This is a genomic window from Streptomyces siamensis (genome assembly GCF_039543605.1).
GTDB lineage: Bacteria > Actinomycetota > Actinomycetes > Streptomycetales > Streptomycetaceae > Streptomyces > Streptomyces siamensis.
In genome coordinates, this window is sequence record NZ_BAABKB010000004.1 from 224,771 (window position 1) to 281,278 (window position 56,508).

Annotated in this window: 50 protein-coding genes and 1 pseudogene (2 of these 51 only partly in view); 19 read left to right on the forward strand and 32 right to left on the reverse strand. The window is 71.9% G+C overall.

The genetic code is table 11. The features are described from left to right. Both ABEB03_RS11065 and ABEB03_RS11070 read left to right on the forward strand, forming a co-directional pair. Window positions 1-2,175: the 3' portion of an MMPL family transporter gene (locus ABEB03_RS11065; RefSeq protein WP_345645485.1), read on the forward strand. 621 nt of this gene lie to the left of the window's left edge; only the last 2,175 of its 2,796 coding nucleotides appear in the window; its start codon lies beyond the left edge, outside the window; the stop codon is at window positions 2,173-2,175. Then, complete coding sequence (locus ABEB03_RS11070) at window positions 2,172-7,730, forward strand: aminotransferase class I/II-fold pyridoxal phosphate-dependent enzyme (RefSeq protein WP_345645488.1); 5,559 nt, start codon at window positions 2,172-2,174, stop codon at window positions 7,728-7,730. The genes ABEB03_RS11065 and ABEB03_RS11070 overlap by 4 nt, the downstream gene beginning before the upstream one ends. Window positions 7,731-7,816: 86 nt before the next feature. Here the strand turns inward: ABEB03_RS11070 and ABEB03_RS11075 are convergent, their stop codons facing one another. Further along, a complete protein-coding gene (locus ABEB03_RS11075; RefSeq protein ID WP_345645491.1) occupies window positions 7,817-8,119 on the reverse strand; it encodes a cupin domain-containing protein in 303 nt (100 codons plus the stop codon). Between the two features lie 277 nt (window positions 8,120-8,396). Here ABEB03_RS11075 and ABEB03_RS11080 point away from each other — a divergent pair, with 277 nt between their 5' ends. Then, the gene (locus tag ABEB03_RS11080; RefSeq protein WP_345645494.1) at window positions 8,397-9,269 is read left to right on the forward strand and encodes a YhjD/YihY/BrkB family envelope integrity protein; all 873 of its coding nucleotides are present in this window, start codon (window positions 8,397-8,399) and stop codon (window positions 9,267-9,269) included. A gap of 34 nt (window positions 9,270-9,303) precedes the next feature. Here the strand turns inward: ABEB03_RS11080 and ABEB03_RS11085 are convergent, their stop codons facing one another. Both ABEB03_RS11085 and ABEB03_RS11090 read right to left on the reverse strand, forming a co-directional pair. Then, entirely contained in the window at window positions 9,304-10,278 is a 975-nt protein-coding gene (locus ABEB03_RS11085) for an MsnO8 family LLM class oxidoreductase (protein WP_345645497.1), read from the reverse strand. A 153-nt stretch (window positions 10,279-10,431) separates the two neighbouring features. Further along, on the reverse strand, window positions 10,432-10,743 hold the full coding sequence (locus ABEB03_RS11090) for a response regulator transcription factor (RefSeq protein ID WP_345645500.1): 312 nt from the start codon (window positions 10,741-10,743) through the stop codon (window positions 10,432-10,434). Window positions 10,744-11,193: 450 nt separating this feature from the next. Here ABEB03_RS11090 and ABEB03_RS11095 point away from each other — a divergent pair, with 450 nt between their 5' ends. Beyond that, window positions 11,194-13,704: a SpoIIE family protein phosphatase gene (locus tag ABEB03_RS11095; protein ID WP_345645505.1), complete on the forward strand. Its 2,511-nt coding sequence runs from the start codon at window positions 11,194-11,196 to the stop codon at window positions 13,702-13,704. Between the two features lie 6 nt (window positions 13,705-13,710). Here ABEB03_RS11095 and ABEB03_RS11100 read toward each other — a convergent pair whose 3' ends face one another. The 4 genes from ABEB03_RS11100 to ABEB03_RS11115 all read right to left on the reverse strand — a co-directional run bounded on the left by ABEB03_RS11100 (window position 13,711) and on the right by ABEB03_RS11115 (window position 18,051). Next, window positions 13,711-14,313, reverse strand: coding sequence for a hypothetical protein (locus tag ABEB03_RS11100; protein ID WP_345645510.1), 603 nt, complete (start codon window positions 14,311-14,313; stop codon window positions 13,711-13,713). Between the two features lie 297 nt (window positions 14,314-14,610). Continuing rightward, the gene (locus ABEB03_RS11105) at window positions 14,611-14,793 is read right to left on the reverse strand and encodes a hypothetical protein (protein ID WP_345645513.1); all 183 of its coding nucleotides are present in this window, start codon (window positions 14,791-14,793) and stop codon (window positions 14,611-14,613) included. 219 nt (window positions 14,794-15,012) lie between these two features. Beyond that, window positions 15,013-16,710 carry a hydrogenase maturation protein gene (locus ABEB03_RS11110; RefSeq protein WP_345645516.1) on the reverse strand — a complete coding sequence of 566 codons (1,698 nt, stop codon included), beginning with the start codon at window positions 16,708-16,710 and terminating at the stop codon, window positions 15,013-15,015. Between the two features lie 219 nt (window positions 16,711-16,929). Further along, the gene (locus tag ABEB03_RS11115) at window positions 16,930-18,051 is read right to left on the reverse strand and encodes a lipid II:glycine glycyltransferase FemX (RefSeq protein ID WP_345645519.1); all 1,122 of its coding nucleotides are present in this window, start codon (window positions 18,049-18,051) and stop codon (window positions 16,930-16,932) included. Window positions 18,052-18,308: 257 nt separating this feature from the next. Here ABEB03_RS11115 and ABEB03_RS11120 point away from each other — a divergent pair, with 257 nt between their 5' ends. The 7 genes and pseudogenes from ABEB03_RS11120 to ABEB03_RS11150 form a co-directional block, all read left to right on the forward strand. Beyond that, on the forward strand, window positions 18,309-19,064 hold the full coding sequence (locus tag ABEB03_RS11120) for a 2OG-Fe(II) oxygenase (RefSeq protein ID WP_345645522.1): 756 nt from the start codon (window positions 18,309-18,311) through the stop codon (window positions 19,062-19,064). 75 nt (window positions 19,065-19,139) lie between these two features. Beyond that, window positions 19,140-19,502, forward strand: coding sequence for a hypothetical protein (locus ABEB03_RS11125; RefSeq protein WP_345645525.1), 363 nt, complete (start codon window positions 19,140-19,142; stop codon window positions 19,500-19,502). A 254-nt stretch (window positions 19,503-19,756) separates the two neighbouring features. Then, window positions 19,757-20,563, forward strand: a complete 807-nt coding sequence (locus ABEB03_RS11130) for a DUF899 domain-containing protein (protein WP_345645528.1) — start codon at window positions 19,757-19,759, stop codon at window positions 20,561-20,563. Window positions 20,564-21,049: 486 nt separating this feature from the next. Continuing rightward, window positions 21,050-22,381, forward strand: coding sequence for a PP2C family protein-serine/threonine phosphatase (locus ABEB03_RS11135; RefSeq protein WP_345645531.1), 1,332 nt, complete (start codon window positions 21,050-21,052; stop codon window positions 22,379-22,381). A gap of 148 nt (window positions 22,382-22,529) precedes the next feature. Next, window positions 22,530-23,708: an MASE1 domain-containing protein gene (locus tag ABEB03_RS11140; protein ID WP_345645534.1), complete on the forward strand. Its 1,179-nt coding sequence runs from the start codon at window positions 22,530-22,532 to the stop codon at window positions 23,706-23,708. 204 nt (window positions 23,709-23,912) lie between these two features. Further along, complete coding sequence (gene ligA, locus ABEB03_RS11145) at window positions 23,913-25,997, forward strand: NAD-dependent DNA ligase LigA (protein WP_345645539.1); 2,085 nt, start codon at window positions 23,913-23,915, stop codon at window positions 25,995-25,997. A gap of 93 nt (window positions 25,998-26,090) precedes the next feature. After that, window positions 26,091-26,600: pseudogene (locus ABEB03_RS11150) on the forward strand (HAD domain-containing protein); the annotation flags it as partial. A gap of 553 nt (window positions 26,601-27,153) precedes the next feature. Here ABEB03_RS11150 and ABEB03_RS11155 read toward each other — a convergent pair. Further along, window positions 27,154-27,687 (reverse strand): GNAT family N-acetyltransferase, encoded by a 534-nt coding sequence (locus tag ABEB03_RS11155; protein ID WP_345645544.1) that lies wholly within the window; start codon window positions 27,685-27,687, stop codon window positions 27,154-27,156. A 117-nt stretch (window positions 27,688-27,804) separates the two neighbouring features. Between ABEB03_RS11155 and ABEB03_RS11160 the strand changes: the two genes are divergently transcribed. Further along, window positions 27,805-28,566, forward strand: a complete 762-nt coding sequence (locus ABEB03_RS11160) for a PIG-L deacetylase family protein (protein ID WP_345645548.1) — start codon at window positions 27,805-27,807, stop codon at window positions 28,564-28,566. Between the two features lie 149 nt (window positions 28,567-28,715). Beyond that, a complete protein-coding gene (locus ABEB03_RS11165; protein WP_345645550.1) occupies window positions 28,716-30,440 on the forward strand; it encodes an FAD-dependent monooxygenase in 1,725 nt (574 codons plus the stop codon). A gap of 117 nt (window positions 30,441-30,557) precedes the next feature. Here the strand turns inward: ABEB03_RS11165 and ABEB03_RS11170 are convergent, their stop codons facing one another. The 9 genes from ABEB03_RS11170 to ABEB03_RS11210 form a co-directional block, all read right to left on the reverse strand. Then, window positions 30,558-31,625, reverse strand: a complete 1,068-nt coding sequence (locus ABEB03_RS11170; RefSeq protein WP_425589217.1) for a serine/threonine-protein kinase — start codon at window positions 31,623-31,625, stop codon at window positions 30,558-30,560. A gap of 94 nt (window positions 31,626-31,719) precedes the next feature. Next, window positions 31,720-32,319 (reverse strand): dihydrofolate reductase family protein, encoded by a 600-nt coding sequence (locus ABEB03_RS11175; RefSeq protein ID WP_345645552.1) that lies wholly within the window; start codon window positions 32,317-32,319, stop codon window positions 31,720-31,722. 71 nt (window positions 32,320-32,390) lie between these two features. Beyond that, window positions 32,391-32,615: a hypothetical protein gene (locus ABEB03_RS11180; protein WP_345645554.1), complete on the reverse strand. Its 225-nt coding sequence runs from the start codon at window positions 32,613-32,615 to the stop codon at window positions 32,391-32,393. Between the two features lie 59 nt (window positions 32,616-32,674). Further along, window positions 32,675-33,043, reverse strand: coding sequence for a low affinity iron permease family protein (locus ABEB03_RS11185; RefSeq protein WP_345645557.1), 369 nt, complete (start codon window positions 33,041-33,043; stop codon window positions 32,675-32,677). A 151-nt stretch (window positions 33,044-33,194) separates the two neighbouring features. Beyond that, window positions 33,195-33,482 carry a hypothetical protein gene (locus tag ABEB03_RS11190; RefSeq protein ID WP_345645560.1) on the reverse strand — a complete coding sequence of 96 codons (288 nt, stop codon included), beginning with the start codon at window positions 33,480-33,482 and terminating at the stop codon, window positions 33,195-33,197. A 45-nt stretch (window positions 33,483-33,527) separates the two neighbouring features. Continuing rightward, window positions 33,528-33,842, reverse strand: a complete 315-nt coding sequence (locus ABEB03_RS11195; RefSeq protein ID WP_345645563.1) for an SHOCT domain-containing protein — start codon at window positions 33,840-33,842, stop codon at window positions 33,528-33,530. A 101-nt stretch (window positions 33,843-33,943) separates the two neighbouring features. Continuing rightward, window positions 33,944-34,369 carry a DUF6325 family protein gene (locus ABEB03_RS11200; RefSeq protein WP_345645567.1) on the reverse strand — a complete coding sequence of 142 codons (426 nt, stop codon included), beginning with the start codon at window positions 34,367-34,369 and terminating at the stop codon, window positions 33,944-33,946. 308 nt (window positions 34,370-34,677) lie between these two features. Next, window positions 34,678-35,157: a hypothetical protein gene (locus ABEB03_RS11205; protein WP_345645570.1), complete on the reverse strand. Its 480-nt coding sequence runs from the start codon at window positions 35,155-35,157 to the stop codon at window positions 34,678-34,680. A 132-nt stretch (window positions 35,158-35,289) separates the two neighbouring features. Continuing rightward, the gene (locus tag ABEB03_RS11210) at window positions 35,290-36,276 is read right to left on the reverse strand and encodes a phosphotransferase family protein (RefSeq protein WP_345645573.1); all 987 of its coding nucleotides are present in this window, start codon (window positions 36,274-36,276) and stop codon (window positions 35,290-35,292) included. A 267-nt stretch (window positions 36,277-36,543) separates the two neighbouring features. Between ABEB03_RS11210 and ABEB03_RS11215 the strand changes: the two genes are divergently transcribed. Beyond that, window positions 36,544-37,245 carry a lipoprotein gene (locus ABEB03_RS11215; protein ID WP_345645577.1) on the forward strand — a complete coding sequence of 234 codons (702 nt, stop codon included), beginning with the start codon at window positions 36,544-36,546 and terminating at the stop codon, window positions 37,243-37,245. 143 nt (window positions 37,246-37,388) lie between these two features. On the opposite strand, the gene ABEB03_RS11220 is transcribed toward ABEB03_RS11215, so the two are convergent. Further along, window positions 37,389-37,832 (reverse strand): NUDIX hydrolase, encoded by a 444-nt coding sequence (locus tag ABEB03_RS11220; protein WP_345645582.1) that lies wholly within the window; start codon window positions 37,830-37,832, stop codon window positions 37,389-37,391. A 256-nt stretch (window positions 37,833-38,088) separates the two neighbouring features. Between ABEB03_RS11220 and ABEB03_RS11225 the strand changes: the two genes are divergently transcribed. Next, entirely contained in the window at window positions 38,089-38,982 is an 894-nt protein-coding gene (locus ABEB03_RS11225; protein ID WP_345645586.1) for a hypothetical protein, read from the forward strand. 192 nt (window positions 38,983-39,174) lie between these two features. On the opposite strand, the gene ABEB03_RS11230 is transcribed toward ABEB03_RS11225, so the two are convergent. Further along, the gene (locus ABEB03_RS11230) at window positions 39,175-40,077 is read right to left on the reverse strand and encodes a CAP domain-containing protein (protein WP_345645589.1); all 903 of its coding nucleotides are present in this window, start codon (window positions 40,075-40,077) and stop codon (window positions 39,175-39,177) included. A 661-nt stretch (window positions 40,078-40,738) separates the two neighbouring features. On the opposite strand from ABEB03_RS11230, the gene ABEB03_RS11235 reads away from it, so the two are divergent. Next, complete coding sequence (locus tag ABEB03_RS11235) at window positions 40,739-42,328, forward strand: M1 family metallopeptidase (protein ID WP_345645592.1); 1,590 nt, start codon at window positions 40,739-40,741, stop codon at window positions 42,326-42,328. 279 nt (window positions 42,329-42,607) lie between these two features. After that, window positions 42,608-44,554, forward strand: a complete 1,947-nt coding sequence (locus ABEB03_RS11240) for an N-acetylmuramoyl-L-alanine amidase (RefSeq protein ID WP_425589218.1) — start codon at window positions 42,608-42,610, stop codon at window positions 44,552-44,554. Window positions 44,555-45,085: 531 nt separating this feature from the next. Here the strand turns inward: ABEB03_RS11240 and ABEB03_RS11245 are convergent. The 6 genes from ABEB03_RS11245 to rpmG form a co-directional block, all read right to left on the reverse strand. Further along, window positions 45,086-45,538, reverse strand: coding sequence for a flavodoxin family protein (locus tag ABEB03_RS11245; protein ID WP_345645598.1), 453 nt, complete (start codon window positions 45,536-45,538; stop codon window positions 45,086-45,088). Window positions 45,539-45,941: 403 nt separating this feature from the next. Beyond that, the gene (locus ABEB03_RS11250; protein ID WP_345645601.1) at window positions 45,942-46,763 is read right to left on the reverse strand and encodes a maleylpyruvate isomerase family mycothiol-dependent enzyme; all 822 of its coding nucleotides are present in this window, start codon (window positions 46,761-46,763) and stop codon (window positions 45,942-45,944) included. 269 nt (window positions 46,764-47,032) lie between these two features. Continuing rightward, window positions 47,033-49,072 carry a DUF1996 domain-containing protein gene (locus tag ABEB03_RS11255; RefSeq protein WP_345645992.1) on the reverse strand — a complete coding sequence of 680 codons (2,040 nt, stop codon included), beginning with the start codon at window positions 49,070-49,072 and terminating at the stop codon, window positions 47,033-47,035. A 349-nt stretch (window positions 49,073-49,421) separates the two neighbouring features. Beyond that, window positions 49,422-49,544 carry a type B 50S ribosomal protein L36 gene (gene ykgO / locus ABEB03_RS11260; RefSeq protein WP_028801377.1) on the reverse strand — a complete coding sequence of 41 codons (123 nt, stop codon included), beginning with the start codon at window positions 49,542-49,544 and terminating at the stop codon, window positions 49,422-49,424. Window positions 49,545-49,650: 106 nt separating this feature from the next. Next, the gene (locus ABEB03_RS11265) at window positions 49,651-49,911 is read right to left on the reverse strand and encodes a type B 50S ribosomal protein L31 (RefSeq protein ID WP_345645619.1); all 261 of its coding nucleotides are present in this window, start codon (window positions 49,909-49,911) and stop codon (window positions 49,651-49,653) included. A 47-nt stretch (window positions 49,912-49,958) separates the two neighbouring features. Next, the gene (gene rpmG, locus ABEB03_RS11270) at window positions 49,959-50,123 is read right to left on the reverse strand and encodes a 50S ribosomal protein L33 (RefSeq protein ID WP_345645623.1); all 165 of its coding nucleotides are present in this window, start codon (window positions 50,121-50,123) and stop codon (window positions 49,959-49,961) included. Between the two features lie 249 nt (window positions 50,124-50,372). Between rpmG and ABEB03_RS11275 the strand changes: the two genes are divergently transcribed. Together ABEB03_RS11275 and ABEB03_RS11280 are read left to right on the forward strand one after the other, a co-directional pair. Beyond that, on the forward strand, window positions 50,373-50,642 hold the full coding sequence (locus ABEB03_RS11275; RefSeq protein ID WP_345645626.1) for a hypothetical protein: 270 nt from the start codon (window positions 50,373-50,375) through the stop codon (window positions 50,640-50,642). After that, the gene (locus ABEB03_RS11280) at window positions 50,639-51,193 is read left to right on the forward strand and encodes a hypothetical protein (protein WP_345645629.1); all 555 of its coding nucleotides are present in this window, start codon (window positions 50,639-50,641) and stop codon (window positions 51,191-51,193) included. Before ABEB03_RS11275 ends, ABEB03_RS11280 begins: the two co-directional genes overlap by 4 nt. A gap of 184 nt (window positions 51,194-51,377) precedes the next feature. On the opposite strand, the gene ABEB03_RS11285 is transcribed toward ABEB03_RS11280, so the two are convergent. From ABEB03_RS11285 to ABEB03_RS11315, 7 genes are all read right to left on the reverse strand, one after another. Beyond that, entirely contained in the window at window positions 51,378-51,881 is a 504-nt protein-coding gene (locus ABEB03_RS11285; RefSeq protein WP_345645632.1) for a winged helix-turn-helix transcriptional regulator, read from the reverse strand. Next, a complete protein-coding gene (locus ABEB03_RS11290) occupies window positions 51,878-52,936 on the reverse strand; it encodes an LLM class flavin-dependent oxidoreductase (RefSeq protein WP_345645635.1) in 1,059 nt (352 codons plus the stop codon). Before ABEB03_RS11290 ends, ABEB03_RS11285 begins: the two co-directional genes overlap by 4 nt. After that, entirely contained in the window at window positions 52,936-53,442 is a 507-nt protein-coding gene (locus ABEB03_RS11295) for an SRPBCC family protein (protein WP_345645638.1), read from the reverse strand. Before ABEB03_RS11295 ends, ABEB03_RS11290 begins: the two co-directional genes overlap by 1 nt. Before the next feature lie 189 nt (window positions 53,443-53,631). Further along, window positions 53,632-54,333 (reverse strand): SDR family oxidoreductase, encoded by a 702-nt coding sequence (locus ABEB03_RS11300; RefSeq protein WP_345645641.1) that lies wholly within the window; start codon window positions 54,331-54,333, stop codon window positions 53,632-53,634. Window positions 54,334-54,546: 213 nt separating this feature from the next. Then, entirely contained in the window at window positions 54,547-55,116 is a 570-nt protein-coding gene (locus ABEB03_RS11305; RefSeq protein ID WP_345645646.1) for a TetR/AcrR family transcriptional regulator, read from the reverse strand. A gap of 95 nt (window positions 55,117-55,211) precedes the next feature. After that, complete coding sequence (locus ABEB03_RS11310) at window positions 55,212-55,793, reverse strand: PadR family transcriptional regulator (RefSeq protein ID WP_028801385.1); 582 nt, start codon at window positions 55,791-55,793, stop codon at window positions 55,212-55,214. Window positions 55,794-55,883: 90 nt separating this feature from the next. Next, window positions 55,884-56,508, reverse strand: the 3' portion of a protein-coding gene (locus ABEB03_RS11315) for a LysR family transcriptional regulator (RefSeq protein WP_345645654.1). It continues 305 nt past the right edge of the window; 625 of the gene's 930 nt are visible here — the last part of the coding sequence; its start codon lies beyond the right edge, outside the window; it ends in the stop codon at window positions 55,884-55,886.

A 56,508-nucleotide genomic window follows, 5' to 3' on the forward strand; every position in this document is an offset into this window, starting at 1 on the left:
ACGTCCGTGGCCACGGGTGCGTCCGCCGACGGATCATCCGGCGCCCGGACGTCCCCGGGCGAGTCCTCCGCTCGCGGGGCGTCCGCCCGCACGGCTTCCTTCGGCGAGGCCCCCGGCCCGTCGGCGCCGGGCGGGACGGCCGCCCTGCACGTACGCGTGGGCGGACCGGCGCTCGTCGAGGCCGAGATCCAGGACCTTTCCGACTCCGACCTGAAACGGGCGGAGGCCGTCGTCGTACCCGGCACGCTGATCCTGCTGGTCCTGGTGTTCGGCAGCGTGATGGCCGCGCTGCTCCCCCTGCTGATCGGCGGACTGGCCGTCGCCGGAACGCTCCTGGTGCTGAACGTCCTGGGCGCCGTCACGGACGTCTCGGTGTTCGCGCTGAACCTGACGACGGCGCTCGGGCTGGGCCTGGGCATCGACTACGGCCTGCTGGTCGTCTCCCGCTTCCGTGAGGAGATCGCCGCCGGACTTGCACCGCGCGAAGCCGCCGTGGCCACCGTGCGCACCGCGGGCCACACGATCGTCTTCAGCGCCGCGACCGTCTGCGCCGCCCTGGCGACGCTGCTGGTGTTCCCGCCGTACTTCCTGCGGTCCTTCGCCTACGCGGGCATCGCCGTGGTGGCGATCGCGGCCCTGGGCGCGCTGACCGTCATGCCGGCTCTGCTGGCACTGCTGGGCCGGCGGGTGAACGCGTGGCCCGTGCCGTGGCGCCGACGGGCGCGGGCGGGCGGCGCGTCGCGCGGCTGGGAGTCGCTGGCACGGCGTGTCGTACGCCGCCCGGTACTCGCCGCACTGCCGGTGATCGGCCTGCTGGCGGTCCTCGCCTGGCCGTTCGCACACGCTTCGTTCGCCACCCCCGACGACCGGACGCTGCCGGTGAGCGCGGCCAGCCGCCAGGCCGGGGACGCGCTGCGCGACGACTTCGGCGGGGAGGGCGCCACGCCTCTGACGGTGTTCACCACGAGTACGACACCACAGGTCGCCCGGGACTACGGCCCCCGACTGTCCTCGCTGCCCGACGTGGCCGAGGTCGTCGGGCCTTCGGGCGTCTACCGCGACGGCCGGCAGGTCGGCGGGACCGACCCGCGGGCGGCCGGCACCGGGACCGAGGCCGATGGGCCCGCGTTCCTGGTCGTCGTGCCCTCGGTCGACCCCCGGTCGGGCGCTTCTCAGCATCTGGTGCGTGCCATTCGCGCCATGCCCGTACCCGCGGGCACCGAGGTACACGTCGGTGGGCCGAGCGCGGTCCTCGTGGACGCCAAGGACACCGTCGCGCACCGGCTCCCGGCCGCGCTGGCGATCATCACCGCCACCACGTTCGTGCTCCTGCTGGGCTTCACCCGCAGCGTGCTCCTGCCGTTCAAGGCCATCGTGCTCAACGCGCTGGGCCTCGCGGCCGTCCTCGGCGCGATGGTGTGGGTCTTCCAGAACGGCCACCTGCAGAACCTGCTCGGCTTCACCCCCGGCCCGCTCACGACCACCATGCCGGTCCTGCTGCTGTGCATCGTCTTCGGGCTGTCGGTCGACTACGAGGTCTTCGTCCTCGCCCGCATCAAGGAGGCCCACGACGCGGGGCAGGGCACCGCCGACGCGATCGTCACGGGCATCGCCCGCACCGGCCCCATCGTCACCACCGCGGGCGCTCTGCTCGCGTTCACCCTGCTCGGCTTCGGCACCTCCCGGGTCGGGCTGCTCCAGTTCTTCGGAATCGGCGCCGGCCTCGGCGTCCTCCTCGACGCCACCCTCGTACGCGGTGTCCTCGTGCCCGCGCTCATGCGGCTGGCGGGCCGATGGAACTGGTGGGCGCCGCGTCCCCTGCGGGGCGAACCGCCTGCCGCACGGACCGCGGCGCCCGGCCCGGAGCATCCGCCGGAGCGGACGTGCACACCGCCGCCGGACCCGGCGTGCCCACCGCCTCCGGGATCGGGACGCGGATCGACTCCGCCTCCGCCGCCGATGTCGGTACGCCGGTGGCCGCCTTCCCCGCCACCGCTCCCGGCGCCGGGGCATCGGCCACCACCGCCTCCGCCACCACCGGTGCCGGAGCATCGGTCGCCGCCGGCGTCCGGGTCCGCGCCGCCCGCCGCGCTCCCCCCGACCTCCCCACCCCGTGGCCCGCTCCCGGGTCCATCGACGACCCCGCCCTCCCACACGAAGGAAGACCTGTCATGACCGCCATCGCCTCCCCCGCCGACATCGCCGTCATCGGCCTCGGCTGCCGTTTCCCCGGCGCCCGTGACCTGCGGGAGTACTGGAAGCTCCTGCTCGCCGCCGAGCGGCAGTTCGCCGCCGTGCCCACGGAGCGCTGGAACCACGCGCCCTTTCACACACCGGGCCGGCGCGCCGCGTCCGCCGCCTACACCGACCAGGTCGCCTTCCTCGACGATGTCGACCGCTTCGCCGCCCTGCACTACGGTCTGCCGCCCGCTCGCGTCGAGGCCATGGACCCGCAGCACCGGCTCATGCTCGACGTGACCCGCGAAGCCCTCGACGACGCGGGCTGGGGCCGCGGCGGGTTCGACCAGGACAACACCGGGGTCTTCGTCGGGATGTCGGTGTCGGACTACAAGGACATCCTGTCGGCCCGGATCAGGGCCCTCACCCTGGCCGAGGGACCACCCGGCCTGCCTCCCGACTGCCCCGGTCACGGCGCCCGTGCCGGCGCGGCTCTCCCAAGTGACGGCGCATCCGCCGGTGATGCGTGCCCCGCGGAGGCCCAAATGGCCCGCGCACGTGCATCCAATGCCCGTACGGCCGACGCCGTACGACGGTGGGCCCGGCAACTGTGCGACGTCCGCGCCTTCACCCTGCCCGGCAGTCTGCTCAACATGGCGCCCGCCACCATCAGCCGGCAGTTCGGCCTCGGCGGTCCCAGCTTCGCCGTGGACGCCGCCTGCTCCGGCTCCCTGATCGCGCTGGAGACGGCCGTCTCCCATCTGCGCCGGAACACCTGCCGCATCGCGGTCGTCGGCGGTGTCTACATCAGCCTCACCCCCGACGGCCTGATCGGCTTCTCCCAGCTCGGCGCGCTGTCCGCCACCGGAGTGTGCCGCCCGTTCGACCGGCGCGCCGACGGTTTCGTCCTCGGTGAGGGCGCGGCGAGCGCCGTCCTGCGGCCGCTCGCGGACGCGCTCGCCGCTGGCGACCGGATCTACGCCGTGATCAAGGGCATCGGCTCCGCCAACGACGGTGCCTGCCCAGGACCGCTGGCTCCCACGTCCGAAGGCCAGCTGCGTGCCATGCGCCGTGCCTACCACGACGCCGGCGTGGCCCCGTCGTCGGTGGGCTACATCGAGGCGCACGGCACCGCCACCCGTGCCGGCGACCGCGCCGAGGTGGAAGCGCTGCGCCGACTGCGTACGGAGTTTCCCGACGACGATCCCGGCCTGTGCTACCTCGGCTCGGCGAAGGCCCTCATCGGGCACGCCCTGGCCGCCTCGGGGCTCGCGGGACTGGTGAAAGCGGCTCTGGCCGTCCACCGACGGACGATCCTGCCGCAGCCGGACGTCACCCCGCACCCGGATCTCGCCGTCGGCGCCGCCGGTCTGCGGTTCGCCGACACCGTGCGGCCCTGGCCGCAGGGAACAGGGCCGGTGCGGGCCGCCGTCAGCTCGTTCGGCTTCGGCGGCACCAATGTGCACGCGATCCTCGAAGAAGCGCCGGCACCCGCCCCGTCGCCCCCTCCGGTCGGACGGGCCCGTGCACGCCAGGGAGTTTCGGCAGGGTCCGACGTGCCGCGCCGCCTGCCGCGGCCGGAGCTCGCTCCGCACCTCGTCCTCGTCTCGGCCGGCAGTCCCCGTCTACTGGACGCCCACATCGGCGAGCTGCTCGACGTCCTGGACCGGGCGCCCGAGACACCGCTCGCGGCCCTGGCCCACACCCTGGGCTGCCGCGAGCCCCTGACCTCCCGCCTCGCCGTCACGGCCACCAGCCTCGCCGAGTACGTCAGGCGGCTGCGGCTGGCCCGTCGGCGGCTCGCCGAGGGTGCGCGGGGTGATCTGGGCGACGGCGCGTTCGCCGCGGACGCCCCCCTGCCGCCCGACGGACGCCGTGTCGCGTTCGTCTTCCCCGGGCAGGGCAGCCAGCGGCCGGCCCTGATGCACGACCTCTACCAGCGATTCGCCCCGTTCCGGTCGGCATTCGACGAGCTCGGCCGCGTCGCGCGCGAGCACACCCACCTCGACCCGGCCGAGGTGCTGTACGGGTCCCGGGCGACGGCACGGCCGGACGACGCGGAGCTGCGCCGGCAGCTGGCCGCCACCGAGGTGTGCCAGCCGCTGCTCGGCACCGTCCAGATCGCCGCGACCCGTCTGCTGGCCGCCTGCGGCATCCGGCCCGACGTCGTACTGGGGCACAGCGCCGGGGAGTTCGCCGCCGCCGCGGCGGCGGACGTGCTCACCGGTGAGGACACCGTCCGGCTGCTCGCGAACCGCGGCGCCGTCCTCGCCCGGACCGAGTCCGGGCGGCGGGGGCAGGCCGGATCCGCGGGCGGGATGCTGGCCCTGCACGCCGACAAGGCGACCTTCCGGCGGCTGGCCGACGGTGTCGACGACGTGTGGCTCGCCTGCTTCAACCACCCCCGGCACGTCGTGGTGAGCGGAACCCTGGAGGGTCTCGCCACTCTGGAACGTGCCTGCGCGGCCGCGAAGGTCGCCACCCGGCGGCTGGAGGTGTCCGGCGCCTTCCACTCGCCGCGCGTGGCCGGCGCCGAGAAGGGCATCCGCAGCGACCTCGCCCGTCGCGACCTCGCCCGCCCCGCCGTGGCGTTCGTCTCCTGCGTGAACGGCGCCCTGTGCACCGAGCCCACCGAGCTGCGTGAGCTGTGGGCCCGGCACGCCTCCGCGCCGGTCCGGTTCGAGGACGCCGTACGCAGCGCCCACGCCCTCGGTGCCCGCGTCTTCGTCCAGGTGACCGGACACCGTTCCCTGCTCTCGTGCGTCCGCCGCACGCTCACCGGCCACGACGACGTCCACCTCGTGTCCGCCGACGGGCCGGCACCGGACAACGGCCACACCTTCCTCGACGCGCTCGCCCGCCTCGCGGTGCTGGGTGCCGGAACCGACCCCCGTCCCCTCGTCCCCCGGGACGAACGCCGGCTCCTGGACCTGCCGGTGGCCCGGCTCGACACCCGGTCCTACTGGATACGGGCGGCGCGGCGGCCGTCGGCGCACGCGGAGACGGGTTTCCCCGAGTACTCCGCGATCCCCGAGGGCTCCACCGCCCCCGTGAGCGACGCCGCACCCGAGGACTCCGCCGTCCCGGTGAGCACCGCGGGCGACGCCGGTGTGGTGGACGACGCGACAAGGCCGGACGAGGAGCAACAGGAAACCGACGTACGGAACTTGCTGACCGAGGCGCTGGCCCTGCTGCGGGAGCAGGCCGTCACGCTGACCCGCCTCGAGACGGCGCTGGATGCCCACACCGCCACCCGTCCCGCCCCGGTCGCAGGGCCGACCGTGCCCCGGGCCACCGAGCCGAGGGACGCTGCGGACGGTTCAACGGGCCCTGCCGTGACGGAGGTTGTGACGCTCCCGGCGGCGCGGTGCGAACTGCCCGACGCGGCCGCGACGGACGAAGGGCGCTCGCCGACTCCGGACATCACGGAAGCCATGGAGGACGTGGGAGACACGGAGGCCGGTCAGGACGCGGGAGCGACGGAGGCCGTCGAAGCCACGGCACCCGCGGGGATCGTCGAAGCCACGGCACCCGCGGAGACGGTCGAAGCCCCGACGGTCGCGGGGACCGTCGAAGCCGATGGAGCCGCGGGCGCCGTCGAGGACACGGCAGCCGCGGAGATCGTAGAGGGCGCCGGAGCCGCGGAGATCGCCGAGACCGTGTTCGCGCACGTGGCCCGGGTCAGCGCGTTCCCGGTCGGCCATCTGCGCGCGGATCAACGGCTGGTCGAGGATCTCGGGTTCGACTCGCTCATGCTGACCGACCTGTTCACGGCCCTCGCGCGGCAGTGGCCGCGGTTGTCGGCCGACGGGCAGCGCCACGACCTGCCGACCGTGGCGGCCCTCATCTCCATGATCTCGGCGAGTGCGGGCGGCACGGACGTGCGCACACCGGCCGCGACACCGCCCGCGGCCGGGCCCGGCGGAATCCCTGCGGTCGACGCACCGGACTCCGCCCGGCCCGCACGACCGCGCCCGGGCCAGGAGACACCGGGTGTGCTCAAGGCCCTGCCCGCCGCGAAGACCGAACCGGAAGTAGACGGAAGCGTCGACGACAGCCACGAGGAGACGGATGCCCGACCGGCGGTCGACGACAGCCATGACGGCACGGATGCCCGACCGCCGGTCGACGACAGCCATGACGGCACGGATGCCCGACCGCCCGTCGACGACAGCCACGGCGGTACGGACACCGAACCGAGGGCGCACATCAGCCGCCACGGCACGGGTACCGAACCGAGGACGGACGGCGGTCACGACGGCACCGGTCCGGAGCGGCCGCCCGCCCGCGCCGACGCGACGGAACCCGCCGCCGACGGACGGGGCGGGCGCCAGAGCAGGATCGACCGCTTCCCGGAGGTCGCCGCGCACAGCGCGCGCGTGGCCGCCTTCACTCGAGTCGGCCTGCCCAATCCGTACTTCCTCGTCCACGAGGGCGGCATGACGGACACGACCGTCGTCGAGGGCCGCGAACTGCTGTCGTTCTCCAGTTACAACTACCTGGGCCTGGCCACCCACCCGCACGTCCGCGAGGCGGCGGCACAGGCCATCGAACGTCACGGCACCTCGGTGTCCGCCAGCCGGCTGCTGTCCGGCAACCGCCGCCTCCACCTCGACCTGGAGACGGAACTGGCCTCCGCCCTCGGGTGCGAGGCAGCGCTCACGCTGGTCAGCGGACACGCCGCGAACGTCACCCTGATCGGGCACCTCGTCGGCGAAGGAGACCTCGTCGTCCACGACGCCCTCGCGCACGACAGCATCCTCCAGGGATGCCGGCTCTCCGGCGCCACGCGGCGGCCCTTCCCGCACAACGACGCGGCCGCGCTCGACGCTCTGCTCGCCGAGGTGCGCCCTCACCACCGCCGGGTCCTCGTCGTCGTCGAGGGCGTGTACAGCATGGACGGCGACATCGCCGACCTGCCCGCGCTGATCGAGGTCAAGCGCCGCCACGGCGCGCTGCTGATGATCGACGAGGCGCACAGCATCGGAGTGCTCGGCGAGCACGGCCGCGGCATAGGGGAGCACTACGGTGCCGCCGCGGACGCCGTCGACCTGTGGTCGGGCACCCTGTCCAAGGCACTTGCGAGCTGCGGCGGATACGTCGCCGCGAGTCGTACGGTCGTGGAGTACCTGCGCTACACCGTTCCCGGATTCGTCTTCAGCGCGGGGATGACACCCGCCAACACCGCCGCGGCCCTCGCCGCTCTGCGCGTCCTGCGCGCCGAGCCCGAGCGCGTCGCCCGCCTGGCGTCCAACGCGCGGCTCTTCCTCCGTCTCGCCCGCCAAGGGGGCGTCGACACCGGTGACAGCCGCGGCACGCCGGTCGTCCCGTGCATCGTCGGGGACTCGATGAGGACGCTGCGCGTCGCCGATCTGCTCTTCCGGCGAGGGATCAGTGTCAATCCGATCCTCCACCCGGCGGTGCCCGAGCAGGAGTCCCGGCTGCGCTTCTTCGTCACGTGCGACCACACCCCCGAGCAGATCTACCACGCGGTGAGCACGCTCGTCGCCGTGCTGCGCGAGGCCGACGCCACGGGCACCGCCGCCGCCTGAGCAGGGTCCGCAGGGCAGCCGACGGCCCTGGTCGAGACCACCCGGGCCTGCCTGCGAGCGTCGCGACCGCCCCGCGCAGCAGACCGTCAGGCGGCCGGGGCCGTGTGCTTGAGCTCGATCTCGACGAAGGCCAGGTGCGCCTCGCCGACGTTCACGACGTCGTGCTCGCCGCCGGCCGGGCGGGCGTACGACTGTCCCGTCCGCAGGTCGGACTCGGTCATCGACCCGTCGGGGGCGACCGCGCCGGTGCGCCCGTCGGTCACCGGGACGACCACGTAGTCGTGGGCGTGCACGTGCCGACCTGTGCGCTCTCCGGGCTGGAAGTCCCAGCGGGTGACCCGGACCTGGTCGTCCTCGTACTGCACGCTCGCCTGCGCTGTCGTCGTCATCGACGCTCTCTTCCACTCGCCTTGATCCATTGCCGCAGGCCAGTGGACCACACCGAGGTGCCCGCACGGCCCGCGCGGTCGTCCGACCGTGTGGCCCGTCGGAGCCTGGGCCGTGCGGAGCCTGTGGCCTGGCGTGTCACCATCCGAAATCGCCGGAAATGTTCGCTAGGCTCGCGCCGCCACACAGGTCTCGATCTTCACGGAGGGCAGGACGGCGAAGATCAATCGCGAGCGTCTCGTCAGAACACTGACGTTCTGGCTGCGCCCCGCCTTCGCGTTGCGCGTCGTCGGCCGGTTCCAGAAGATCGTCGGCTTCGACCGCTCGATGGCCCTGGCCTCCAGCGCTCTGACCACACTGATTCCGCTCGCGATCCTCAGCAGCGCCGTCCTGGGCAACGTCGTCAAGGAGGACTCCGCACAGCGGATCATCAAGCGGTACGGCCTCACCGGCGCCGGTGCCGACGCGGTCGACTCCCTCTTCTCCCCCGCCGAGAACACGGACGCGAGCGTGGGCATCTTCGGAGTGCTCTTCCTGACCGTGTCGGTGCTCAGCTTCGCGCGGGCGGCGCAGCGGCTCTTCGAGCAGACCTGGGAGCTGAAACCCCTCAGCGTGCGCAACACGCGCAACGGCCTGTGGTGGATCCTCACCCTCGGCGTCTACGCGATTCTCACCGGATGGCTCACCGCCGAGCTCTACGAAGGCGGACTGGGACTGGTGACCGCCGCGTGCCATGCGCCGCTGACCGCCGTCTTCCTCGTCTGGAGCGGCTGGAGTCTGTCGGCGAAGCGGATCGCCTGGCGCGACCTGATCCCGTTCGGCGTCACCGCGGCCATTCTGACCGCGGCCTACTCCGTGGCCGCGGCCGTCTATCTGCCGCACCTGTTCAACTCGTACGCCACGCGCTACGGCGTCGTCGGCGCCGTCTTCGCGATGATCTCGTCCCTCTTCTCGGTGATGCTCGTCGTCGTCGCCTCGTCCGCGCTGGGACGAGAGGTGCGGGACGAGCTCGTCCGCATCCGTGAGGGCCACCGCCCGTCCGACCACGAGGTCCGGCAGCAGTGGGACAGCGTGGTCGATCAGGCTCGGTCGCGTTGGCACTCGGCACGGGAACAGGTCGCGCATCACCGCTCCAAGAACACGGACCACTGACCGGCGCGGCAGACCGCCACCGGCACGTCACGCGTCACGCGGTGCTCAGAGCCCTGACGAGTTCGAAGGACCTCAGGCGGTCGGCCAGCGCGTAGACGGGTGTGACCAGCATGAGTTCGTCCGCGCCGGTCGTGTCCACGAGGTTCGCCAGGTGCTTGGCGACGGTCTCGGGCGTGCCGTGCGCCTGCTGGGCGCGGAAGCCCTCCAGCGCCGGCAGCTCGTCCGCGGCGAACGAGTGGGCCGCCGCCCCGTCGGGCGTGGGGAAGGGAAAGTCGCTGCGTCCCTTGAGGAGGCCGGCCTTGACGACGTCCATCGGGCCCGCGAGCCGGGCCGCCTCCTCGGCCGTCCCGGCGCAGACCGTTTCCACGCAGACCAGCACGCGGGGACGCTCGCACCAGCGGGAGGGCGCGAAGTGCTCGCGGTAGTGGCGGAGCGCGGCGAGGGTGTTGTCGGGTCGTATGTGGTGGGCGAAGGCGATCGGAAGTCCGAGCTCGGCAGCCAGCGCGGCACCAGCCGTGCTGGACGACAGCAGCCACGGCTCCGGGAGCGGGCCGAGGGCGACCTCGTCGACCAGATGGCGCAGACTCTCCGACACGTCGTTCCGGTACTCGTCGTCCGTCGCGGGCCCGGCCCCGCGCCGCAGCGCCCGCGCCGTCGGCTCGTCGAAGGTGCCCGGGCCGCGGCCGATGCCCACGTCGATCCGCCCGTCGTGCAGTGCGGCCAGTGTGCCGAACTGCTCGGCCAGCATGAGCGGGGCGTGGTTCGGGGCGAGCACACCGCCGGAGCCGAGACGGATGGACGAGGTCAGCGCGGCCGCGTGGGCGGCCAGGACGACGGGCGGAAAGGCTCCGATGGCCGGGGAGTGATGATGCTCGGCGTACCAGAGCCGCAGATATCCGAGGTCGTCGAGGCGCCTGGCGAACTCGGTGGTGTCCTTCAACGTGTCTGCGGCTCGGGCACCTGTCTGGACCATGGCCACTTCAAGTGCACTGAGCGGTACGGTGATCATCCGGCCAGTATAGGAAGCCTCGGCCGACTCAAAGTCCGCCGCCTGCACGGCAGTTGGCCCACCGTGGCGGGTCACCTGGCCGGTTCCCGCACGCGCCGGACGACAGCGCTGGATTCGTCCCGCCAGCCGGACCGGCACCCGAGTCGCGGTGCGTCACAGGCCGAGGGAGATGGCCAGTCGGGTCATCTCGGCGGTGGTGGTGATGTTGAGTTTGGCGCGGATCCGGCGCAGGTAGGCGTCGACCGTGTGCTTGGACAGTCCCATCTGGCGTGCCGCCTGCAGGTAGGTGCAGCCGGCGGCGATATGTCGCAGGGTCTCGCGTTCGCGCGGGGCCAGTGCGGGGGTGTCGGTCTCGGAGGTCGTGGCCGAGGCCTGGGCGCCGGGGGCCGAAGTCTCGGCGGACGGGACGGACGGGGTGGTCGGGGCGGTGGGGGTGGAGATCGGGGCGGTGAGGGCGGGGTTCATGGGGATGTCCTTCTCTGTCGACGGGTCGGCCGGGTCGTCACTGCCCACACCCTCGGAAGCAGTAGGCAAATGCCCGATTGAGGCGTTTTGCCCTGGTTCAAAAAGACTGACTCGGCGACGTCATCACCACGTCCGCCGACTGTCACGGGCGTGTCACAGGCCACATCCCCGACCCGTACGACCACTGGCACCCACCACGGCGACACGCGGACGAGCTGCACCCGCCGTCCGTCATGCCCCATCTGCCGCACCCCACCGGACATGGCCGGGAGGGCGCATCCGGGTGCCTGCCGCGAGGGCGCAGGGGACGGCGGCGAAGCGGCGACCGTGCGCATGGCCCAGGAGGGCAGCGCCGGGTTGGTGCTCCGCGCTCCCCAGGATCATGCTGGACAGGAGGGCCCTTGCCCCAGGCCCAGCCGTCCAGGTTCCCGAAGGGCGAGATGAGCGGCGATGGAGCGACTTCCCACCCCTCCCGGTGAGCAGACGCAGGCAAATGCCCTGCCCGACCCGGCCGTCACGACCACCACCGCCACGGCGACCGTCAGCGACCTGGGCATCGTGACCGGATGGAGCGAAGGCGCCGAGCGCCTGCTCGGCTACACGGCCTCGCAGATCGTCGGACAGCCCGCCGTACGTCTGCTCGCCGACGACGTCGACGGCACGGGCCACCCGGTCGACGCCGCCGACACCGCCGCGACGCTCCGCCGGGACACGTCGGGGCGGGAGCGGTGGAACGGCGCGGTGCCGCTGCGGCACCGCGACGGGCACCAGGTCACCCAGCGGCTGCTCGCGCACCACCGGACCGAGCGGGCAGCCGGCTGGCTCGTCGTCTCCGCCGTGCGGGACCGCCCCCACCCCCCGGCTCGCCCGGTCGGCAAGCCCGCGCAGGAGGGCGACGTCCTGAGGGAATGGACCTTCCGCCAGACGCCCTGCATCCTCGCCGTCTTCGACACGGATCTGCGGCTCGTGCGGGCCAACGTGGGCATGGAGCACGCCCTGCTCCTGAGCGAGGACGACATGCGCGGGCTGCGGCTGTCCGACCTCGCTCCGCACGCCGCGAGCGACGAGGCCGACGCGAAGATGCGCCTGGTCCTGGACAGCGGCGAACCGGAGCACATGGACGCCTTCCTGCACCACTCGGGTGTCAGCAGCGAGCACGGCTGGCCGGCCTCGCTCACCCCGCTCAAGGACCCCTCGGGCCGCGTGCGTGCCGTGTGCCTGGCCGCCCACGACATGCCGCACGAGGAACCCGCCCGGCAGCGCATGCAACTGCTGCACGACGCCGCCGGGCGCATCGGCACCACCCCCGACAGCCGGCGCACGGCCCAGGAACTCGCCGACGCCGTCGTCCCCCGCCTCGCCGACCGCGCCGTCGTAGACCTGTTCGAGACCCCCCAGCCCGCCGACACCTCCCACGCACCGCAGGCCAGGGACTTCACCCTGTCCCGTGCCGCCGTGAGCCCGGCACCGGACAGCGGCCCTCCGTCCCCCGGTGACTCCGGTCCGAAGGTCCGGCACCTGGCGGCGTCACCGGTGGCGCAATGTCTGGCCCAGGGCCACGGCGCCCTGTTCGACGCGGCGTCCCCGGCGCTCGCCGAGTGGGTCGCGCACGACCCCGAGGCCGCCCGGATCCACGAGGGCGGCATCCACTCCCTGATGATCGTGCCGCTGCGCGCGAACGGCTCCACCCTCGGCGTCGCCCTCTTCGTCCGTCACGAGCACCCCACCCCTTTCGAACAGGACGACCTGTGGCTCGCCGAGGAGCTCACCGCCCAGGCCGCCGTGAGCATCCACCACTCCCACCGTCCGGCGCGCGACCACACCACCACCATGACCCTGCAGCGGAGCCTGCTCCCGCAGACGCTGCCCGACCAGCACGCCCTCGACATCGCCACCCGCTACCTGCCCGCCGTCGCCAAGGCCGGCGTCGGCGGCGACTGGTTCGACGTCATCCCCCTGTCGGGCGCCCGTGTGGCCCTGGTCGTCGGCGACGTCGTCGGGCACGGCATCCGCGCCTCGGCCACCATGGGCCGCGTACGCACCGCGGTGCGCACCCTCGCCGACGTCGACCTGCCGCCCGACGAACTCCTGACCCACCTCGACGACCTCGTCATCCATCTGTCCGCCGAGGAGACCGGCACGGACGACGCGACGCCCGAGACCGCCGGAGGCATCGGCACCACCTGCCTCTACGCGGTCTACGACCCCATCTCCCGCCGGTGCACCCTCGCTCGTGCGGGCCATCCCCCGCCGGCCGTGGTCACCCCCGACCACGCCGTCCGCTTCCTCGACGTCCCCGCCGGCCCACCACTCGGCCTCGGCGGGCTGCCCTTCGAGGCCTTCGAGACCGAGCTGCCCGAGGGCAGCCTCCTCGTCCTCTACACCGACGGGCTCCTCGAAACCCGCGAGCACGACATCGACGAAGCCCTCGACACCATGTTCGCCGCCCTCGCCCGCCCCGCCCAGAGCCTCGACACGGTCTGCGACCGGGTGCTGACCTCGATGGTCTCGCACCGCCCCGACGACGACATCGCGCTGCTCATCGCCCGGACCCGCGCCCTGCGGACCGACCACGTCGCCGCCTGGGACCTCGACTTCGATCCGGCGGTCGTCGCGCAGGCCCGCCAGCACGCCACCGAGCAGCTCGCCGCCTGGGGACTGGACGACGCCGCCTTCATCACCGAACTCGTCGTCAGCGAACTGGTCACGAACGCCATCCGCTACGGCCGCCCGCCCGCCCAGCTCCGCCTGATCCACCAGAACAGCACCCTGATCTGCGAGGTCTTCGACTCGAGCAGCACCGCACCGCACATGCGTCGGGCCCGTACCTTCGACGAGGGCGGCCGGGGCCTGCTGCTGGTCGGACAGCTCGCTCAGCGCTGGGGCACCCGCCACACGCCCACCGGAAAGACGGTCTGGGCCGAGCAGTACCTCACCCCCGACGACGAGTCCGCGTTCTGAAGCCCCCTAAGCCAGGGCCTTCGCCTTGTACGACTCCGGATAGCGCTCCGTGAACTTGACCGCGCACGCCAACAGGACGATCGGGACGACCCAGTTGAACCAGTCGTCCAGGGACGGCACCAGGATCGCGAGCAGGCCCAGCACGGCGATGACGACGAAGACACCGCCCCACACTGCGGTCAGGACCATGTTGATGTGCTTGAAGACCGGCGAGTCCCAGACACTGGGCGGTGTCGACCGCCGCGCGTACTGGGCGGTGAACGGATCGAAGAACAGCGAGCCCAGTGCCACGAGGGCCACGACCGCGTTGGCGAGCACCTGCGCGTAGGTCTCCAGCCAGATCAGCTCGTGGTGGTCCAGGGCCAGGGCGAGGACGGAGACCACGGCGAAGAACACGATGCCGGTCATGTCGAGCAGGTTCAGGTGGCCTTGAAGGATGTCCCGCCCGGAGAGCACGAGGGACGCGGCGAGCGCGGCCAGCGCCGCGTACTCCCAGGTGCTGGGGCCGGCCACGATCGTGAAGATGATCCAGGGAGCGAACCCGAGGAAGACGCCTCCGGCGCTGACGGATCTCTTCGGCGGTGCCTGCGTCTCCGTCACCTGTCCCATGGAACGGCTCCCATCGCTTGTCACGAGCGAGCGGGCGGGCACACCGCTTTCCTCATCATGCCGACGGGGAGACACGGTCGCATCCGGGCGGCACCGGGGCCCCGGTGCGCACCTGCGCGAATCTGCTGATCGCGGACATCAGCAGCGCGCCTTCGACCGGCCGGACGCGCACGTGGACGGCTCGGGCCGGGCCCGGGCCGTCCACACGCGCACGCCGTTGTGGTCATTCATCCGTTCGTCGAGATCACCTTCGTCGAAGCGCCGGCCGGTCACGCCCGGCGACCCACCGGCCTGCGATCACTGGACTCCCAGGTCGTCCGACCGCTCGCCCTCCGCCTGGGACGGCTCGGTCCTGGGAACGTCCGGGTGCCGCTCCATGGCCGCGCTCGCGCGCTCGGCGGGCTCGTCGCGCTCGCCCTCGGCCTGGGAGGGCGTGTGGGAGTACAGCCAGCGGTCGTACTCCGAGGCTCCGGTCTTCATGGTGGCCTCCCTTGCTCGCTCACCTCCCATGGTCCTCTCCGGACCGCGCCGGGGCCAGGGCAGTCGCACTCCGTTACGCCTGTCCCGTCGGAGCGCCGGTCCCCTGTCCAGGCCCGGCCGTGTCAAGTCACGAGATCCAGTGGCGTGACCCCGGGCGCCGACTCGGGCCTACTGGAACCACGGGCCCGCCTACATGACGCGGGCCCGGCCAAAGCACCCTCAAGAGATGTCTTCCGCCTCCGGGACGGCCGCCGGGCCGCTCAGGTGGAGCGGCGTACGGGACGGCTTCTCCTTGCGGACGAAGGCGCGCCGCAGCGCGTGGTACGAGCTGTCCGGGTCGTCGAAGGTCCGGCGCATCCGGGCCAGCTCCCGTTCCCGGAAGACCTCCAGTGGTCCGGTGTTCGCCTGCTCGGCCTTCTTCCTCTCGATCCGGGCGCGCGTGGCCGGTGCCGTGGCCAGCCGGGCCGCCAGGAGACGGACCTCGGCGGCGAAGCCGTCCGCGCCGCACTCCACGACGCGGTCGACGAGACCGAGGCACAAGGCGCCGGTCGCACTGACCGGGAAGGCTTCGTGCATGAGCCGTGCCGCGGTGGCGGCTCCCACCCGGCGGGGCAGTGTGCACGTCCAGTACTCCGAGCCGTACAGGCCCATCAGACGGTAGTGCGGGTTCAGCACCGCGCCGCCGCGGCACCACACCTCGTCGGCGGCCAGGGCGAGCATCACGCCGCCCGCCGCCGCGTTGCCCGGGACCGCGGCGACGACGAGCTTGTCGTCGGTGGTCATCACCGCCTCGACCAGATCGTCGATGGCGTTGATGTTGGCCCAGGACTCCGCGGCGGGGTCGTCGGCGGCCTCGATGACGTTGAGATGGATGCCGTTGGAGAAGAAGTCCCGCCGTCCGCCGAGGACCAGCACGGAGGTGGGGCGGGCGCGGACCTCCTCGTACGCGTCCAGGAGCCGACGGCACTGGGAGGTGCTCATCGCTCCGCCCGGGAAGGAGAACGACAGGTGGCCGACGCCGTCCTCCTCGCGGTACTCGATGTCCGACCAGGTGCGCCGCCCGTCCGCCGGGAACAGCGGTGCGCCGAGTTCGGGCAGTGGGGGCAGCCGGGAGCCCAGTGCCGACACGGCCGGAAGCTTGAAGGTGGGCGGCTGCCCGGGCACGCGCCGCCGCCGCAGCTCGGGGATCCACACCGCGCCGTCCTTCGTCGCCCGGCAGAGCGCTCCGGTCCTGGTGGCGAGCGGCTCGCCGGGGACTCCGCGCAGGGTGTCCTCGGGGTGGCCGCCGTGCAGGTACCACTCCTCCCCGAACAGCGCGTCCAGGACGCCGGGTTGGGAATCGGCGGCACGCAGCTTGCGCAGGACGGTCGCCGTGTCGTCCTCCTGCCAGTCGATCCGCCGGGCGCTCTGGTCGAGGTAGGGGCGGGTGCGGGCGGTGCTCTGCGACAGGGGGGTGTGGGTGCCCGAAGCGAAGCGTTCCACGGCCAGCAGGACGGCGGAGAGGGCGGCGTCGGCGATCTCGTTGCGGTACAGGTCGCTCTTGGCCAGCGGTGACAGCGTGCAGGCCGCGGTCGCCCAGACGTCACCGGCGTCCATCTCCTCCACGGCCTGAAGGACCGTCACACCCCAGTCCTCCGCGCCCTCCTGGATGGCCCAGTCGAGGGAGGACGGCCCCCTGTCGCCGAGCGGGCCCGGGTGGACGACGAAGCAGGGGTAGGAGGCCCACACTTCGCGTGGGATGGCCGTTCTGAGCATCGGGGCGATGACGAGCCGGGGCGCGTGCCGGTGGACGGCCTCCGACAAGGAGCGGCCCGGGAGGGCGAGTTCCACGGGGACGGTGTGGCCGCGGTCCCGCAGTTCGGCGTGGACCCGTTGGGTGAGGCTGTTGAAGCCGCTGGCGATGAGCAGGATGTGCACGGCGAACTCCCCCCGGCGGGCGACGGTGTCTGCGATGATGCCAGGCCACCTGTGATCCTGTGGCCCGCCCTCGTCGGGCACGCGCCGACCGGCCGGGGGATCCCTCGAAAGCGAGTCGGGAGCGGCCACTTGGCCGCGCGGGCCGCACCCACTGCAGGAGCGCGTCCCGCCGGGTCGGCGATGTGGCGCTCTCCCCCGCGCCGGGACACGTGCGCCGCCTCAGCGCCTGGACATGTAGAGGTTGAGGGCCTTGTGGAGGACCTTGTTGAGCGGGTAGTCCCACTCGCCGAGGTACTCGACCGCCTCGCCGCCCGTGCCGGCCTTGAACCGGAGCAGGCCGAGCAGGTGGTTGCCCTCGTCCAGGGTGTCGGTGATGCCGCGGAAGTCGTAGATCCGGGCTCCGAGTTCATGGGCGTCGGACATCATGCGCCACTGGACGGCGTTGTTCGGCTGGACCTCACGCCTGCGGCTGGTCGAAGCGCCGTAGGAGTACCAGACGTGATCGCCGACGGTGAGCATCGTGGCTGCCGCGAGCACCTCGCCGTCGTGATGGGCGAGGTAGAGCCGCATGCGGTCGGCGTCCTCGGACGTCAGAGCCGTCCACATCCGCTGGAAGTAGGGCAGGGGGCGGGGGATGAACCGGTCCCGTTCGGCCGTCTCGACGTAGAGGTCGTAGAAGGCGGGCAGGTCGTCGTAGCCTCCCTGGACGACCTTGACGCCGGCCTTCTCCGCCTTCTTGATGTTGCGGCGCCACTGCTGGTTGAGACCCTGCCGGATCTCGTCGAGCGACCGTCCGGCGAAGGGCACCTGGAACACGTAGCGCGGCTGGCCCGCGGCGAAGCCGTCCTCGCCGCCCGGTTCGGTCCGCTGCCAGCCCATCCGCCGCAGCCGGTCCGCGATGTCCGAGGCTCCCGGCTCGTGCGCGGTGGCCTCCACCTCCCGCAGCCACCGGGCCTGCGGGTCGGCGATCGCGTCCTTGACCGCCTCGGCGCTCCAGCGCCTGGCGACGACCGGCGGGCCCATCTTCACCGAGAACGCGCCCTGGTCCTTCAGATACGCGAGCATCGGCTCCAGCAGGCGTTCCAGGTCCGGGGCCGCCCAGTCGAGCACCGGGCCCTCGGGCAGATAGGCGAGGTATCGCTTCAGTTTGGGCAACGGCCGCAGCAGCACCAGTCCGGCACCGACGAGCCGGTCGTGCTCGTCGAACCAGCCCAGGCTCTCCGCCCGCCAGTCCGGCTTCACGTCCCCCCACGAGGGAACCTGCATATGACTCACCGAGGAACGGGCCGCGACGAAACCCAAATGCTCGTCACGGCTGATCGCCTTCAGGCGATAACTCATGCGCAATGCTCCTTTGCTCGGCGCACCAGCCTACTGAGCCGTAGCGCGATCACGGCGTGTCACACGGCCGGGAGCACGAAGGGTCACGAGCCGCGTTCCGTTCCCGCGCAGGCCCGTGAAGCAGCCCCGCAGCATGACGTCCGGATCCCGCCGGCATGCGGCCCGGGGGGCGACGAGGGTGGGGACAGAACGCTGCCGGACGTGCACACGCACCGCATGCGTCCGGGGCACGACCTCCGATCCAAGGAATCCTCACCGTGAGCACGACCACCCAGACCGCCACCCGGACCGCCACCCGGACCGCCACCCCGGCCTCCGACCGGGTCGCCCGGGCCGATTGGGCAACGCTGGCCGACGAACTCGACGCGCACGGCCATGCACCGACCGGCCCGATCCTCACCCCCGCCCAGTGCCACGAGATCGCGGCCCTGTACGACGAGCCCCACCGTTTCCGTACGACCGTCGACATGGCCCGCCACCGCTTCGGCTCCGGCCAGTACCGCTACTTCACCCACGACCTGCCCCACCTGGTCGCCGAACTGCGTGAGGCGTTCTACCCCCGGCTTCTTCCCGTCGCCCGGGACTGGGCCGCCCGACGGGGAGAGCCCGCCCCCTGGCCCGACACTCTGGAGGAGTGGCTCACGCTGTGCCATCGGGCCGGGCAGGCCAAGTCCGCGCAGATCCTGCTGCGTTACGGCCCCGGCGACTGGAACGCCCTGCACCGCGACGTCTTCGGCGACATGCTCTTCCCCCTCCAGGTCGTCATCGGCCTGAACGCCCCCGGCACCGACTACACCGGCGGCGAGTTCCTCATGACCGAGCAGCGGGCCCGCGCACAGTCACGCGGCCACTCCGCCACCCTGCCGCAGGGCCACGGCCTGGTGTTCACCACCCGGGACCGGCCGGTGGCCGGCAAGCGGGGCTGGTCCAACGCACCGATGCGACACGGTGTGAACACGGTGCGCACGGGCTGTCGCCACACTCTCGGCCTCGTCTTCCACGACGCGGCGTGAGCACCGACACCGACACCGGCTCCGGCTCCGGCTCCGGCTCCGGCTCGCAAGGGAAGCGGAGCCCATACTGAATGCGTGCGCACACCCTTCGCTCAAGAGGCGGTCCTCGTCACGGCGGCCGACGGCGATGTGCGAGCGCCCGGCGCCGCCGTCACCGTCGCGCTGTGCGGGCATGGGGAGCACGAGCCCCCGTGCCCGCTGGCGCCGCACCACACGTCCGCGGAGCGTTCCGGGGACGAGGTCCGGCTCCGCGTGCTGTTCGCGGCCGCTCCGGCCGACGAGGCCGAGGTCCGCGCCCGCATCGAGTCCGCCCTGTCGCAGAGCACCTTCCAGGGCCCGGACGGCGTCACCACGCGGTGGCGGCTGCGCAGTACACGGCCCAGCCCCGTCCGCCAGGACGAGACCGACCACGCCGAGCGTCTCACCTCGCCGGAATGACACCACGGTGACGGCACGGGCGTCGGACACCCCCCGGACCGCTCCTCGCCGCGCCCCGTCGCCGACACGCCGCTGAACTGCGAGCCCCGCAGGAGCAGTTCCCCACGGATCTGCGCGAGAGGGCGGACGAGCACGGCGGACGAGGGCACACGGTGCCTGGGCGCGGGCCGTGGGGCACCCGGTGGTGGGCAGGGGCGGGACGGGCCAGCATGAAGAGCGGCAGAGCCGTGAGGTCCGCAGTTGGGAGAGCCGGGATGACGACCATGGGCATGGGAGACCTGCCGCCGGTGGTGTCGCGCGAGGAGTGGCTGACCGCCCGCAGGGAGCTGCTGAGGGAGGAGAAGGAGCTCACCCGGGCACGCGACCGGGTCAACGCCGACCGGCGGCGGCTGCCGATGGTCCGGGTCGACCGGCCGTACACCTTCCAGGGCCCGGACGGGACGGTCGGCCTGCTCGACCTGTTCGAAGGGCGGCCGCAGCTCGTCGTGCACCACTTCATGTGGATGTTCGACATCGATGCCGACGGTCGTGAGCACCCCCGTGACTACGGGTGCTCCAGCTGCTCTTCCGCCGCCGACCAGATCCCCGCCGACCTCCGGCAGCTGCACGTGCGCAGCACCAGCCTGGCCGCGGTGTCCCGGGCGCCGTACGACACGATCGCCGCGTTCCGCGACCGTATGGGCTGGACGTTCCCGTGGTACTCCTCGCAGGGCAGCGCGTTCAACTACGACTTCCACGCCACCGTCGACGACCGGGTCGCTCCGGTCCTGCTCGGCTTCCGCACCGAGGACGAACTCGCCGAAGCGGGCAAGCCGTGGAACGAGGACATGCGCGGCGACTGGCCGGGCGTCAGCACGTTCCTCCGTGTCGGCGACGAGGTCTTCCACACGTACTCCGCGTTCGGGCGCGGGATCGAGGAGTTCCACAACGGCAACAACTATCTGGACCTCACCGTGCTCGGCCGCCAGGAGCCGTGGGAGGAGCCGAAGGGGCGCGCGACCCCGCTCGGCCTGCACGTCGGGGGCCCCGCGATGCGCCTCCCCGACGAATACGGGACCTGACGGCGTCGCACGGGCCGAGGGACGTGCGGGGCGGAGGGACGTCCGGGGCGACGGGGCGACGGGGCGACGGGGTGAGGGGGTGAGGGGGATCAGTCCGGGAAGTCAGGCAACGACGGAAGTGGCATGCTGCTGTTGGAGCAATGACCATCTGCCCTGTTCGGCCGTGCCAGGCTGTGGTCCCGATTGATCAGGGTCATATCAGGAGGCCGGTGTGTACCGCTCAGGTGAGGGCCTGCACGAGCGGCGCCGTCGCGACCGGCGCACAGGCCTCGCCGTGTCGACGCGCACACCACCTGCGCCCCTCCCGGACCGGCGGACGAGCACCGGGACAGCCCTCCTGTCCGGCGACCCGACCGCATCCGGTGCCCCCACTCGGCCGCACGGAGCCGGCGCGACGGGCGACGGCGCTCCGTCCACCTCGACCGAGACAGGCCACTGCCACCCGAGGACGCACCGGTCCCGACATCAGGCCGCCAGGCGCACGTGATGGCCGGACACGAGGGGAGCCACCCGAGGCAGCCGCACCTGCCCGACCTGAATGCGCGTCTGCGCGCCGAGGTGAGCCGGATCGACGAGCAGTTGCGGGCCCTGCTGGACGCCATGGACCGGCTGCAGGGGCTGCTGGACGCGGTGGTGGCCATCAGTAGGGAGGTGGAACTGTCCGCGGTGCTGCACCGCATCGTCAGCACCGCCATGGACCTGGTGGGCGCCCGCTACGGCGCGCTGGGCGTCCTCGGCGAGTCCGGGGAGCACCTGGAGCAGTTCATCTCGGTCGGGCTGTCCGAGCAGGAACGAACCGATCTGGCCGAAACCGGGATGCCGCGCGGGCTGGGTGTCCTCGGACATCTGATCCACCACCCCGAGCCGCTGCGGGTCGACGACATCTCGTCCCATCCGTCCTCCTCGGGGTTCCCGGCCGGCCACCCGCGCCTGCGCACCCTGCTCGGCGTCGCCATCAGCGTGCGCGGCGAGATCTACGGTGACCTCTACCTGTCGGAGAGGAGCGACGGCCGGCCCTTCGACGTGCACGACGAGAACATCGTCATCGCGCTGGCGAGTGCCGCGGGCATCGCGATCGACAACGTCCGACTGTTCGAGCGGGTACGTGTCGGGGCCGAGCAGTTCCAGCGACTCCTGCTGCCGAGGCTGCCCGACCTGCGGCCCTTCTCGGCCGCCGCCATCTACCGGCCCGCCACGGAGCCCAGCCAGCTCGGCGGGGACTGGTACGACGCCGTACTGCTGCCCGACCACGTGGTGGCGATCGTCATCGGTGACGTGATCGGCCACGATCTGCATGCCGCCGCCTCCATGGCCTCCACCCGCAATATGCTGCGCGCCCTCCTGTTCGACCGGCTGAACCCGCCCGGCGCGGTCCTCTCCCAGCTCGACCGCACCCTGCAGGCCGTCACCAGCAATCCCGTCACCACCATCACTCTGGCGCGGCTCGAACCGGAGGGGCCGGGGTGGCGCCTCCACTGGAGCACGGCGGGCCATGTGCCACCGCTGGTGATCAGCCCCCAGCACCGCGCGGAATACCTGTTCGCCGAGCCCGGACTGCCGCTGGGCGTCGATCCCGACCAGCCGCGCCCCGACCACTCCCGCTACGTGCCTCCGGACGCCACCGTGGTGTTCTTCACCGACGGACTCATCGAAGATCCGGCACAGCCGATCGACGAGAGCCTCGACAGGCTCGCCGGTCTCGCGGCGAAGTACAGCAGTCTTCCCCTGGACGACTTCGTGCAGGCACTGGCCGATCACCACCCCAGTGACGGCCACGACGACATGGCCATCCTCGCGCTGCGCACCCCGCACGTCTGACCCGGTCCTCCGCCAGGAGCCCGTCGTCGGCCCGACGGTGCGGCGGAGGCTCCGGAAGGTCCGGCCGTCGGCCCGACGGTGCCGTGGAGGATCCGGGAGATCCGACGGATGATGGATCTCGGGGCGGTGTCGATGCGGAGGTCGCCCGATGGCTGTCGCGCCGCATGAACGGCTCCGGCGCGGCGGGGTGCTCGCCCTGGAAATCTGCGTCGTCGCCGCGCTGTACTACGGCTCGGCCCGGCTCGGACTGGCCCAGCAGCTCGTACGCAGCCAGGTCACACCGCTCTGGCCGCCGACAGGTATCGCGCTGGCGAGCCTGCTCCTGCGCGGCCCCCTCGTCTGGCCGGGAATCACGCTCGGTGCCTTCCTGGCCAACTTCTCGCTCGGCCCGTCGATACCGGCCGTCCTCGCGATCACCGCCGGGAACACGCTGGCACCCGTCTGCTCGTATCTGCTGCTCCGCCGGGCGGGGTTCCACAACGAGATCGACCGATTGCGGGACGCACTCGCCCTGATCTTCCTCGGTGCGTTCGTCGGCATGCTGATCAGCTCGACGATCGGCAGCGGCACGCTGGTCGCCGCCGGAGTGCTCAGACCCGGCGCCTTCTGGCCTACGTGGTCGGTGTGGTGGACCGGTGACGCGATGGGCGTCCTGCTGGTCACTCCGTTCCTTCTGCTGCTTCCCTCGGTGCATCCGCCGAAGCGCATCACTCCGGCGCGCTGGGTGGAGGCCCTGTTGCTGGTGGCGGCCACCGTCACGGTCGGATACCTCCAGAGGAGCGACACGCCACTGCTCTTCCTCGGCTTCCCCCTGCTGATCTGGGCGGCCTTCCGCTTCCAGTTGGCCGGGGCCGCGCCCTGCGCCCTCGCCGTGTCGACGTTCGCCATCGTCGGCGCCGTGGAGGGAACGGGCCCGTTCGCGGGTCGCGACCTGCTCACCAGCATGATCACCCTGCAGGCGTTCAACGGTTCCGCCTCGCTGACCGCACTCCTGCTCAGCGCGGCCGTCAGCGAGCGCAACCAGACCCAGTTGGAGATCGCGCGAGCCTGTAGGCAACTCGCCGAGATGGTGGCGAAGATCGCGGCCAGCAGCCACCGACCGGTTCTCTCCGACGGAGAGCTCGACGAGGTGTGCGAGGTGAAGGAGGTGGAGCAGGAAGTGGAGCAGGAGGTGACGAAGGGGGCGGAGCCTGAGGCGGAGAGGGGGGCCACGAAGGGGGCGCAGACTGCGGCGGAGAAGCAGGCGACGAAGGCGGCGCAGACGGACGCGGAGAAGGAGGCGGAGACGGAGACGGACGAGGAGGGCAGCCGGACCGCGAGACCCTGAGCACGCGACCGCTTCGCGCCGGGACGTGCCGTCATGATCGAAACGTACAGAGCACCACTGACGATGTACAGAGCACCGTTGACAGTGAAGGGCGGCTGTACCGCCCCACCCGGCCCGTCGCGAGGGCCGGCCACGGGACCGGCGAAGGCCTTCGAGCGACGTGCGTGAGGGGCATTGTCAGTGGTGGACGGCAAGATGCCCGTCATGACTACAGCTGCAGCAGTGATCGTGGACGCCGTCGCCTACGCCCAGGCGGTCCAGGACGCCGTTGGGGCGGCGAAGGCCTACTACGAGGGTGGCACTTCGCCGATCGACGACGACACCTACGACCGTCTGGTGCGCGCCATAGCCGAGTGGGAGTCCGAGCACCCCGACGAGGTGCTGCCCGACTCTCCGACGGGGAAGGTCGCCGGCGGATCCGTCGAGGGCGACGTCCCGCACACCGTGGCGATGCTCAGCCTGGACAACGTGTTCTCCGCCGAGGAGTTCACCGCGTGGACGGCATCCCTGGCCCGGCGCATCGGCCATGACGTCACCCGCTTCAGCGTCGAGGCGAAGCTGGACGGTCTCGCGATCGCCGCGCGCTACACCGGCGGCCGGCTCACCCGGCTGATCACCCGGGGCGACGGGACGGCCGGAGAGGACGTCTCGCACGCGATCGGCACCATCGAGGGCCTGCCGCGGGAGCTGGCCCGACCGGTCAGCGTGGAGGTTCGCGGCGAAGTCCTCATGACGACCGCCCAGTTCGAGCACGCGAACGAGGTGCGCACCGCGCACGGCGGGCAGCCGTTCGCCAACCCGCGCAATGCGGCCGCCGGCACCCTGCGGGCCAAGGAGCGCGCCTACACAGTGCCGATGACCTTCTTCGGCTACGGCCTGCTGGCCCTGCCCGACACCGACTCCGAGCTCTCCGGGCGGCTGGACGAGCTCGCGCACAGCGACCTGATGGCCCTGGCCGCCGAGCTCGGCGTGCACACCACGGCGCGAACGGCCGTGCCGGGCACGGCCGTAGACACGGCGGAGCAGGTCCTGGAGCGGGTGACGGAGATCGCCGGCCTGCGCGCCGAGCTGCCCTTCGGGATCGACGGGATCGTCGTCAAGGCCGACCTCGCGGCCGACCAACGGGCCGCCGGAGCGGGCTCACGGGCGCCGCGCTGGGCCGTCGCCTACAAGCTTCCGGCCGTGGAGAAGATCACCCGGCTGCTGGCGGTGGAGTGGAACGTCGGGCGGACCGGCATCATCGCCCCACGCGCCGTACTGGAGCCGGTGCGGATCGAGGGCTCCACGATCACGTACGCGACCCTCCACAACCCGGCCGACATCACCCGCCGCGACCTGCGGCTGGGCGACCATGTGATGGTCCACCGCGCAGGTGACGTCATCCCCCGCGTCGAGGCCCCCGTGGCGCATCTGCGCACCGGGGACGAACAGCCCATCGTGTTCCCCGAGGAGTGCCCGCGCTGCGGGTCGGCGATCGACACGAGCGAGGAACGCTGGCGCTGCGAACGCGGACGCGACTGCCACCTGGTGGCCTCCCTCTCGTACGCGGCGGGCCGCGACCAGCTCGACATCGAGGGACTCGGCGGCACCCGGGTCGTCCAGCTCGTCGCGGCCGGCCTGGTCACCGACCTCGGCGACCTCTTCGCCCTGACGCGGGAGCAGCTGCTCGGCCTGGAACGGATGGGCGAGACGAGCACCGACAATCTGCTCGCCGCGATCGAGAGGGCCAAGGGACAGCCGTTGTCCAGGGTGCTCTGCGCGCTGGGTGTCCGCGGCACCGGACGGTCCATGTCGCGACGCATCGCCCGGTATTTCGCGACCATGGACCGTGTCCGCGCCGCCGATGCCGAGGCGATGCAGCGGGTGGAGGGCATCGGTGCCGAGAAGGCCCCGTCGATCGTCGCCGAACTCGCAGGGCTCGCGCCTCTCCTCGACAAGCTCGCCGCGGCCGGGGTCAACATGACCGAGCCGGGTGCCACCGCGCCCTCCCCCACGGACGCGACCGACGAGGCCGTCGCCACGGGCATCGAGGAGGGTGGTCCGCTGGCCGGCATGGCCGTGGTGGTCACCGGCGCGATGACCGGACCGCTGGAGAAGCTCACCCGCAACGAGATGAACGAGCTCATCGAGCGTGCCGGCGGCCGGTCCTCGTCCAGCGTCTCCAAGAAGACCGGTCTCGTCGTCGCGGGGGAGAACGCGGGCTCCAAGCGCGCGAAGGCCGAACAGCTCGGCATACGGCTCTCCACCCCGGAGGACTTCGCCGTTCTCGTCGCCGACCACCTGGCCTGACCCGCCTCGCCCGCCGCGTACGCCGTCCGGAGGTCCCGCGGCCCTGTGCCGGGGCCTCCGTGCCGGGACCCCGGGAGCGGCTATCGTGCGGCGGTGACCGGTTCCGGGCAGCGCGCGCTGCTCTTCCTCGACGTCGACGGACCACTGATCCCCTTCGGCGGGGCCTCGGACGAGTACGCCACGTACCCGGTGGACCGCGATTCCGAGGGCGCGACGGCGCATCCGCTGCTGGCGAGGCTCGATCCGCGTCACGGAGCCCGGTTGGCCGCGCTGCCGTGTGAACTGGTCTGGGCCACGACCTGGCGCGACGAGGCGAACGAGTGCCTCGCGCCACGGCTGGGGCTGCCCCGGCTGCCCGTCGTCGACTGGCCGGAGCCGTCCGACCTCGACGAGCACGACGCACGGATCGGGCTGCACTGGAAGACCCGCATCCTCGTCGACTGGGCCGCGGGGCGCCCGTTCGTCTGGGTCGACGACGAGATCGGTGACACCGATCGGATCTGGGTGTCGGCCCACCATCCCGGCCGCGCCCTGCTCCATCGCGTCGACCACCGTCGGGGCCTCGTCGACGCGGACTACGGCGTCCTCGAGAAATGGCTGCGAGGAGCCGCCGAAGGGCCGTCATACGGCACGCACCTGCTGCCCCTGCTGCGCCGCCTCGATGATCCCCAGTGGCCGGAGTGGCCGCGCGACTACGACCGCACCCGGATGTCGGTGCTCCTCGGACGTCTCGCGGCCCGCTTGTCGGACGACTTCGCCGTCCGGTGCACGACCGAGCAGGACACCCAGGACTCCAGCGAGTACGGCCGGGTGACCGTACCGGGCGAATCCACCCTGTGCGGGACGCGGATCGTCGTCTGCGTGAGCAAGTTCGGGTCGCTGGCGCTGGTGACGGCCGACAACCCGGGCGCCTACTTCGGTACGGACGACGCCCGGGACCAAGGGGACCTGGACGTCGGGGACCTCTCCAAGGTGGTCCGGGCGTTGAACGACCTGGAGTACGTGGTGGTGCCCGAGGAAGTGCTCGCGCTCGACTACGACGGACCCACCCGGCTGCCTGCGGATGTTCGACGCCCCAGCTGGTGGGACCGGTTCTTCGGATACTTCTGACCGTGGCCGGACCGCCGACTCACGCCCCTGCGGGCCGCGCGCTCCGTCACATCGGCAGCGACAGCAGGCGTACCTCCCCGCCCGGCCAGGGCTCCCCCTCCTTGAGAGGCGTCCACATGGTCCGCAAGGGCATGACCACAGGCCCCGCGGGCTGTTCGACGTGCACCTCTTCCTTCAACTCGTGCCAGCCGAGCCGCTCGTACAGGGGGACCAGCGGCGGCCGGCAGAAGAGGATTCCGTGATCCGGGCCCAGGGTCCGCGCGTGGTCCACCGCCGCCGTCACGACGAGGCGGGCCAGCCCGCGCCCCCGCTGGTCCGGTGCGACGGCCACGCCTCCAACACCCATGACGTCCCCGCGTGTTCGCCCGATCGACAGAGGGATCCTCACCAATCCGGTGTGGGCCACGAGGCGGCCGTCCAGCCTGATACCGAAATGCTCTTCCTTGGACAGCCACGTCAACCCGGCGGCCGCCACACCGAAGGGGTCGGCGCCGTCACCGAGGATCTCGTCCTGATCGGCCCTCTCGTACCGCGCCAGCCGCTCGACGATCGGCACCGCGGGAATCACGTCGTCAGTCATCCCCACATGATCCGCCGCGCGCGGGTCGCGGCCAAGCGAGCAAGTCGTCGCGTGAGCGGTCCCCTAGCCTGAGCAGGTCCGAGATTCCGAGTCCCCGTGCCGGAGGGTGGCCGAGACATGGTGGTTCCGAGCGTGCTCGGGGTGTTCGCGCATCCTGACGACGAGTCACTTTCGGCCGGGGGCGTGCTGGCGCGTCACGCCGCCATGGGGGCGCGGACGGCGGTCGTCACGACGACCTGGGCGGAGGACACCCCACGTGCGGAGGAGTTGTCCGACGCACTCCGGATTCTCGGTGCCGAGGAGCCGCGGCTCCTCGGCTACGCCGATGCCCGTGTTCCGCAGTCGGCTCCGGGGCAGGTCCGGTTCTGTGACGCGCCGTTGGACGAGTCGGTTCGGCATGTGGTCGCGCACATCCGGGAGTTCCGCCCGGACGTGGTCATCACCCATGACGCGTACGGCGGGCTGACGGGTCATCCGGACCATCGCCATACGCACAGGGTGACCTCTCTGGCGGTGCAGGCCGCCGCTCTGGAACGGCTCTGTCCGGACGCCGGTGCCCCTTGGCGGCCGAGCGCCCTCTACCTCGCCACCCACCCGCACTCGGCGGCTCGGGCGCTGGGAGCGGGTCTCATGCGGCAGGGCAGGGAGATGTTCAGCGTGCCGGACGAGTGGATCGGCGCCGCCGTGGACGTGGGTCCGTGGTTCGAGCGGAAGGTCGCCGCCGTGCTGGCCCACCGCTCCGAGGTGGCGCGAGGCGCCCTGCCAGGTCGCATCGCCGTACTCCCGCCCGTCGAGCAGAGGCGTTTGCTGGGCACCGAGTGGTACATCCGCCACGACCTCGCCCCCGCGCCCGCCGCCAGGACAGAACTGACCCCGTGAGCGCCGTGCTGGGGCATGCGGTTCGTCGCATCCGGCGGCACCGGCGCAGGCGTCCGGTGGGGCACCGCCGTCCGGCTCGCCGCACGCGTACGGCCGGGCGACCATGAACATATCGCGACGGTCCGGGGGCCAGGCAGTGGGAGGCACCCGTGGCGCGGACCCGAACAACAGATGTGCTGATCGCCGGAGCCGGCCCGGTGGGGCTGAGTGCGGCCGCCGAACTGTGCCGGCACGGGGTGAGCTGTCGTCTCGTCGACCGGCTGCCCGCCCGTCTGCCGTACGCCAAGGCCGTCGGCATCCAGCCGCGCACCATGGAGATCTGGGACCGGATGGGCCTGGCCCGCACGGTCATGGAAGCCGCCGTTCCGATCCTCGGGCAGCTGATCTACGTGAACGGCCGGGAACAAGGACGGATCGACCTCGCGCTGCCGCCCGAGGTGCCCTACGGGTTCGCCGCGCTGCCGCAGTACGAGACCGAACGCCTCATCGAGGAGTACGTCGCCGGACTGGGCACCTTCATCGAACGCGGCACCGAACTGCTGTCGTTCACGCAGGACCGGGACGGAGTCGACGCACGGCTGCGCGACGCGTCGGGCGCCGAGGAGGAACTGCGCGTCCGCTACCTCATCGGCTGCGACGGGGCGCACAGCACCGTCCGCAAGGGGCTGGGGCTTCGGTACGAGGGCGGGGCTTTCGCCGAGGAGTACATGCTGGGTGACGTCGAGGTCGACTGGGACCTGCCGTACGGATACGGCGTCCGGTCCACGCACCGCGCCGACGACGGTTCCACCGACGACCTGCTGGTCTGCATCCCCCTGCCCGGTCGGGGCCGCTGTCGGATGTCGATGACGGTCCCGCCCGAGCTGTCCACCCGGTCGACGGGCGGGGCACGGACGCAGGGGGACGGAGTGCTGCACGGCCTGGAGGGCGACGGTCCGGAGCTGTCCCACCTCCAGGCCGTCGTCGACCGCCTCGCCCCCACGCCCGCGACGCTGTCCCGGCTGCGCTGGTCCTCCGTCTTCCGCATCAGTCACCGCATCGTGGACCGCTACGGCGAGGGGCGCGTCTTCGTGGCGGGCGATGCCGCGCACATTCATCCCCCGACCGGCGCGCAGGGCATGAACACCGGCATCCAGGACGCCTGCAATCTGGCCTGGAAGCTCGCGCTCGTGATGCGGGGGGAGGCAGGCCCGGGCCTGCTGGGGAGCTACGACGCCGAGCGCCGCCCGGTCGGCGCGGAGGTCGTCGCCCGTACCGTGCGGCACGCCACGCGAGGGATGGACGCCGATCCCGACGACCCGGGGACGCTGCTGCTGCGCGAGGCCCAGCTGCTGGTCGGATACCGGGACGGCCCGCTCGCGGCCGAACCGTACGGGCCCGTCGGCGCGCCTCAGCCCGGTGACCGGGCACCGGACTGCGCGGAGCTCACCGCGGCCGTGGCCGCGTATCCGCTGCGGCTGCTCGACATCCTGCGCGGGCGCACCGGGCACGTGGTGCTTCTGTACGCGGACGATCTCGACGTCCTGAACCGGGCGGCCGGTACGGTCACGACCACCGGGGCGGCGCCGACGGCCGTCGACGACACGGACGGTTCCGTACGCCCGGCTCCCGGGCCCGGCCTGGAGACCCTCGCCGTCCTCGGCCGTGACGCGTCTGCGGCCGCCGCCCGCCTGGTGGCCGTTCCCGCGTACCGGGATGCCGCCGGGGAGTTCGCGCGGCTCTACCGACCCGAGGGTCCGACGGGATTCGTGGTGCGCCCCGACGGGTACCTCGGCACGCGATTCCCCCTGGACGGCATCGAGGTGGCCCTGGCCGACTACCTCGCGGCACTGTCCGCGAACCCGGCGACGGCGGGCGTCGCTCGTTCCGCCTGACAGAGCCCGGCGACGCCACTCGTCGCTGCGCCGACGTCCGCCCGGGCGACGACGCGCACGTCCGTGACGACACACGTTCTCACTGACGACGCCCGTCCGGGCTCCTGCGAACGGTGCCTACGGCGTCGGCCCGCTGAAGACGGGGCGCGCCCAGGCCGGCGGTTCGGGCGCCGGTCCCGGCCGCCGCAGCGCGGCCGACCCGCTCTCGGTCCCGCCCTCGGGACGGTCCGTGCCGGCCCGTGGGACCGGAGCATGTGGGCCGACGGTGGCGCCGGCCGCAGCGGCGGCACGCATCGCGGCCACGAACTCCAGGCAGGAGTCGAAACGGTCCTCGGGCACCTTCGCCAGGGCCTTCGCGAGCACGTCGTCGAGGCCCGGCGGAGCACCCGGCCGCCGCTCGCTCAGCGGCGGCGGCTGGTCGTACTGGTGCGCCCACAGCAACGCGATGTCCTCGTCCCGGATGAAGGGCGGCCCGCCCGCCAGCATCTCGTACACCACACAGGCGAGACTGTAGAGATCGCACCGGCCGTCCACGGGGCGCCCGGAAATCTGCTCGGGCGCCACATAGTCCAGGGTCCCGACGAACTCGCCCACCGTCGTGAAGCCCGTCAGCGACAAGGACTTCTTCGTCAGTCCGAAATCCGTGAGATACACATGCTCCGGGTGATCGCTGTCCGTGCCGGGGGCCACCAGGATGTTCCCGGGCTTCACGTCGCGGTGCACCAGATCGTGCTCGTGCGCCGCGTCCAGGGCCGATGCCACCTGAGCGCCGATCCGCAGCGCCGCGTCCACCGGCAGCGGCCCGTCCCGGTCCAGCAGCGCCCGCAGATCGAGACCCGAGACGAACCGCATCGCGATGTAGAGAACCCCCTCCACTTCACCGGCCTCGAAGATCGGCACGATGTGCGGGTGGTCGATGGCCGCGGCCACCCGGGACTCATGGGCGAAGCGACGGCGGAAGGTGTCGTTGCGCGCCATCTCCGGGGCGAGCAGTTTCAGCGCGACCGTGCGCTCCAGCCGCAGATCACGTGCGCGATAGACGACCGCCATTCCCCCACGCCCGATTTCACGCTGCACGTGATATCCGGCGAACTCCACCCCCACCAGACCCTCCCCACCGCTCCCGTACACCCCTCGGACACCCGACACCGCCGGGCTTGCCGTTCCGTCCGGCGTGGAGGCCATCACGCATCACCTCGCAGTCGGCCCCGCCCGTGTCGGCGTGCCCCGCTCACGCCGACACCACGAACTCAACAAAACTCTTGTCTCCCCATAAATGCTACCGATCTCCCCCATCGGAAGCATTCGTTTCCTCACGGCTCGGGGCGGGGCGGTACGTCAGCGAGACGAGCCCCGGGTCCTTCCCGGGCCCGGCGGCCAGCAGCTCCCACGCCTGTGGGGTGCGGCCGGGCCGGTGGACCGGAGTGCCGTCGGCGAAGACGGGGACGACGGTCATGGTCAGCTCGTCGACCAGGCCGGCGTCGCACAGCGTCTGCCCGAAGCGGCCGTGCCCGTAGACGATCAGGTCCTGGCCCGGGTCCTGCTTGAGCCGTGCCACGGCCTTGACAGGGTCCTCGCCGATCACGGTGGTGTTGTTCCACCGCGGGTCCTCCAGCGTGGAGGAGAAGACGTACTTCGGCATGGCGTTGAGCCGGGCCGCGTAGGGGCCGGGCGCCGACGGCCACTGCCGGGAGAAGACGTCATAGGTGCGGCGGCCCATCAGCAGCGCTTCGCACCGCTCCAGGACCTCCAGGGAGTGCGCGGCACTGCCCTCGCCGAAGTACGGTCCGGCCCACGCCAGCGGTTCGCTCGCCACTCCGTTGAGGGACACGAGCAGTGACTGCAGGAGCCTGCGGGAGTTCTCTTCTGTCTGGGTCATGTACAGGTGGACCGGCGCGGCGCGCCAAAGGAATCGGTCCGCGCGGGGGCTCGTACTCGGCACGACGTGCGTCAGTCGGCGGTCTCCGGCCCCCAGTGTTCCGGGCCGACACCACGCCAGTCGATGAGCGAGGACGTGGCCACCTCCTCGGGGGCGATCTCCAGCCCGGCCCGGCGCAGGAACTCCGCCACGTCCTCCACGTCGAACGCCAGCCCGAGGATCTCTCCGTCCACGCGCACCCGCCGGCCCCCCGTCGGCGACGGCGGTGACACGATCACGGACCGCGGATCAACCATGCTCCCAGGATCATCCGTCCACCTCGGGTTCGCATGGGGAAAGCCGTCCACACCCGTGCCTAGAGCTGCTCCTCCATGCCGATCGCCTTCCGCAGGTCGTCATGGGCTCGGCGACCCTTCCCCTCGTGCTGTTCGAGCAGCGCCGCCGCGATGCTGTCGAGCTTGCGCTGGACGGCGTGCTCCGCCCGGCGCTCGGAGTTCTTCAGCAGCGCCAGCAGCAAGAGGTTGACGGCCGTCATGAGATCGCCGACGAGCAGCTGCCACGACAGTGGCAGGTGTGCCACGTGGACGGCGATGAAGGCGGCGACCAGGGCCAGGCAGAAGCAGGCGAACGGCACCGAGCTGGTGACATTGGAGGCCGTCTCGGCCAACCGCTCGAACCAGCCCCGGCCGTTGCGGGTGCGTTCGGCGGGATGCGACACGGTCATGGAGCGCCTCACCTCCCGGGCGGCGTGGGCCGCCCGGCTCGTCGGACTTCGCCGCGCCGATGCCGTCCGGCGCAAGTAGCGGCTCCGACGTCGGCTCCCGTCCGCTCGCGAGGTCGCCGACGTCCAGCCGCCGTACGGCCGGTGCAGGTCCTCAGCCCAGCGCCCGGTACTCCTCGGGCGGATCCAGCAGGTCAGGGCGGTTCACCCAGTACTGGGGGCCCTGCAGGTCGAGCATCGCCCAGTGCCATGCCTCGTCGTGGAACGTCAGTCCGCGGTAGGGCGTGCCGGGCGGTTCGTACGGGTAGCGCCGCAGCGCCGCCTCGTTGGCCTGCGACGGTGTCATGCGGCCGTGGCTGCGCATCACCCACGCGTACGCTTCCCGCTCCGCGCGCAGACACTCGTCGTACCCGGCGTCGTCCCACGCCTCTTTCCCGGCCACGGCCTCAGGTTACGGCCTGCCGCGTGCAGGTCCGACGCGTCCCCGTCAGCCGAGGAGCCGGCGCTTCTGCGCCTCGAACTCCTCGTCGGTCAGCACGCCTTGTGCCTTCAGGTCGGCAAGCTGCTTGAGCTGGTCGATCTTCTGGGTCATGTCGTCGGCGGCCGGCGGCGCCGCGGGAGCCGGCTGCTGAGGCGGCTGCTGGTACGCCTGCTGTTGCTGGTAGGCCTGCTGCTGGTACGCCTGCTGCTCTTCCTGTTGCGCCCAGCGCCCCGCCTGCCGTCGGGACACACGGTTGGACACCGCGGTGGCGGTGCCGGCGACGACGGCGGTGCGTGCGACGCCCCTGAGGAGTCCGGGCATGATCACTCATCTCCCATGCTGCGTGCGCGGAGCCGGTACGGTGCTGCTGGCCCGGGCGGATCAGCGGTTCGGGCGGCTGCCGTGCCGCCGTGCGGGGTCGGTCATTCCGTCGCGTCCAACGAGGCCAGGATGGCCTGCACGGGGATGCGGCCGCCGGCGACGAGCTGCGCCCCGCTGCGCCTCAGCGCGCCGGCCATCGGCGCGGCCCACAGGTTCTCGTACACCAGGACGGCGGCGGAGTTCCCGGGCTCCAGGGCGTTCCCCGCCTCGTCCATGTCCTCTTGGTCGATCAGTCCCGAGGAAGCGCCTTCGAAGACGGTCAGATCGACCTCGTCCCCCAGTTCCCGCAGCTCCAGTGCGGTGACCGATCCGTCGATGTCCTTGCGGAGGAAGGCGAGATCGAGGATCCGGATGATCCGCCGCTCGGCGAGATCGACCAGCAGGGGAAAGGCCTCCCCCGTCATCTTGTTGCCGGGGAACTCGATGACCAGGTAGTCGACGGGGCCCATGTCTTCGACGTTGTTCATGGCCACTCCTCGCGAGCGGGACGGGAGCCGGGGGCCAACGCCTCACCGCCCGTCCCTCACGGCAGCCGTGGCGGACGGCCGGCGGTCGTCGGTCCTCATGGTCATTCCAGCACGCGGGGATGTGCCTCGCACTTCCTGGACCGCACCGGCCGCACGGACGACGCCCGCCACCGAGGCGCATGCTCGCGGCACGCACGACGTCCGTGCCGAGACCGGACGCCCGTGACATGGACGACCTCAGCCGCGAAGACGGATGCGCGCGGCCGGCCCGCACGCCGGCCGCACACCGTCACCGCGATCACGGTGGCTCAGGCGCGCGGGGATGTTCCGACGCGCGTGTACGTCACGTCGAAGTCAGGCTTCCAGAGCTCGCCGTCCTTCGACCGCTCCCAGCCGCCCGCGATCGTGTCGCCCCCGTCGCTGAAGGTGGCGTTGAACCGCTGGTGGAAGCCGGGTGCGGCGCGCCGCTGGGTCCATACGCCGTCACTCAGGCTCGTCCGGTAGACACGGCCGACGCCACGGCCGTCGGCGTACAACGTGGTGAAGTCGTCGGTCGTGTCGTCGTAGCCGGTCAGGGACACGGTGGGGAAGGGCGCGGCGGCCTCCCACGGCCCGGGCAGGGCCGAGTCGGCGGTCACGTCCACACGCTGGGCGAGAAAGGCCCCGCCCTCCAGCCAGGCGAATTCGGTCCGGACCGGGCCGACGCTGCGGCCGTCCGCCCACATGTCCCACGCACCGACGAGGACGTCCAGCCGTCGCAGTGCGCCGTGAGGTGTCGGCTGCCGCATGATGATCTCCCTTGGTCGACAGGACATGCCCTCTTGGTCATGACCGGCGCGGGAGTCCGGATTCATCGGTGCGACGAGAGATCCGGCCGAGAACGCGTCGCCCGCGCGGGGTCCGGTCGTCGGCATCGGGCCCTAGGGAAGCAGAGCAAGCGTCTCTTGGAGGTTGTGCTCCGCGATCCCCCGCATGAACTCACGGTCGGGGAAGTCGCCGTCGAGCAGGCGGAGGGGGCCGGCGACGAGGGAGAGCCGCATCGCCGTCGTGTAGAGGTCGAGACGTCGCCGGTCGAGGCCCGGCCGGGCAAGCGCCGGGTAGCGCTCGCCGAAGCGGAGGCTCAGGAAGACGTGCTCCCACTCGATGTCGAAGAACATCAGGCCCTCGATGTCGATGAGGACCGCCTGCCCCTCCGCGTTCACCAGGACGTGGTCGGGGCCGAGTTCGCCGTGGATCAGACCGAATTCGCCACGGGGTGCCACCAGCGCGCGCAACTCCCGCAACCGGTCGTCGAGCCGGGTGCGTACGGACTCGATCCTGGCGTCCCGGCCCGCCGCCTCGTCCAGGTCGCGCAGGGCCCGGTCGAGTACCACCTGCTCGCAGGAGTCCCCGAGGGAGACGCCGCCGCGCTCCAGCAGGTCCACTCTTCCGTACCGGGGCGCCTGGTGACGGTGCATCAGCCGAACGGTGCCGGCCAGGTGGTCCAGCGCGGTCGCCGCACGAGCGGGGTCGGTTTCGAAGAGCGCTTCCAGGGTGCCGCCGGGAATGTCCTCGACGACGGCGACGTCCGCCCCGTGTCGCCGTCCGCTGCCGTCCGCCCACAGCACGCGCGGAACGCACGCTCCGATCTCCGAGAGCTCGCGCTGCGCGGACAGGAAGGGCACCAGTCCGGAGGCCGGCGCGAAGGGGTCGGCCCCGTCGTCGTCGGACGTACCCGGCCAGAAGTTCTCCTCCTGGGCCCAGCTGTAGACGATCACGCTCGCCGTGCCGGCCCCGGCGAGCCGCACCCGGTAGACGCCCTTCTTACTGCCCCCGCGCAGGCGGTCGGCGCCGACGATCCGGCAGTCCTCCCCCAGCGCCTCGCGCACCACCGCCGACAGGTCCTCGGCCGCCGCAAAACTCCTCATCCGCAGACCGTAGTCGGAGCCGCGTGAGCGGGCACCGCGATTTTCCGGCTTCGGGTACGCAGAGGCGGCCTCCTCGGGTCCGGAAGACGAGCGCGACGGCGCTCGGTGTGGCGAACGCCGCCGGCGTGCCGGTGGCGTTCACGGGTGGGACACCGCACGGTGCGCTCCGGGGCCGGGACCGACGCCGGAGCACTGCGCACCACCCCGTACGACCTGTCCGGAACCCTCCGTTAGATTGTCCCCTCTGTGGCGAGAGGGGAGACGGACGTGCGGGGCGGGGCTGTGAAGGCGTGGGGTGCTGCGGCACATGTGGCGTTGCTGGCCGGGGTGTTGACCGGGTGCTCCGAGGGGACCGACGACGACCCGAAGGCGTCGACGACCGCGACGGCGTCCGCGAGGGCCACCGGTGGCGACGCGAGGACGGCGAAGAGCGGCGGCACCATCGGTGCGGCGGGGTCGCCCTGCGAGCTCCCGGTCACCTTCGACATCGCCGAGGACTGGAAGGCGAAGGCCGTCGACGCCGGCGCGGCCGAGGACAAGGCCTCCGCGTCCGGCGACGGTGAGGACGACCTGGCTTCGGAGATCGCCGACGCCCTTCTGCACCAGGGACCCGTCACCGCCGCCTGCGAGGTCGACGCCAAGCCCGCCGGCAACATCGGCTACCTCCGTGTCTGGACCGGCAAGCCGGGCGACGCCACGGCACGGACCGTGCTGGAGGAGTTCGTGGCGGCCGAGGACGGGGCGAGCAAGGCGAAGTACCGTCCGTTCGAGGCCGGTGGCCTCAGCGGCACCGAGGTGGAGTACCTCTACACGAGCGAGGCGCTCGACGAGACGAAGAAGGAACGCGCCCTCGCCGTCACCACGGCGGACGGCCCGGTCGTCCTGCATCTCGGAGGCATGGACACCGCGGAGCACGAGGCGATGCTCCCGGCGTTCGAGCTCGCCAAGAGCACCCTGCGCACCGCGTGACCGGGCCAGGACAGCGCGGGCCTGGGGCACGCGGGCCTGGGGCACGCGGGCCCCGGACACCCTCGACGAGTACCGCCACGACCGCGCCGAGGACCGCGGTTCCACGACTGTCGCCGAGGACCGCGGTTCGCCCGGGGCACGGCTCATCCGGCGGCCAGGGGGCCTTCACGCAGCATGCGGAGGCCGTCCACGGCCGCCGGGGTCAGCGCGGCCTCCCGCAGGTCGCGCAGGGGGATCCACCGCACCTGGTCGGTGGATCCGGCGACCTCGACCACCCGCGCTGCGCCCTCCTTCACCGTCACGGCGTAGAAGAGGGACACCAGGTTCCAGTCCACGTCGTTTCGGTGGACCAGATAGGTCCGGGCGTCGATCAGCCGGGCATCGGCCGGCTGGAGGCCCGTCTCCTCCAGGAGCTCCCGGGCCAGGGCCTCATCCGGCTGCTCCCCCGGGTCGATCCCTCCGCCGGGGAGGTGCCACAGTCCCGGGGCGAAGACCGGAGAGGCGTCGGACAGGCGGGTCAGCAACAACCGCTCGTCCTGCACCACCAGGGCATAGGCCGAAACTCGGGCCCGCACACGAGAGTTCAAGGTTTCCCGCCTCCTCGAAACAGCCGACATCCCGGGAAACTCTAGAAGCAGTCCGCCGTCCTTCGGGGGCACATGTGTGCACCGCGCAGGGGGCGGAGGCCGCCGGGAGCCCGGGCACGGTCACGATGCGGCAACGGAGCCGGCCGGCCCCTCCACGGCACGAACGACACCGGGGAGCCGGGCGTCACAGGAGCGGCACGGTCGTGACGCCGCGCCGCACACTCTCCGCCCGTCACCGACAGCACCAGGGGGACCCATGCGTACGAGGACCACGCGCACCGTCGATCTACTCGTCCTGCTCTCCCTGCTCGTCGCCGCGGCCGCAGCGGCAGCGGGATGCGGGAGCGAGAAGGCCGGCGACAACGCCGTCGGCACGGACCCGTACGCGCGGACCCGTGCCCGTCAGGTCGCCGAGGCCTGGGACGGTTCACAGGCCGCCGAGACGTGGCGCAAGGGCTACTACGCGATGACGGACGAGGTCCAGCTCCCCGAGGGCGCATTCCACGACAACGCCGACAAGATCGCCTTCACCACCCGGAACTTCGTCCTGCGCACCGAGCTGCCCGCGTCCCCGGACAAGCGGGGCAGGGTGGAATGGGACGGCGGAGCCTCGCTCGACCTGCCGCTCATGTCGGCTCGCGAGGCGTACGAGACCGTGGCCCGCGGCAGCAACGACGGACCTCGTCTGACCGTGACCGGGGCGAAGTCGGGCCGCATGACGCTGACCACGAGCCGTGGGCCCGCGACCGTCCCCGCCTGGCTGTTCACCTTGAAGGGATACGACACTCCGCTCAAGCGGGCCGCCGTCGGCTCGGAGCAGGTACCCAAGTCGCCCGTCGAACCGAGCCGGGCAGTGCCCGACAGCGTCCTGGCCGCCCTGGGGCGACTGGTCGAGGTGGCCGGGGACGGCCGGTCGGTGACCGTGCTGGCCCACCACGGTTCCTGTGACGACGGCCCGGCCGTCCACGCCCTGGAGACCGACGGAAGCGTGGTGCTGTACGCGTCCGTCGTGGGCACGCGGGAGGGTCCGTGCACCCGTGACCTGCGCGCCGAAGAGGTGACCGTGCGGCTGGCGCGGCCGGTCGGCGACCGTGTCCTCCTGGACGCCTTCACGGGCCGTCCGGTGCCGAACGGGCCCGGGCGGGACTGACACGGGGTCGGTCGCGCCTCGGCACGTCCTTGTCTCTCGTACGCCCGCGGTTTCTCGTACGCCCGCGGTTTCTCGTACGCCCGCGGCACGCCGCTCGCGCGGGCACGGCCCGGCCCCGGCCGGTGAACCGGTCGGGGCCGATGCGGGTGGAGAGGACGGGGAAGGCCTCGTCCGGCGCGGGAGCCGGTACGGTCAGCGGGCCGTGCCGAAGTCCTGCGTCCAGTAGTCGCCGGGCTGCGCGAGACCGACGCCGATCTCCTTGAAGGAGCAGTTCAGGATGTTCTCCCGGTGGCCGGGGCTGGACATCCAACCCGCCATGACCTGCTCGGGGGTGGAGTACCCGTAGGCGACGTTCTCGCCGTAGGAGCTCCAGCTGTAACCGGCGCTCGTGATCCGCTGGCCCGGGTCCGAGCCGTCGGAGCCGGTGTGCGACATGTTCTGGTGGCTCGCCATGTCCGCGCTGTGGGCCTGGGCGGCCTTCGAGAGCTTCGCGTTCAGGGTCAGCGCGGAGCAGCCGGCCTTGCTGCGCTCGCTGTTGACCAGGGCCACGACGCGGGCCACGGCACTGGACGCGGGAGCCGAGGTGCTCGGTGCCGAAGAGGGCGGCGTCGAGGCGGAGGGCGTCGAGGTGGACGGCGCGGAGCTCGACGGCTTGGGCGTGGTGGGCTTCGTCGGCGTGGGCGCCTGGGGCGTGGCGGGCTTCGCCGGCGCGGATGCCGTGGGGGCCGCGGACCTGTGCGAAGCGGACGCCTTGTGCCACTTCCTGTGCCACGTCTTGTGCCCGGCGTGCGCCTTCTTCGCCTTGTGCGTCTCGGGCGCCGACGGTGCCGTGGCAGCAGGGGCACTGGGCGCCTGTGTGGTCGGCGTCGCCGACGACGAGGTCAGGTCCTGGCTCTGCCACTGCCCCCGGTGGGCCGCGTCCAGCCAGAGCCCTTGGCTGTCGGCCACGTCCTGCCACCGACCGGCGGAGCCGACGGTCCGGGTTCCCTGGTCGTCCCAGCATGCCATGGCGGCGGTCGGCACGGCCAGCGCGCCGAGCGCGAGGGCAGCGACGGTTATCTGCCGATGCCGTGTCTTCCTGCGGTGCTTCCTCATTCGGGCCTCGCTCGGGGGTCGCGGGGCGTCACTGGTGGGGTCGGCCCGGCACGAGCGGTGTGCCTGAGCTGCGGAGACGCCCCTGTAGGGCCGTCATTGTTAAAACCCGTGTGAGGCAAGGGCAACGCGCGTCACTACTACCCGGCCTCGTAACCACCGGGAGTCCTTGAATTGAGCGCACGGGTGTGCAGAGTCGGCTCACGCAACCACGGCAATCCCTGACCATCCGTCAGGAGGCCGCGCAGGCCGGACGGAAGGCGCGAAGGGGCCGAGTGGGGCACATGGCTCGGCGTCACCTGCACCGTATGCCTGATTGCGGCGGGATAAGTCGCCTATATCGCCCGCAGGGCATCTACTAACCGACCCGTCTAGTGCGGGAAGTCGGCGTGAGGGATGTCACCGGGCGCCACGGGAACCCTTTCGGACACCCCGGGATCAGCCGTTCAATAGTCCGTGTGGGCGGGCGATATAAGGACATACGAGTCTATGGCGCATCTTGCTGACATAGTGCGGCCATGACGATCACGACGGCCCGAGCAGGAGCCGCCCCCGGGGCCGGGAGCCGAGTGCCTCCGACGACCGGCAGGCGCGTCCATCGACCGACGAGCGGCCGCGCCTGCCGACCTGCGTCCGCGTCCCGGGACGCCCGTCGGACGCTCCGATGAGAGCGGCGCGCACCCGGCCGCAGCGGGAGCCGGCGGCCGGCGAGGAGCGCACTGTCCGGGGCCTGCGCACCCGTCGTACGGCCTTCGTGCTCACCCTGGGCAGCACCGTCGGGATCGCCGCGGCCACCGTCCTCATCGGTCTCCCGGGCGAAGGCCGCCACGCCTCCGATCCCCCCGGCGCCATCGCCCCCGGCCCCTCCGCCGCCAGGGCCGGGGCGGACCCCTCTCCCGGCGCGCGCGGAATCGGCGACCCCCTCATGCCCCTCGCGGGCAACGGCGGCTACACGGTCCGCCACTACGCGCTCGACTTCGACTGGCGGGCGCCGCGGACGCCGTTCGAAGCGGTCGCCACCATCAGCGCCACCGCCACGCAGGCCCTGTCCCGCTTCGATCTCGACTTCGCGGGCAACACTCTGCGCACGGTCACGGTGGACGGCCTGGCGGCGAAGGCGGTACGCGACGGCGACGAGCTCGTGGTCACCCCGGCGAAGTCGATCCCCCAGGGCAGCGCGTTCACCGTCCGGGTCGCCTACACCGCCGACCCGACGCAGCAGCGGCACCGCGGCGACGCGGTCGGCTCCTACGGCTGGGTGCCCACACCCGACGGCACCCTGCTCTTCGCCCAGCCGGACGGCGCCAAGATGATCTTCCCGTCGAACGACCACCCCAGCCTGCGGGCCCCGGTCACCTTCCGGATCACCACACCGTCCGGCCTCGGCGCGGTGGCCAACGGCCGACTCGTCGAGCGGACACAGCAACCCGACGGACGCCTGCGGTGGACCTACGACTCCGAGCACCCGGTCTCGCCGCAGCTGGTCCAGATGGCGGTCGGGAAGTTCACGTTCGCCGAGAGCACGGGACCGCACGGCCTGCCCCTGCGGGACGCCGTCCCGGACGACCTGGTGGACGGGACCAAGGAGTACCGCTCACTCACCGCCGAACACCTGGAGTGGCTGGAAGAGCGGCTCGGCCCGTACCCCTTCCACCGCTACGGCGTACTGGTCGGGGACACCGATCTGCCGGCGGCGCTGGAGACGCAGTCGCTGTCCGTGGTGCCGAAGGGCGACCTGCTGGGCGACCGGGCGGAGGCCGAGCGCAATCTCGTGCACGAACTGGCCCACCAATGGACCGGCGACAGCGTCGCCATCCGGCGCTGGTCGGACCTGTGGCTGAGCGAGGGACACGCCCGGTTCTACGAACGTCTGTACGCCGAGACGCACGGCGGCCCCGACATCGAGGGCGCGATGCGGCTGGCGTACGAGCAGCACGACCAGTGGCGGCACGACGCGGGCGCACCCGCCGAGCCCACCGCGCCGACCCTGTTCAAGCAGATGCGCTACGACGGTTCGGCGCTGGTGCTCTACGCCCTTCGGGAGAAGGTCGGCGAGGAGACCTTCGACAAGATCGAGCGGGCATGGGTCACGAAGTACCGGGACCGGGCTGCCGGCACCGAGGACTTCGTCGCCCTCGCCTCCGAGACCGCCGGACAGGACCTGGAGCCCTTCCTGACCCCATGGCTCCACGGCTCGCACACCCCGCCGATGCCGGGGCACCCCGACTGGCAGGTGGACCCGGTCGAGGACTGAGCCCTCACCCCGCCGGCACCGCACCGCGACAGCCGTACGAGACCCCGCGCCGCGCTCGCGGCCGGGGCCTTCGTGCTGCCGCCGACCGGGTGGCCTCTGCCGGACCGCTGGTCCACGCCGGTGACCCTTGGCGCGACGTGGCGCTCCAAGCACGGAAACGTACAGGGGGTGTCGAGAACGGCAAGTCCTCTGTCCCGGTTGTGACGAGCATTGGAGACGCCCGCAGTGAAGAAACGTTCTACCCCTCGTGTCCCCACTGCCGTACGCAGGCACCGTCGGATGGTCTGTGCGACCGCGTCGACGGCGTTGATGGCTCCACTCCTCATCCCCCTGCTGTCCGGCCCGTCGGACGACGGGGTGGCGGCGGACCAGCGCCTGCAGAACGACTTCACCACCGCGGCGGACGAGTACCGCGTGCCGCGCAGCGTGCTCATGGGCGTGTCGTACCTCCAGTCCCGGTGGGACTCCCATCCGGGCGCGCCGAGCGTCAGCGGCGGCTACGGGCCCATGCACCTGGTGGACGTCCACCAGTCGCAGGCCCCGTACCACGGGACCACCAGGCCCCGGGTGGTCGCGGCCGGGCCTCCGCCCTCGGCCCAGGCGAGCGCTCCCGGCGGCCCCCTCCAGCCGACGGACCTGCGCAAGGCCGCCCGCCTCATCGGGGTTCCGGAGGAGCGGCTGCGGACCGACTCCTCCGACAACGTCCGCGGCGGCGCGGCGCTGCTCGCCGCGGCCCAGCGCAAGCTCGGCAAGCCGCTCAGCGCCAACCCGGCGGACTGGTGGGAGGCGGTGTCGGAGTTCCCGGGCACGGACGACGACGAGGCGGCGGCCACTTTCGCGAACGACGTGTTCGCCGTGATCCGCAGTGGCGCCCACCGCACCACCGACGCGGGGCAGCGCGTCACGCTCCCCGCCAGCCCTGATGTGCGGCCCCACGCGGCGAGCACGGCCGGGGCCAAGCGCCCGAAGGACGTCGAGTGCCCCAAGGAGCTGTCGTGCTCCTGGCTCAGCGCGCCGTACACGGAGATCGACGACGAGAGCTACGGCAACCACGATCTGGCCGACCGGCCCAAGGACCAGAAGATCGATTACATCGTCATCCACGACACCGAAGCACCTCTGACGTCCATGCTCCAGACGGTGCAGGATCCCGAGGAGGCCTCGTGGCACTACTCGGTCCGCTCCAGTGACGGCCATGTCATCCAGCACATCAAGACCAAGGACGCCGCCTGGCACTCCGGCAGTCAGTTCGTGAACGGGCGGTCGATCGGCATCGAGCACGAGGGGTTCCTCGCCCAGCCCGACGCCTGGTACACGGAGCAGATGTACCGCTCCTCGGCCCGACTGGTGCGCTACCTCGCGAAGAAGTACCACGTCCCGCTGGACCGGCAGCACATCTTCGGACACGACAACGTGCCCGCCCCGACCGCCGACTCCATCCCCGACATGCACGACGACCCGGGTCCCTACTGGGACTGGCGGCACTACTTCGACCTGCTCGGCGCACCACTGAAGGCCACGGCAGGGCCGGACAGCGACATGGTGATGGTGCTCCCGGACTTCGACTCGCACAGGCCGCGGTTCACGGGGTGCACGGAGGACGGGGCGGCGTGCGCGCCGCACGGTTCCAGCGCCGTCCGCCTGCACACCGCGCCGGCCGACGACGCCCCGCTGATCCAGGACCCCGGCCGGCGCCCGGACGGCGACGACTCCACGGAGGACGTCAACGACCTGGGTTCACGGGTCTCCGCCGGCCAGACCTACGCGGTCGCCGACCGCAGCGGCGACTGGACGGCGATCTGGTATCTGGGCAACAAGGCCTGGTTCAGGAATCCGAAGAATCACCCCACGGCCGTCGGCGCGAGCGGCCAGATGGTCACTCCCAAGGAGGGCCTCTCGGAGGTCGAGGTGTTCGGCCGCGCTCTCCCGGAGGACGACGCCTACCCCGAGGGCGTGCCGGAGCCTCAGGAGTCCCCACTGCCGTACACGCTTCGCGCGGGCCAGCGGTATGTGACGCAGTCCCGTCTGGTCGGCTCGTACGTCGACCGGTCGACCTTCGAGGACAAGCCGAGCCCGGTCGTCAAGGGCCAGGAGGCGTACTACGAGATCCAGTTCGGGCATCGGCTCGCGTACGTCCGGGCGAGTGACGTGGACGTGGTGAAGGTGAAGTCACAGGCGCAGGCAGGCCCGCCGTCAGGACACGGGGGCCGCTCCGCCAAGCACTGACCGGCCGGGCCTCCGACAACGACACGGCACGTGGCGCCGACCATGCGGCGCCACGTGGCGTGTGCCTGTGCAAGTGATCATAGTGGACCGATAAGCACAAAAGCCGTATTTACGCATTCTCTGTCCGCGGCGCCGTATCCGGTGCCCGGCACCGGCATCACGTTCGCGCCGTGGTCGTCGAGGCCGGGAAGTCCACACGGGCTGGCCGGCCGCGCCGCCATGGTGCGGAACTCGTCCGCGCCCCAAGGGGATCCGGGAAGTCGGCCGTCTCGGCAGGATGTTGCGCAAACGCACGAACCCCGCCCCCAGATGGGGGCGGGGTTCGGATCGGAGCGCCGGGCAGGCCTTGCACCTGCATCTCCCCGCAGGAAGCGGGACGTCTTTCCTTGGACCACCAACGCACGGCCGGACGCCTGTTGGTTCAGGCGTTCTGCTCAAGATCAAGTGTACCCCACTCCACGGGACGCTGTCTCCCGACACGCGGACGCGCGACGCCGTGGGCCGCGGCGCCGCTCACGCAGCAGGCCGGAGTCAGCCCATCAGGCCCGCCGCCACCGTCGCCCCGAGTTCCCAGCACGCCTCGGTGTCCGCCTTGGCCGGCTCCCCGGTCACCTTCACCGGCTCGGCGGCACGTCGCCAGCCCAGTCCCGTGGTGATCGACTCGATGCCCCGCACCGCGCCGGTGACGTCATTGCCGCCGTGCACCCAGAAGCCGAAGGGCCGCCCCCGCGTCTCGTCCAGGCAGGGGTAGTAGACCTGGTCGAAGAAGTGCTTCAGCGCCCCGGACATGTAGCCGAGATTCGCCGGCGTGCCGAGCAGATACGCGTCGGCGGCCAGCACGTCGGCCGCCGTGGCGGACAGCGCCGCACGCCGCACCACCCGGACGCCCTCGATCTCCGGGGCCGTCGCGCCGGAGACGACGGCCTCGAACAGGGCCTGGCAGTTGGGCGAGGGGGTGTGATGCACGATCAGCAAGGTAGCCATACCGCGGAACCCTGCCGCGACGCCCCGGCCCGCCGCAAGCCGCGACGCCGCCGCTCACTCCCGCGTCGTCGGGCTCGTGTACGGCGTGAACGAGTGGCTGTCGAAATGGACCGCCGTCGAGCACGGGTGCCGCGGGTCGGTGAGCATGCGGTGGACGAACTGTGCGGTGGACCCGTCGAACCGATGCCAGTGCGCGTACGCGTCGTCCGTGACGAGGATGGGCCAGAGGTCCGGATCGGCGCCCTCCGTCAGCCAGTAGAACGCGGTCCTCCGCTCGGTGCTCGCCCAGCACCTCGGGCCGCGGTACGAAGCGCCGTTCGTCCATGGTCGGGGAGTGAAACACAGCCCACCGACATCGCCCGTCGGGGGCGTCCCCGGACGGGCCTGCGCGCGTCGCGGCTTCTCAGGGCGCCTTGAAGAGGCCCGGGAAGCGCGGCGCGAGCCAGGGTTTGCGACCGGTCACGAGGATCCGGCCCTGGGACAGGGCGCTTCCCTGGCCGCGGCGGCCGAGGGCCATCAGGAGGAAGGTGACCGGTTCGATGTGGATGGTGCAGTCCGGGCGGGCGGACGGCTGTGCCTCGACGGACACCGCACCGTCGTCCAACGTCACACCGAACCGTTCACCGCCCCAGAGGCGGATCGCGTAGCGGGCGGTCAGCCCGGTGGTTCGGGCCGTGTCCGTCACCCGTGGCATGACCGTGAGCATGAACGGCAGGGTCAGGCCGACCCGGGCACGGTCGATCATGTGGGGCCGGCGCAGGGCGCGGGCCAGGTCGTATCCGTGGCCCAGCATGTGCGTGAGCAGGTAGGACCCCAGGACCACGGGGCTCATCGGGCCCAGCGGGGTGAAGACGGTTCCGTCCGCGGCGCCTTCGTCGAGCGCCTTCAGGCAGGCGTCGGCCTGCTCCACGATCATGGCGGCCAGGGGTTCGGCCGCGCGCTCGTCGAAGGCGGCGAGTGCCTGCTCGTTGGCCGCGGCGAGGCTCTGCGGTGTGCCGTCACCGTAAGGGCGTGCGTTTCCCGCGGCGAGGTCGGCCATGAGTTCGTTGGCCTGTGCCAGATGGGCCGCGGCCTCCCCCACGGTCCACTCGGAACCGGGGACGTGGCCCTCCATGTCCGTGCACTGACGCAGCAGCGCGGCTATGTCCTCGGCGGTGTCGCGTATGGCGGTGCCCAGTCCCTCGGGGAGGGTGTCCCGTACGTTCTGTCCAGCCGTCGATTCCACGCCGTTCCCGTCCTGGTCTGCTGCTCCTGCCGGGTGCGCGCGCAACCGGGCGGTGAACGCGTCACCGATCACCGGGGGTACAGGAGACCAGTCGATCGAGGCTGCGGCAAGACCCTGAGCAGCACGTTCTGGCGCGGGACCGGGGGTGCTCGTGCGGAAACGGCCCGGTGGAGACGGACCGACAGGCCGCGTGTCCTGCTTCGGACAGGGCGAGCCGGCTGCCCGGGGCAGCCGGCTCGCCCGGTTCTCGGCGCTCGATCAGCGCGCGATCACATGGAGCTGCGCCTGATACGGCGGAGGAGGACGAAGCCCCCGATCACGAGGAGGCCTCCCACCGCGGCCGGCCACAGCTGCGTCCCGGTGTCGGCGAGGTCGCCCGTCACCGCCTGCGGTTCGGTCTGGTCGTCGGCCGACGGAGCCGGCGCCTGTGTGGCGGGCGCCTGACCGGAGTCGCCCGCTGCGCCGCCGTTGTCGTCCGTGTCGCCCTGGTCGGCAGGGGCCCCGGCGCTCTGGGAGGCGGTGGGCTCGGTGTCGGACTTGGTGTCGGGCTCGTCCGACTTGCCGTGGTCGGTGTGCGTGCCGCCGCCGGCCGGTGCGCTGGTCGCCGTCCCGGTGTCGGCCGGGGGCTGCGACGCGTCGTCACCGCCGTTGTCGCCGCCGCCCGGGTTCCCGGTGTCGTTGCCCGGGTCGTCGGTGCCGTTCCCGTCACCGTTCCCGTTGTCGTTCCCGTCGGCGGGGTCGTCGGCGGTCTGGGTCGGGGTGGGCTCGGGGTCGTCGGCGGTCTGGGTGGGGGTGGGCTCCGGGTCGTCCTGCGGGGGCTCGTCCCCGCCGCCCGTACCGGCGCCGCACTTGCGGCCCTCGTTGATGCAGTCGACCATCTCCCGCATCAGGCCCTCGTCGAAGACGTTGATGAAGTCTCCGTGGTCGGTGACCGGCTTGTGGAGCTGCTCGGGGAACGAGTCCACCGCGAACAGCGGGGTGGTCTTGCCGCCGTCGTCCAGGCTGGGCGCGTCGACGTCGTACACGATGCGCTGCACCAGCTGCGGGATCGCCCGGAAGCCGCCCGCGCAGCTGCCGTCGGCCGCGGCGAACGCCACGTGCGTACGGTGGTTGGCGCTGTCGATGTTCTGACCGTCCCAGCAGCTCTGGAACTTGAAGGTGCGGACCACGTCGCTGCCCTTCGGGCAGATCGGGTACTTGTCCTTCAACTGCCGGTCCTCGGAGCCGGTGCAGCTCCACGAGGCGTTGGCGTTGCCGGGGCCGTTGACGAAGGCCTTGGCGTCACCGGTGATGATGCGCAGCAGTCGCGGCATGGCCGTGACCTTGCTGCGCGGGCTGCCCACGAAGGTCAGGGTGACCTGCTTGGGCGTGACGATCTTGCCGGCGTTGCCCTCGGTCCCGCCGCCGGGCGCGCCCGCGTCCCGCTCCTGGGTGCCGTTCTGCAGGCGCAGCACGGGCCAGTAGTAGGTGGACTTGTCGCCCTGGTTCTCGCAGGTCGTGTCGGCGTTCGCCAGGTCGTCGTCGGTGGCGAAGGCGTTGTTGGACTGGTTGCCGACGTAGTCGTGGAAGTGGTGCGCGCCGTTGGTGACGCCGGGGGCCACGATCACGTTGTCCGAGTTGAACAGGCCGTTGGCGTTGACGCCGCAGCTGGTGGCGAAGGTGCCGCGGGAGGCGTCGCCGCCGGGGTTCGGGTTCTGCACATTGGGCTGGACGGAGTTGATGTCCGCGTAGTCGGCGGCCACGGGGCCGTTGCCCGCCTGACCGCCGTTGCCTGCCTGGCCGTTGCCCTGGTCCTGGCCGCCGTTCTGGTCCTGGCCGCCCGGCTGTTCCTGGCCGGCGCTCTGGTCCTGGCCGCTCTGGTCGCCGCCGTTCCCGTCCTGGCCGTCGCCGTTCTTGTTGCCCGAGGCCTGGAGTGTGCAGGCGGCGAGCTCGTCCAGTCCCTCGGGACGGTCTCCGACGCGGTCGATGGCGTCGGCGATCCGCCCGATCGTCGCCGTCCGCTTCTCCTTCAGCGGGTTCATGATCGCGTTGTCGGCGAAGCCGTTGTCCTGCTGCTGCGCCTGCGCCGACTCCTGGACCCGCTGGTAGGCCTCGGCTATCTGCTGGTCAAGGAGCGCGAGTTCCTTGTCCACGTCCGCCTTGGCCTCTTCCGGCACGTCCGTCAGCTTGGCGCCGACGTCCGGACAGTCGATCGTGGCGGCACCGGAGGCGAGGACGTGGTCGGCGTCGCTCCCCTGCGTCTGGCCGGAGTCGCCCTCGGTGGCCGACGCGTAGACGTTGACGGCCACGAGCCCACCTCCGCCCAGCATCATGGCGATCGCCAGCGAGGTCGCACGCCGTGCACCCGTGGGTCGGCGTCTGCGCGTGTTGCGTCTCAAGGAAGTACTCCTGCGCGTCGTGAGCGGCTCGACATCGAAATCCCCGTGGCCCTATACGGAGATGAGCCATGGCGCGTTCAAGTGCCCCGGAAATTCACAGGAATTGCATACCGCCTCGCGCGTTTCCAGCCGCCTGAGCAGGGGAAGCGCACGCGAACGCCGGCGCACGGTGTCCTCGATTCCGGCGGTTGGGCGGCACGGGCGTCATCGGGCCCGGACGCCCGGCTGCCCGGCCTCCGCGATCCACGGAGGCCGGGCAGGCCGTTCGGTGTGCGCTCCGTCAGCCCTGGCGGGCCTTGAAACGCGGATCCTTCTTGTTGATCACGAACGTCACACCGCGCCGGCGGACCACCTGGGCCCCGGGCTTCGACTTGAGTGACCGCAGGGACTTGCGTACCTTCATGGCTCTGTTCTCCTCCACGTGCGGAAGACCGTTCTTCGGCGCGGGCCGCGGGCCGCGGCACGCCGTGTGCCTGTCGGGCACGGGCCGCTGCGCCGGAGGGCCTGCGTCAGGCGCGGGCCGCGGACGTACGGCCGTAGCGGCGTTCGAACCGCTCGACTCGCCCCTCCGTGTCCAGGACCCGCGAGGTCCCGGTGTAGAAGGGGTGGCTCGCCGACGAGATCTCCACGTCGATGAGCGGGTAGGTGTGGCCGTCCTGCCACTCGATCGTCCGGGCGGAGTCCGCGGTCGAGCGCGTGAGGAAGGCGACGTCGGCGGCACGGTCACGGAAGACGACCGGGCGGAGTTCGGGGTGGATACGGGTCTTCATGCGATGTCCTTCCTGGTGGCCGTGCGTCCGGTGGTGTGGTGCCCGGGTCAGCGCTCCTCCCGGAACGCGACGTGCTTGCCGACCACCGGGTCGTACTTGCGCAGGACGAGCCGGTCGGCGTCGTTCTGACGGTTCTTGCGCGTCACGTAGGTGACGCCGGTCCCGGCGGTCGACCTGAGGGTGACGACGGGGCGTGCGGTGCTGCGTGCCATGAGGTGCTCCTTTCACCGACATCCCCGGATTGATCCGAGCATGTCAGTCACGCTCGTTGTAACAGGGCGGGGGGCTTCCGCATTCCCGCCCCTTCTCCCCGTCCTGTGCCTTATGTCACGTCCGAATACCACCCATCGACGCCGCTCCCGGAAATATGAGCGGATCACCTGCCCGTTGTCGCCTACATCCGTGGGCGCTCTGGAGGCTGGCATGGACAACGGTCGTACGGGACGGCGAAGGCGGCCGCGATGAGCCACTTCGCCCCTGGGCTCTTCCGCGGTGGCTCCGGCCACCCCGCGCCCGGCACGGCAGCACGGGGTACACGGCAGCGCAGCGCGCTCGCCCTGCTCGCGGTGGGTCTCGACCTGGCCGCCGCGGTGATGCTGCTGAGCCGTGATCTCTCGAACGCCCTCGTCGGTCTGCTCCTGGCGGTCCTCGGCTGGTTCGCGACCGGTCGCGTCGCGGCCCGGCACCCGGCGCCCCTGGAGAGCGGAACCGACAGACGGACGCGGCGATGAGCCGGGCGACCACGACCACTGCGACGGTCGCCGCCTTCCCGGACGCGCCTCTTCCGGCCAAAGCCGGTCCCACCGGGCGACGCGGGCGCGTCACCCGGGAGGAGCGGCGCCGGAGGCACGTCGTGGAGCTGCTCACGGCGTCCGCGCTGGTCCTCGTCCCCTGGACGGTGCTGCTCGGAGTGACGCTGCCGTCCGACTACCGCGTCCACGCGTGGCGTGCGACCTGGGTCGGTTTCGACATACTGCTGCTCACGGCGCTGACGACGACGGCCGTCCTCGCCAAGCGGCGTCACCGGGCGGTGGTGATTCCCGCGCTGGCCAGCGCCGTCCTCCTCGTGTGCGACGCATGGTTCGACGTCTCCCTCTCCCTGGGCACCCCGGCCGTCTGGGGGTCCCTCGCCTTCGCCGTCTGCGCCGAACTGCCCATGGCGGCCTTCCTCTTCCACCGCACGCACGCGCTGCTCCGGCGGCAATGGGCGCCCAGGCAGCCACTGGACGCCGCGGACGGCGACGTACGGCAGGCCACCGAGGCCACGACCGGCCGACTCTGACCACGTCGCGGGCCCGTCGCCGGTCGAAGCGCCGACGGGGCCGCAGGGCACGTCGAGTGATCCCCCGGCTCCAGGTGCGCCGCTTCGGTGACGGGGCCGAGCCGTGGCCGTGCCAGAGGCACACGAAGCGCCCTTGTCGGAGGCACCCGCGGCGGCCCCGCAAGAAGCACGCCGAGCGGCGCTGTCAGGACCGGGCGAAGCGGCGCTGGACGTCGGGACGCGACTTGAGCCGCTCCGGGTAACCGGGCCCCATCCGCACGGACGTGTTCTCGGATCCCATCGGCTCGCCGCACGCGGAGCAGACGACCCGCGCCTCGGCGTCGTGGCCGCAGGAGTCGTGGTGGAGAGTCACGGGGACACCCTCCTCCCCCGCGAGCCATCGGTCGCCCCACCGTGTCATCGCGGCGAGGACGGGGAAGAAGTCGCGCCCCTTCTCCGTCAGCACGTAGTCGTAACGGGGCGGCTCACTGTCGTAGAGCCGCTTCTCCATCAGCCCCTCGGCCACCAGGCGGCGCAGCCGGTCCGTCAGCGTGTTGCGCGCGATGCCCAGCTCCTGCTGGAACTCGTCGAAACGCCGGCTTCCGTAGAACGCCTCCCGCAGCACCAGCGACGTCCACGCGTCGCCGAGCAGGTCGACGGTGCGTGCGATGGAGCAGGGCCAGCTCGCGAACGACTTCCGCGCGGTCATCCCGCATCACCGACTTCCCGGACCAGTTCGATCGCCCTGGCCAGCGTGTCGAGCTTGGCCCGCATGCCGTCTCCGGCCGGATACAGCCGTACGGTGTCCACGCCCGCGTCGCGCCATACGCGCAGCCGTCGCCGCACCATGTCCTCGGTGCCGATCAGTGTGGTGGCGAGCACCATGTCGTCGGTGACCAGACCGGCCGCGCCCTCGCGGTCGCCGCTCTGCCAGCGCTCCCGGACCTGCGCGGCCACGTCGGCCCAGCCCTGCCTGCTGTAGGCGCGGTTGTAGAAGTTGGTCGACGCGGAGCCCATCCCGCCCAGGCTGAAGGCCAGTTCCTTCTTGCGGCCCGCGACCATGGCTCCCAGCGCCTCCTCGTCCGGGGCGAAGGCCACCTCCGCGCCCTGGCAGACGTCGAAGTCGGCACGGCTGCGGCCGCTGAGGGCGAGTCCTTCGTCCAGCGGGGCGAAGTAGGCCTCCGCCGCCCCTTCGGGGACGAAGCTGGTGCCGAGCCAGCCGTCCGCGACCCGGCCGGTCAGCCGCAGCATGGCCGGGGACAGCGCGGCCAGATACACCGGGATCGGGTGCTCGGCCCGCAGGGACAGACGCATGGGTACCGCGTCCCCGCCAGGCCTCGGGATCGTGAACTCCTCGCCGGCGTAGGAGATCTTGTCGCCCGCCACCGCCTGCCGCACGATCTCCACGGTCTCGCGGACGCGTGCCAGGGGCCGGGCGAAGGACACGCCGTGCAGCCCTTCCATCACCTGGGGGCCGGAGGGGCCGAGGCCCAGCAGGAACCGCCCGCCGGAGAGGTTGGACAGGGTGATCGCCGTCTGCGCCAGCGCCACCGGGGTACGCGTCCCGACCTGCATCACGGCGGATCCGAGCAGCATGCGTTCGGTCCTGGCCGCGTAGAAGCCCAGGGCGGACGGGGCGTCGGAGCCCCATGCCTCGGCCACCCAGCAGATGTCGAGGCCGGCCTTCTCTGCCTCGACGACGAAGTCGGCCTGCTCGGTCCAGGAGTCGAAGCCCGACGCCTCGACCGTCGTCGCCGTGCGCATCACGCCTCCGCCAGGTTCTTGATGTGCTCCAGCGTGACGGTCATGTTGCGCTCGAACTCACGCATGCGCACGAACACGATCTTCTGCTCCTTCTCCGGCATGGCGTCGATCGCGTAGGAGAGTCCGGAGCGGCCTGGTCCCATCTGCATCCACTGCGTCAGCTCGGTTCCCCCGTCCTTGGGTTCGAGCCGGAATCGCCAGACGGCACTGGGGCGCGCCGGGTCCTCCACGGCCCAGGCGAACACCCGCTCCGGTTCGGCTTCGACGATCGTCGAGGTGGTCGCCCACTCGCCGAAGGAGTCGTGCCTGCTCCGCCCGACGAACCTGGCGCCGACGGCGGGCCCGGTGGCCCCGTCGAGCCATGCGACGGACTGCAGCTCCGAGCTCATGCCCGGCATCAGCTCCACGTCCGAGACCAGCTGCCACACCCGCTCCGGTGTGGCAGCGATCCGTGTCGTCACCTCGACCGTCGGCCTGTCCGCGTACACCGCACCCGTCCACTCCATCGTGGGCCGCCCTCCGCGCCGTCATGGGGTTCCGAACTCCAGAGTTGCGTAATAAGACTCACCAGGTCAAGGAGCCCCGTCAAGCCAGGAGCACGAAACGCACAACAGGAGTGCGGACGAACGGGTCGGGCCGTGCAGTGCTGCGCCGGCGGTCCGGCCGTGGCGCGCCGCCGGGCCGGCGGCCGTGCGCTACGGGGCCAGCTGCGGGTAGAGCGCCGCCGGGTCTCCGGCCAGGCCCGCCTTGACCTGCCGCGTGAGGTCGTCCGCCAGCACCTCGAAGGCTCCCGCCTCGACGCCGTCGAGCGCCAGGGCCGCGACATCGCGGGCGCCGACCTTGGGGGCGTCCACATGGGCGGCCATGTCGGTGTCCACGTAGCCCATGTGCAGGCCGGTGACACTGATCCCGCGCTCGTGCAGCTCCAGCCGCAGGGTGTTGGTCTGCGACCAGAGGGCGGCCTTGGAGGCGCTGTAGGAGCCCGAGACGCCCAGCCAGGAGAGCACGGAATGGGCATTGAGTATGTGGCCGCCGCCGTTGCGCTCGATGATCGGCACGAAGGCGCGGGCCAGAAGGAGCGGGCCGTAGAAGTTGGTCTCGAACTCGCGGCGGACGTCGTCGACGGACGAGTCGAGGAAGGACGCCCCGACGTAGGCACCGGCGTTGTTGACCAGGATGGTGACGTCCTGCGCCTGCTCGGCGGCGGCCGCCACGGAGGCGGGGTCCGTCACCTCGAGCGCCAGCGGGACGGCGTCCGGGTGCGTGACCGTGCGCGGGTCGCGGGCCGTGGCGTACACCTTGGCGGCCCCGCGGGCGTACAGCTCCTCGACCAGCGCCTTGCCGATCCCCCTGCTGCCACCGGTGACGAGCGCGGTGGCTCCCTTGATTTCGGTCATGACTTCCTCCAGAGCATCGGAAACCGATCGGTTTCCATCCACCGTAAACCGATCGGTTTCCGCATTCAAGCCGGGAGGGGGTCACTGAGTCTTGTTTTCAAACTCACGCCGAGGCGCGACGGACGGACCAGAGCACCGACGGGTCGCCGGGCAGCATTGGAGCGCGCCCGCCCAAGACCGGGGCGAGCGCTGTGTCAGTGTGAACGACGCAGGTCAGCGCAGTCCGGAGGCGTCCAGGAGTGCGGTCACCGTCGGCCCGATGAGCCCCACGAGGTTGTCGGCGCCGACCCCGGCGCGGGCGCTCGCCCCGTCGAACACCAGGGTCAGCTGCCGGGCCAGCAGATCGGGATCGCTCGCCCCGCCCCGCTGCGCTTCCTCGCGGAAGAAGTCCGTCAGGGTCGCCTTGACCCGGCGAGCCACCCGACTCGCGGGGTGATCCACGTCCTTCAGTTCGATCTGGACGGCGAGATAGGGGCAGCCGCGATATCCCGGCGCGGCGGCCTGCGCCTCCGCCTGCGTGAAGACGTGCAGGATCCGTTCGCGGGGCGAACCGGCGTCGCCCTCCGGGGGCAGCAGCAGGTCGGAGAAGCCGGCGGCGCGACGCTCCAGGCTCTCCGCCAGCAGGTGGTCCTTGCTCTCGAAGAGCTGGTACATCGACCGCTTGGAGACGCCCGCGGCCCGGCACAGCGCCTCGACGCCGATACCGACGCCCTCGGCGTACGCGAGACCGGCCGCCGCATCGAGCAGCCGGTCGCGGGAGCTGGTCTTCGCCTCTGAGGTCATGCCAAAGGCTAACGCGATCGCGCCCGATCGAAAACCGATCGGTTTCGGCTGTGTCCGGGGTGCTCCGAGCCGGACGGGCGACGCCCGCCCCGCTGTCAGGCGCGTGCTGCCGAGGCGAGCGCCGCCGTTCGCTGCGCGAGGCGCCTGAGAGCCATCTCGCCCCACTGGATCGTCGACCGTTCCAGGGCGAGTCCGCCCTGCAGGGTGAGGTAGGGCCCGAGGCGCTCGACCGTGGCGCAGTACTCGTCCTCGGTCCGCCCGTCGAGCATGCGCTGCTGCGCGCGCTCGTACCGGGCGAGCTTGGCCGCGGCCCGTTCCACGCGCTCGACGAGGTCGGCTCGTACGGCCTCGATGTCACCGAAGTCGACGCACTGCACCTTGACGAGCAGCTCGTCACGGATGGCCGTCGGCTTCGCGGGCGCGTCGGAGACGAAGGCACGGACGGCTTCGAGGCCCGCTTCGGTGAGTGAGTAGAGGCGCTTGTTGGGGCGGCGCTCCTGCTGCACCACACGCGCGGAGACGATGCCCTCGCTCTCCATGCGCTCCAGCTCGCGGTAGATCTGCTGCGGCGTGGCCATCCAGAAGTTGGCGACGGAGACCTCGAACCCCTTCGCGAGGTCGTACCCGGACGCCTCGCCCTCCAGAAGCGCGGCCATCACCGCGTTGCGCAGAGCCATGACGCCCAACCTAACACCGCGTTCGACACCCGCCGGCGCGCCTGATCACGGCCTGCGCGGAGCGCCGGAAGGCCCCCCTGCGGGGCCCTTTCAGGCCGTGCCGCCGATCGGCTCGGCGGCCTGTCGCAGGGCCTGCCGGCAGGCGACGATCGCGGGATGGCCGCCGCGGCCCCCGCGTACGGCGGTGAAGATCTTCCGGCTTCCGCGGCCGTGCGGGAGCGGCGTGAGGGGCACCGTCGGCGCGTGCCCGCTGCGGACCAGGTCCGGGAGGAAGGCGACGGCGTGCCCCTGCTCGACGAGCCGCTGGTGGAGGAGGAGGTCGGTGGATTCGAAGCGGACGTCCGGTTCGAAACCGGCGTCCCGGCACTGCGTCATGGCCCAGTGCCGGGCGGGCGTGCCCTCCGGTTCCATGACCCAGGGGTCCTCGGCGACGGCCCGCAAGACCGCTCCCGGCCTGGCCCCGTGCGCCGTGTCCCGCGTCGCGAAGGCCCGCGGGCGGGCCAGCCTGAGGGTGTCCTCGCACAGGTCCTCGCGCTCCGTGCCGGCGGGCAACGGGTCGGGGTGGCCCGGGTACTCCTCGGCGACGACCAGGTCGAAGTCGCGGGCGACCAGGGCAGGCAGGGCCTTCTCCGGTTCGGTCTGGGTGACATGGATCCGCAGCCGGGGGTGGGTGTCGCGCAGCCCGGTCAGTGCGGCCGGGACGAGGGCGAGCGCG

What these genes read in the sequence shown, in the direction of transcription:
- ABEB03_RS11070 (WP_345645488.1), top strand. Translation starts at nt 2,172, where the DNA reads ATGACCGCCATCGCCTCCCCCGCCGACATCGCCGTCATCGGCCTCGGC.
- ABEB03_RS11075 (WP_345645491.1), bottom strand. Translation starts at nt 8,119, where the DNA reads ATGACGACGACAGCGCAGGCGAGCGTGCAGTACGAGGACGACCAGGTC.
- ABEB03_RS11275 (WP_345645626.1), top strand. Translation starts at nt 50,373, where the DNA reads ATGAGCCACTTCGCCCCTGGGCTCTTCCGCGGTGGCTCCGGCCACCCC.
- ABEB03_RS11135 (WP_345645531.1), top strand. Translation starts at nt 21,050, where the DNA reads ATGGCCGGACACGAGGGGAGCCACCCGAGGCAGCCGCACCTGCCCGAC.
- ABEB03_RS11100 (WP_345645510.1), bottom strand. Translation starts at nt 14,313, where the DNA reads ATGGGACAGGTGACGGAGACGCAGGCACCGCCGAAGAGATCCGTCAGC.
- ABEB03_RS11230 (WP_345645589.1), bottom strand. Translation starts at nt 40,077, where the DNA reads ATGAGGAAGCACCGCAGGAAGACACGGCATCGGCAGATAACCGTCGCT.
- ABEB03_RS11240 (WP_425589218.1), top strand. Translation starts at nt 42,608, where the DNA reads ATGGTCTGTGCGACCGCGTCGACGGCGTTGATGGCTCCACTCCTCATC.
- ABEB03_RS11185 (WP_345645557.1), bottom strand. Translation starts at nt 33,043, where the DNA reads ATGACCGTGTCGCATCCCGCCGAACGCACCCGCAACGGCCGGGGCTGG.
- ABEB03_RS11225 (WP_345645586.1), top strand. Translation starts at nt 38,089, where the DNA reads ATGCGTACGAGGACCACGCGCACCGTCGATCTACTCGTCCTGCTCTCC.
- ABEB03_RS11130 (WP_345645528.1), top strand. Translation starts at nt 19,757, where the DNA reads ATGACGACCATGGGCATGGGAGACCTGCCGCCGGTGGTGTCGCGCGAG.
- ABEB03_RS11210 (WP_345645573.1), bottom strand. Translation starts at nt 36,276, where the DNA reads ATGAGGAGTTTTGCGGCGGCCGAGGACCTGTCGGCGGTGGTGCGCGAG.
- ABEB03_RS11235 (WP_345645592.1), top strand. Translation starts at nt 40,739, where the DNA reads ATGAGAGCGGCGCGCACCCGGCCGCAGCGGGAGCCGGCGGCCGGCGAG.
- ABEB03_RS11280 (WP_345645629.1), top strand. Translation starts at nt 50,639, where the DNA reads ATGAGCCGGGCGACCACGACCACTGCGACGGTCGCCGCCTTCCCGGAC.
- ABEB03_RS11180 (WP_345645554.1), bottom strand. Translation starts at nt 32,615, where the DNA reads ATGGTTGATCCGCGGTCCGTGATCGTGTCACCGCCGTCGCCGACGGGG.
- ligA (WP_345645539.1), top strand. Translation starts at nt 23,913, where the DNA reads ATGACTACAGCTGCAGCAGTGATCGTGGACGCCGTCGCCTACGCCCAG.
- ABEB03_RS11105 (WP_345645513.1), bottom strand. Translation starts at nt 14,793, where the DNA reads ATGAAGACCGGAGCCTCGGAGTACGACCGCTGGCTGTACTCCCACACG.
- ABEB03_RS11265 (WP_345645619.1), bottom strand. Translation starts at nt 49,911, where the DNA reads ATGAAGACCCGTATCCACCCCGAACTCCGCCCGGTCGTCTTCCGTGAC.
- ABEB03_RS11255 (WP_345645992.1), bottom strand. Translation starts at nt 49,072, where the DNA reads ATGCTGGGCGGAGGTGGGCTCGTGGCCGTCAACGTCTACGCGTCGGCC.
- rpmG (WP_345645623.1), bottom strand. Translation starts at nt 50,123, where the DNA reads ATGGCACGCAGCACCGCACGCCCCGTCGTCACCCTCAGGTCGACCGCC.
- ABEB03_RS11245 (WP_345645598.1), bottom strand. Translation starts at nt 45,538, where the DNA reads ATGGCTACCTTGCTGATCGTGCATCACACCCCCTCGCCCAACTGCCAG.
- ABEB03_RS11300 (WP_345645641.1), bottom strand. Translation starts at nt 54,333, where the DNA reads ATGACCGAAATCAAGGGAGCCACCGCGCTCGTCACCGGTGGCAGCAGG.
- ABEB03_RS11295 (WP_345645638.1), bottom strand. Translation starts at nt 53,442, where the DNA reads ATGGAGTGGACGGGTGCGGTGTACGCGGACAGGCCGACGGTCGAGGTG.
- ABEB03_RS11095 (WP_345645505.1), top strand. Translation starts at nt 11,194, where the DNA reads ATGGAGCGACTTCCCACCCCTCCCGGTGAGCAGACGCAGGCAAATGCC.
- ABEB03_RS11285 (WP_345645632.1), bottom strand. Translation starts at nt 51,881, where the DNA reads ATGACCGCGCGGAAGTCGTTCGCGAGCTGGCCCTGCTCCATCGCACGC.
- ABEB03_RS11305 (WP_345645646.1), bottom strand. Translation starts at nt 55,116, where the DNA reads ATGACCTCAGAGGCGAAGACCAGCTCCCGCGACCGGCTGCTCGATGCG.
- ABEB03_RS11160 (WP_345645548.1), top strand. Translation starts at nt 27,805, where the DNA reads ATGGTGGTTCCGAGCGTGCTCGGGGTGTTCGCGCATCCTGACGACGAG.
- ABEB03_RS11310 (WP_028801385.1), bottom strand. Translation starts at nt 55,793, where the DNA reads ATGGCTCTGCGCAACGCGGTGATGGCCGCGCTTCTGGAGGGCGAGGCG.
- ABEB03_RS11205 (WP_345645570.1), bottom strand. Translation starts at nt 35,157, where the DNA reads ATGCGGCAGCCGACACCTCACGGCGCACTGCGACGGCTGGACGTCCTC.
- ykgO (WP_028801377.1), bottom strand. Translation starts at nt 49,544, where the DNA reads ATGAAGGTACGCAAGTCCCTGCGGTCACTCAAGTCGAAGCCCGGGGCC.
- ABEB03_RS11155 (WP_345645544.1), bottom strand. Translation starts at nt 27,687, where the DNA reads ATGACTGACGACGTGATTCCCGCGGTGCCGATCGTCGAGCGGCTGGCG.
- ABEB03_RS11200 (WP_345645567.1), bottom strand. Translation starts at nt 34,369, where the DNA reads ATGAACAACGTCGAAGACATGGGCCCCGTCGACTACCTGGTCATCGAG.
- ABEB03_RS11195 (WP_345645563.1), bottom strand. Translation starts at nt 33,842, where the DNA reads ATGCCCGGACTCCTCAGGGGCGTCGCACGCACCGCCGTCGTCGCCGGC.
- ABEB03_RS11085 (WP_345645497.1), bottom strand. Translation starts at nt 10,278, where the DNA reads ATGATCACCGTACCGCTCAGTGCACTTGAAGTGGCCATGGTCCAGACA.
- ABEB03_RS11170 (WP_425589217.1), bottom strand. Translation starts at nt 31,625, where the DNA reads ATGGCCTCCACGCCGGACGGAACGGCAAGCCCGGCGGTGTCGGGTGTC.
- ABEB03_RS11175 (WP_345645552.1), bottom strand. Translation starts at nt 32,319, where the DNA reads ATGACCCAGACAGAAGAGAACTCCCGCAGGCTCCTGCAGTCACTGCTC.
- ABEB03_RS11090 (WP_345645500.1), bottom strand. Translation starts at nt 10,743, where the DNA reads ATGAACCCCGCCCTCACCGCCCCGATCTCCACCCCCACCGCCCCGACC.
- ABEB03_RS11140 (WP_345645534.1), top strand. Translation starts at nt 22,530, where the DNA reads ATGGCTGTCGCGCCGCATGAACGGCTCCGGCGCGGCGGGGTGCTCGCC.
- ABEB03_RS11290 (WP_345645635.1), bottom strand. Translation starts at nt 52,936, where the DNA reads ATGCGCACGGCGACGACGGTCGAGGCGTCGGGCTTCGACTCCTGGACC.
- ABEB03_RS11115 (WP_345645519.1), bottom strand. Translation starts at nt 18,051, where the DNA reads ATGAGTTATCGCCTGAAGGCGATCAGCCGTGACGAGCATTTGGGTTTC.